The organism is Nocardia shimofusensis NBRC 100134 (assembly GCF_001613125.1).
Classification (GTDB): Bacteria; Actinomycetota; Actinomycetes; order Mycobacteriales; family Mycobacteriaceae; genus Nocardia; species Nocardia shimofusensis.
In genome coordinates this window covers 229779-287449 of record NZ_BDBT01000004.1, presented here as the reverse complement: position 1 = coordinate 287449, position 57671 = coordinate 229779, and the positions used below count along the sequence as shown (strand labels likewise).

Genomic DNA, 57671 nt, shown 5'->3' with positions numbered 1-57671 from the left:
ATGCCGACCAGATCGTCGAGTCCCTGCTCGCCGCGACCGGCGATCGGGGTGCCGATCACCACGTCGTCGGTGTCGCTCAACCGCCCGAGCAGGACGGCCAGGGCCGCGTGCACGACCATGAACAGCGACGCGCCCTGCTCATGCGCCAGCTCCAGCAGCTTGCGGTGGACCTCCGGTGCGATCCGGAACGGCACCCGGCCACCCGCCAGCGAGGACGTCGCGGGCCTGGGCCGGTCCGTGGGCAGGTGCAGCTGGTCCGGGGCGCCCTCCAGGGTCGAGCGCCAGAACTCCAGCTGCTCGGCCAGCAGCGACTCGGGATCGTCGGCCGAGCCGAGCACCTGCCGCTGCCACAGCGCGTAGTCCGCGTACTGGACCGGCAGCGGCTCCCACACCGGGGCGTGACCCGCGGCCCGCGCGGTGTAGGCGACCATCACGTCGCGGGCCAGCGGTCCCATCGACTGGCCGTCTCCCGCGATGTGGTGCACGACCATGACCAGCAGGTACTCCCCTTCCCCCGCGGCGCGGCCACGACCTGCGACCTCGAAGAGGCCGACGCGCATGGGCACTCGCGTGGTCACGTCGAAACCCGCGCGCATGAACTCGCCGACGGCGGCGGCGACCGCCTCCTCCCGCGCGGGCGGAACCCGGGTCAGGACCGGTTCCGGATCGTCGAGTATCAGCTGGTGGGGTTCGCCCGCGGTCTCCGGGTAGATGGTGCGCAGCACCTCGTGCCGGTCGACCACGTCGCGTAGCGCCGCCTCGAGCGCGGCGATGTTCAGCCGGCCCGACAGCCGCAGCACGACCGGGATGTTGTAGGCCGCCGAGTCGGGCTCGAAGCGGTTGAGGAACCACATCCGCTGCTGGGCCAGCGACAACGGCACGACCTCCGGGCGGACACCCGCGGTGAGCGCCACCCGGCCACGACCGCCGAAGGTGCGCGCGAGCTCGGCCAGCGCGCCGACGGTGGGCGCCTCGAACACCGCGCGTACGGGCACCCGAGCGTCCAGCGCCGCGCCGATTCGCGCCGCCACCAGCGAGGCGCTCAGCGAATCGCCGCCGAGGGCGAAGAAGTCGTCGTCCACGCCGACCCGTTTCACCTCGAGCACATCCGCGAAGGCGGCGGCGACCACGCCCTCCAGCCACGAACTCGGCGCGCGGAACTCGCGCGCGGCGAACTCGGGCTCGGGCAGCCGATCGCGATCGAGCTTGCCGGTGGCGGTCATCGGCACCTCGTCGAGCACGATCACCGCGTGCGGCACCATATAGGCGGGCAGCGTCCTGGTCAGCGCCTCGCGCAACTCGTCGCCGGACACACTGGTCCCCTCGACCGCCACCACGTAGGACACCAGCAACACCGGACGCCCCTTGCCCGAGCGCGGCACCGTGACCACCCAGGCGACCTCCGGCCGCGCGCCCAGGGCCGCGTCGATCTCGCCCAGCTCGATCCGAGTACCGCGGACCTTCACCTGGAAGTCGTTGCGGCCGAGGAACTCCAGCTCGCCCGACGCGGTGCGGCGCACCATATCGCCGGTGCGGTACATCCGGCGTCCCGGTTCGCCGAACGGACAGGCCACGAAGCGGGCCGCGCTCATCCCGGGTTTACCGATATACCCGTCGGCCAGCCCGACGCCGAACAGATACAGTTCACCGGCGACACCGTCGGGCACCGGGCGCAGCCAGGTGTCGAGCACCGTTGTCGCGACCGGGCCGACCGGGCGGCCGATGGTGATCGGCAGGCCGGGGTGCAGCGGCCCGCTCGCGGTCGCCCAGATAGTCGACTCGCTGGGGCCGTAGAGGTTGATCATGGTGCGGTTCGGCGCCCACCGCTCGACCAGTTCCGGGCCGACCGGCTCGCCGGCCGTCGCCAGCACCCGCAGCTCGTCCATGCCCGCCGTCCCGTCGTCGGGCACCGTGGCCAGGGCGGACGGGGTGAGCACCGCGTGCGAGACGTGTTCGCGGCGCATCAGTCGCGCCAGTTCGGGGCCGCCGTAGACGTCCGCGGGCGAGATCACCAGCCTGCCGCCGGAGCCGTGGGCCATCAGCAGTTCGAACACCGAGGCGTCGAAGCTCGGCGAAGCGACCTGCAGCACCGCCGAATCCGGTCCGACGCCGAGGTAGCGACGCTGGGCGGCCACCAGATCGGCCAGACCACGATGACCGACCAGCACGCCCTTCGGGATACCCGTGGAGCCGGAGGTGTAGATCAGATACGCGATGGCCTCGATCGGGACGGGGCCGCCGCGTTCGGCATCGGTGATCGGGCCGGAGGGCATCGCCTCGATCGCCCGCAGGGTCCGCTCGTCGTCGACGAGCAGCCAGTCGATGGCCGTGGGCAGCCGATCGGCCGAGGCGGTGTCGCTCACGCCCGCCCGCGCGCCGGAGTCGGTGACCAGGAACCTGATGCGGTCGGCGGGCAGTCCGGGGTCGACGGACAGGAAGGTCGCGCCGGTCTTGGCGACCGCCCACAGCGTGAGCGTGGCCGCCGTCGATCGCGGAAGCGCGCAGGCGACAACGGTTCCCGGCCGGACACCGCGGCCGAGCAGGACCCGGGCGAGCCGGTCGGATCGTTCGTCCAGCTGCCGGTAGGTCATGACCTGCCCGACCTGCTCGTCACCGGTCGCCGCCTGCTCGTCGCCGGTCGCCGGTCGCTCACCGTAGACGACCGCGGGGGCGTCGGGCGCCGACGACGCGGAGGCAGCGAGGAGTGCGGGCAGCGTGCGCGGTGTGATCCGCTCGGCGTCGAGTTCGGGCCAGGTCACGCCCGGCTCCTCGGTGATCGGCAGATCACCGAGCCGGTCGTCCGGGGTGTCGGCGATCCTGCGCAGCAGTTCGACGAAGCGCTCCAGGATCAGGCGCGCCTGGGCGGTGTCGAAGTCGTGTTCGAGAAAGCGCAGGGTCGTGTGCAGTGCCGGGGTGCCGTCCTCGGCGTAGGTCGGCGTGATGACCAAGCTCAGCGGGAACGGCGTGGCGTCCACGCCGGTGATCTCCTCGACGCGCAGCCCCGCCGAGTCGACGAGTTGCTGCAGCGCGGGGCGATCGACCGGGAAGGACTGGAAGGCGATCGCGGTGTCGAACAGCTCGGACACTCCGGCGCTGCGCAGGATGTCGGGCAGGCCGATGAAGTGGTGATCCAGCATGCGGGCCTGCGTGGCCTGGATGTCGGTCAGCAGTTCCCGCAGCGAGGCGGTCGGCTCGAGCCGGACACGCATCGGGATGGTGTTGAGATACATGCCGAGCGCCTGGTCGACCATCGGCAGTTCCGGTGGCCTGCCGGAGACCGCGGAGCCGAAGATCACTTCGGTGTCCCCGGTCAGCACCCGCAGGTTCAGGGCCCAGGCCGCGGCGATGGCCACGTTGACCGTGACAGCGGCCTCGGCGGCAACCCGGCGCAGGCGTTCGTAGTGGCTCGCGCTCAGTTCGGCCTCGACCTCGGCCGCCGCGGCGGCGGCGGGCCGACCGGTCGCGCGGGCGACTCGGGTCGGCGAATCCACCTGCGCGAACTCGTGGGCCCACGCGACCTCGGCGGCGGCCCGGTCCCGGCCGGTGAGCCAGACCAGGTAGTCGCGGTAGGAGGGGGCGGAACCGGCCACGCCGATCAGGGCGGGCGAGCCGTAGTACTCGAGCAGTTCGCCCAGCAGCAGCGGCATCGACCAGCCGTCCAGGATCACATGGTGATTGGTGATGAGCAGCCGCCACTGCCCCGCGCCGACGCGGATCACCGTGAAGCGGATCAACGGCGGCCGGGACAGATCGAAACCTTCGGCCGCGTCGGCCGCCGCCAGCGCCTCGGCCTCGGCGTGCACCGCCGCGTCTGTGCCATCGAGGCGGACCTCGCGGAAGGCGACCTCCGCGTGCGCGAGCACGATCTGGCACGGGCCGGAGGCGGTCTCGGCGTAGGCGGCGCGCAGGATGTCGTGCCGGTCGACGAGTGCCTGCGCGGCGCGGCGCAATCGGCCGGGATCGATGTCGCCGGCGAAGGCGATGACCGTCTGCACGGTGTAGGTGTCGCCCGCGTCCGGGTCGTACACGGAGTGGAAATGGATGCCGGACTGCATGGGCGAGAGCGGCCACACGTCGGCCACCGCGCCGTAGCGGTGCTCGAGACGGGCGATATCGGTCTCGGTCAGCGGCACCAGCGGGAAGTCCGCGGGACGCGCGTGTCCGTCGCGCCGTGGTCCGGACGGACGGGCCTGCGGCTCGACGGCCGGGGAATCCGACGCGATCCGAGCCTTCGCCGCCAAGCCCGCGACCGTCTTCGCGTCGAACACGTCGTGCGGCGTGATGATCAGTCCGGCGGCCTTGGCCAGGGCCACCAGGCGCATGGAGACGATGCTGTCGCCGCCGAGGGTGAAGAAGTTGCTCTCGGCGCTCACGCTGTCGCGGTCGAGTTGCAGGACCTCGGCGAACAGCCGGGCCATGATCTGCTCGGCGGGGGTGGCGGGCGCGCGGCCCGGCGTCATGTCGACCTGGAAGTCACGCTGCCGCAGCACATTGCGGGCGATCTTGCCCGAGGTGGACAGCGGCATGGAGTCCAGCGCCACGATGGCGGCCGGGTTCATGTAGTGCGGCAGCGCGGCCGCGAGATCGTCGTGCAGGGCCCGGATATCCAGTGCCGCACCGGGAACCGGAACGACATAGGACACCAGGACGGGCTCGCCCGCCGGTCCTGGGCGCACGATGGTCGCGGCGCTCGCGACGCATTCATGGCGGGTCAGGTGCGCGTCGATCTCCTCCGGCTCGATCCGCAGGCCGTGGATCTTGACCTGTTGGTCGTTGCGGCCGAGGTATTCCAGCTCCGGTCCGGCGGGACCGCGCACCCAGCGCACCGCGTCACCGGTGCGGTACAGGCGTGCGCCGTCGCCCGTGGCGGGGTCGGCAACGAATCGGGAGGCGGTCTGGCCGGGGCGACCGAAGTAGCCGCGCGCCAGCCCTGGCCCGCCGAGGTAGAGCTCACCGGTCACGCCGACCGGGACCGGGCGCAGCCAGTGGTCGAGCACGGCCACCGACACCCCGGGGATCGGGGCGCCGATGGTCACCGGCTCTCCCGGCCGCAGCGCGTCCGAGCCGGTGGCCCAGATGGTGGCCTCGGTCGGGCCGTAGTGGTTCATCAACCGGCGGCCGGGCGCCCAGCGGTCGACCGTGTCCGAGCCGGTGGCTTCGCCGACGACGGCGATTGTTGTGAGATCGGGTACCCGCGCCGGGTCGAGGGTGTTCAGCACCGACGGGGTGATGATGGCGTGCGAGACGCGCTGCTCGATCAGCAGAACCTCGAGGTCGGGGCCCGCGTAGGCCTCCGGCGGTGCCACCACCAGGCAGGCGCCCACGCTGTGCGCGAGCAGCAGCTCCGAGACGCAGGCGTCGAACCCCGGTGAGGCCACGTTCAATACCGTCGCCTCCCGGTTCACCGCGAAGGACTCGGCCTGCGCGGCGACCAGACCGGCCAGGCCGCGATGCGTCACCTGCACGGCCTTCGGCTTGCCGGTCGAACCGGAGGTGTAGATCACATAGGCCGTGTGGTCGGTACGGAGATCGGGTGCGCGCGACTCGGGCGCCGCATCCGCTTCGACCGCATCCGTTTCGATGCCGTCGTCGAGGACGACCCATTCGACCGTGTCCAGGAGTCCGCGCGCCGTCGTCGTGAGCGTGATGCCCAGCGAACTGCGGGAGTCCTTCAGTAGTCCGTCGATGCGTTCGGCCGGGTGGGTGGGGTCGATCGGGACGAAGGCCGCACCGGTCTCGGCCACCGCCCACATCGCGATGATCAGCTCGGGCGAACGCGGAAGGGCGAGGGCGACGAACGATTCCGGGCGTGCGCCGCGCGCCGCCAGCACCCCGGCCAGGCGGGACGCGCGCTGATCGAGTTCGCGGTAGGTCAGCGAGGTCTCGCCGAAGCGGACGGCCTCGTCGTCGGGGTGGGCGCGCACGCTGTCGGCGAGGATGTCGCGCAGGGTGCGTTCGGTGACCTGCGGCTCGGCCCCCACCGAAAGCAGCGCCGCGCGTTCGCCGTCCCAGCAGGTGCGCAGTTCGGCGACCTTGGCGGCGGGATCGGTGACCAGCTGGGTCAGGATCAGCTCGAAGCGTTCCAGCAGCGTGCGGGCCTCGTCGACATCGAACCGATCGATGGAGAAGCGCAGCGTCACCGTGTGGCTGTCGGGCTCGCCGAGCGCCTCGGCGCCCGCGCGCATCGGCCGCGGCGGGGTGACCTGCAGGCTCAGTGGATACGGTGTCGCGTCGTGGGCGTCGACGTCGACCAGGCGCAGCCCCGCGCCGCTGAGATCCCCGGCCAGTTCCCGTTGATCGAGCGGATAGGACTCGAGCACCGTCACCGTGTCGAACATGTCGGCGACACCGGTTTCGCGCTGGAGTTCGGCCAGACCGACATGGCGGTGGTCGAGCATGGCGGCCTGCTCGGACTGCACACGGGTCAGCAGGTCGCCGATCGTCTCGCCGGGATCAAGGCGGACCCGCACCGGCAGGGTGTTGATGAACAGGCCGACCATGCGCTCCACCCCGGCCAGCTGCGGCGGGCGATGGGAGACCGTGTTGCCGAACACCACATCCGAGCGACCGGTCAGCACGGTGAGCAGCAGAGCCCAGGCGGTCTGGATCGCGGTGTTCGCCGTGACGCCGTGGGAACGGCCGAGCGCGAGCACCGCTGCGCTGGTGGCGGGATCCAGGCGCAGCCCCACGTCGCCGTTGTGCGCGGTGACGACGCGATCCGTGCGGCCGGTGACCCGGGTCGGGCTCTCGATGCCGTCGAGCATCCGGCGCCACGCCGCCGTCGCGGCGGCGTCGTCCTGCGCCGACAGCCACTGGAGATAGTCCCGGTAGGAGCGGGCGGGTCCGAGTTCGGCCGGATCGCCGCCGGTGCGGTAGGCAGTCAGCAACTCGTGGATCAGCAGCGGCATGGACCAGCCGTCGAGCACGATGTGATGGTTGGTCACCAGCAGCTGGTATTCCTCGGAGCCGGTGCGCACCAGATGGAACCGCAGCAGCGGCGGGTGCGCGGGATCGAACGGCGCGGCCGCCACAGCGGCCAGCCTGCGCAGCTCCGCTTCGCGAGCACGGGGGTCGTCGATGCCGGTGATGTCGTAGGAGCTCCAGTCCACCTCGACATCGCGCAACACGATCTGGCGTGGTCCCGAGGGACTTTCGACGAAAGCGGCGCGCAGGCTGTCGTGCCGGTCGACGACCAGTTGCGCCGCGCGACGCATCCGATCGGTGTCCACCTCGCCCGCGAAGCTCAGCGCGGCCTGCACGGTGTAGCCGTCCGCGCCGTCGACGTCGTAGACGGCGTGGAACAGCAGCCCGGACTGCAGGGCCGTCAGCGGCCACACATCGGTCATCGACGGGTACTCGCGCTGCCACGCGTCGATGTCCTCGGCGGTCACCTCGACCAGCGCGAAGTCCGACGGGGTGTAACCGCCCGCGGATTCCGAACGCACATGCCGGGCCAGCGCGCGCAGGGCCTGCACCCACAGGTCCGCGAGTTCCTCGACTTCGGCGGCGCTCAGGATCTGCGCGGCGAACTCCCAGGTCGCCTCGAGTTCGAGACCGTCGGGGCCGTCTTCGGCGATCGCGTTCACGTCCACCACGGCGGGCAAGGCCATCCGTGGGTCGGTGGTCGAGGTCAACGCGTCGAACTCCGGAGTGGGTGCCCACGCCCCCGACCGGTCGCGGACACCCACCCGGCCCAGATAGTTGAAACTGATCTGGGGTTCCGGTGCCCCCGCGAGTTCGGCGGCTCCCCGGGGATCGAGCCTGCGCACCATGCCGAATCCGATGCCGTTGTCCGGCACCGCGCGCAGCTGTTCCTTCACCCGCTTGATGGCCAGCCCCGCCGCCGGGCCACCGGCGAACGCCTCGTCGAGATCGATCCCGCGCAGGTCGAGGCGGATCGGGAAGCGCGTGGTGAACCAACCCACCGTCGCGCCGAGGTCGGCGCCGGGCACGGCCTGTTCCTCACGACCGTGGCCTTCCAGCGAGATCAGCTCACCGGCCACCGCCGTGCCGCGTTCTCGCCGCCACTCGCTCAGTGCCAGCACCAGCGCCGTCAGCAGCGGATCGTTGGCGCCGCCGTGGTACCGGGCCGCGACGGTGGTCAGCACCGCCTCTGTGACGTCGGCCGGCACCCGGGTACGCACCGTGCCCGCGGTGGCCCCGACGTCGCGGCGCGGATCGAGCCGACGCGAACCGAGCAGCCGATCACCCGGCGCCAGCACGTCCTTCCACCACTCGAGCTCGGCCGCGCGCCGGCGCGGGGCCTGCTCGACCAGACCGTGCAGCCAGCGGCGCATCGACGTGGCGGGTGCGCCCACCAGCGGTTCACCGCCTTCCTCGACCTGGCACCAGGCGTGTCCGAGATCGGCGAGCAGGTTCCGCCACGACACCGCGTCGACGGCCAGATGGTGGACCACCAGCCACAGCAGGTCGGGTCCGTGCTCGTGGTCGGCCGAGGACCTGGCCGAGGTCGACTCCGTGCTGCGGAGCCGGACCGCCTGCACCAGCACGCCACGGGCGGGATCGAGCCGATCGGCCGCGGCCTGCAGGTGCGCGTCCACCTCGGCGGCGTCGCGGCGCTCGAGCCGGACGTCGGTCAGAAGAGTCTCGGCGGCAACCGATCCCGGCTCGAGCACATCGACGAACCGGTCCACCGACTTCGCGCCGCGCAGCACCGCGCGCAGCATGTCGTGGTGATCCAGCACCGCCTGCAATGCCCGCACCAGATCGCCGCGCCGCACCCCGTCGGGCAGCGTCACCAGCGCGGCCTGGGCGAAGCGGTCGAAATGACCGCGCTCGAGCATCGCGTGCATGATCGGCGACAACGGCATCGCCCCGACACCGCCGCCGGGCAGTTCGGGCAGCCCTGGGCCGCTGCCGGACTCGGTGGCGGTCGCGGCCAGCGCGGCCACGGTCTTCTGGTCGAACACGTCCTGAGTGGAGAAGTTCACGCCCACGGCCTTGGCCCGCGCCACCAACTGGATCGACAGGATGCTGTCACCGCCGAGAGCGAAGAAGCTGTCGTCGGCGCTGACCTGGCGCGCACCGAGCACCTCGCAGAACAGCCCCGCGATCAGATTCTCCTTCGGCGTGGCCGGGGGGCGGCCCGCCGGGGCGCTGCTGAACTCGGGTTCGGGCAACGCGGCGCGATCCACCTTGCCGAAGGCGTTGGTCGGCATGCTCTCCATGGGCATGATCACCGCCGGGACCATGTGCGGCGGAAGGGATTCGCGCGCGTACCGCTGGAGCTCGACCACATCGAGCTGCCGGTCGCGCACCGGCACCACATAGGACACCAGCACGGTGACGTCCGCCTGATTGTGCGCGGGGACCGTGACCGACATGTCGACGTCCTCGTGCCCGGTCAACGCGGCGTCGATCTCGCTCGGCTCGATCCGGTAGCCGCGGATCTTGACCTGGAAATCGCTGCGTCCCATCAGTTCCAGCGCCAGGTCCGCCCCTTCGCCGACCCAGCGCGCGAGATCGCCGGTGCGATACATCCGCTCCCCCGGCGCGCCGTAGGGGTCGGCGACGAACCTGGCCGCCGACTCGGCGAGCAAGTGGCTGTACCCGCGGGCCATCCCCGGACCCGCGAGGTACAACTCACCCGCCGTGCCTTTCGGCACGGGCTGCAGGGTCCGTCCCAGCACCATGGCCGCCACCCCGCGGATCGGACCACCGACGGTGAGGCCACGGTCCGGGCGGATGTGCGCACCCACCGCGGTCACCGTGGTCTCCGTCGGTCCGTATTCGTTGAACATCGTCACCGCGCGCGACCACCGGTCCACCACGTGCGGCGGGCACACGTCGCCCCCGACCACGACGACGCGCAGTGCGGTCAGTGGTTCCGGATCCACCGTCGCCAGCATCGCCGGCGTCAGGGTCAGATGAGTCACCTTCGTCGCGGCGAGCAGGCCGGTGAGTGCCTCCCCGCCGATCACCTCCGGCGGCACGACCACCAGCGCCGCCCCATTGGCGAAGCAGGTGAGGAACTGTTCCATCGACGCGTCGAAGCTCGGCGAAAGTGCGTAGGAGATGCGCGAATTCGGCTCGATTCGGTAGGTCTCGGTGCGGTCGGCGATGAGGTTCGCCAGACCGGCGTGACTGAGGTACACGCCCTTCGGGACACCCGTGGAGCCCGAGGTGTAGGTCAGGTAGGCGAGGTTCGCCGGGCGCAGCGGACGGACGCGCTCGGCGTCGGTGACCGGCTCGCCCGAGAGGGTCACGCAGGCACGCGATGTCGCCGGATCGTCGAGCACCACCGCCCGTACCCGCTCCGGCAGCCGGGGCAGGTATTCCTCGAGGGTGAAGGCCACCCGCGCACCGCTGTCGGTCATCATGTGCTCGATCCGCTTCGGCGGATACTCCGGGTCCACGTGCACGATGGCGGCGCCGCACTTGGCGATGGCCCACGCCGCGGTGATCGACTCCATCGATCGCCGGATCAGGATCGCCACCGCGTCGTCCGGGCCGCAGCCCAGCGCGATCAGGTGCCGGGCCAGCCGGGACGAGCGCGCGTCGAGTTCGGCGTAGGTGACCGCGTGGCCCGCGGAGACGATCGCGGTGGCCGACGGGTCGCGGCGCGCACCCTCGGTCAGGATGTCGGGCAACAGCCGGGGTTCGACGCCCTCGCGTCCGCGCACCGGAAGCAGTTCGGCCCGCTCCTGGTCTTCGAGCAGCGGCAGCCGGCCGACCTGGTATTCGGTCCCGCCCGCGAGGAACTCGTGCAGGAACATCAGGAACCGGTGATGGTGAGCGGCCAGGTCCTCGGCGCTGTAGACCTCCGGGTTGCCCTGGAAGTCGATGTGGGTGTTCTCCCGGCCCGCGCCGGGATAGAGATTGATGAACAGATCGGCGGTCGGACCCGATGTCAGCACGTTCAGGCGGGCGGTCGTCTTGCCGAAGACCACCTCGTTCTCGATCATCATGAGGTTCACGGCCGGGCCGAAGGACGCCGCCTCGTCACGGGCGATGCCCATATCGTGGAAGATGTCCTCCTGGCGGTAGCGCTGCCTGCGCAGGGCGCTGGTCAGTTCGCTCTGGGTGGTATCGATCAGTTCGCCGACAGTGCGCGGGGTGACCCGCAGCCGCAACGGCACCACATTGGCGACCATGCCGCCGGAGCGGCGCAGCACCGCCGAATGCCTACCCGACACCGGCAAACTCAGCAAAACCTCGTCACTGCCGGTCATCCGGCCCAGGTAGGCCGCGAAGGCCGCGACCACCACCGGGGTCACACTGCCGCCGCGGGCGAGCACCACCTCGTCCACCAGGCGCGCTGTCTGTTCCGGCAACGCCCGGCTGATCAGTACCGGATGGATCGTCGGCTTGCCCACTCGACCGGCCAGACTCACCACCGGTGGCGCACCGGCCAGATGTTCGGTCCAGTACCGGCGGTCGTTGGCGAAGCGCTCCGATTCCCGGTACGCCAGATCCTGCGCGGTGATCTCGCGCAGATCCTGGGCCGTCGCGGGCGGTGCGTCCTCGCCGCGCACCCATGCGTTGTAGAGCTGGGTGATCCGGCGCAGCATGGTGACCGCCGCGTAGCCGTCCAGCGCGATGTGGTGGGCGCGCTGGTACCACAGATAGTGGTCGGCGCCGACCTGATAGATGACGCTGGTCATCAGGCGGTCGTTGCGCAGGTCCAGCGGGGACGAATAGTCCTGCACCATCAGGCGATGCGCGGTCGCGACCGGGTCGGCGTGCCCGCGCAGATCCACCTCGGTCACCGGCGAGTCGAAATCGTAGTCGACCCACTGCAGCGGCTCCCCGTCGATCTCGACCAACCGCAGGTGCCCGGACCCGAACTCGCGGCCGGCGATGCGGCAGGCCTCGATGAGCAACTCCGGGAACAGCTCGCCGGTGATCTCGACGTACTGCGCCACCGAGATCGGCGACGACCCGGTGAGGTGCTGAGCGAACCAGATCCCGCGTTGCGCGGCGGTCAGCCGGAACGGCTCGGGCTCGGTCGATGCCGCTGTCTCCGCACCGGCGAATTCCGCACCCGAATTGTTACCCACCCCTGGATCGTTATCCTCTGCGAGGCGATTCGACGTTCCGAATGCCGAGGAGACGGACCGCTTCCGATTACCGCCGGGATTGCGCTCGAGCTGGCTCACTGGACCTCCCGTTGATTTCGTTGTCCGAAAGCAGTGGGTTCCTCCCGACCGACTGCTCCCGAAAGTCCGGCCACCGTTCGCCAGGAATGCGCCCCGGAAATACGGGGATGTAGGTGCCGAATAGCTGTCGAACCAAGCTTTCAGGGCTGCTGCATGGTTGCGGACACCATCGTCCGGCGACCGCGGTGAATGCGGCTCGAATTACGTTGATGTCATTTTCCGGCGCTCGATCACCACCGCGGGCGCGACCCCCGTCGCTCGGCTCGGCCCGATCGCAGGCGCGAGCTGTCACGGAATATCACCGCAGGTGTGGTTCCCGGTGAAAGCCGCGGTCAGCGTGACGGCTACGGCCCGGAAAGGAGTCGCCCGCCGGACATCGTGCGCACAGGCCCCCGGCATGGGGAGGACCAGGGTCGGGCGCGACGTGCTCGAATCGGACGTCGTTGGAGTTCATCGGTGGCACCGATCGCCTTCTGGACGTTGCGTGACTGGGTATCGGTCGGTTCCGCACCAGCCCGGCGACGACGCTGTCGCCGAACGTGTGCTGTGGATTCGCTCCGCAACCCCGACTATTGGGAGGATCCGTTTGGTGCCGGTCTACGGTAAGTCACTACGGACCGGCTGCCGCCGAGTCGTGTTCTGTTCTCGACGACTGGTTGGAATCGCCATCGTATCCACGGCCGACACGCTCCGCAATGGCCCTTCCCCACGCCGGAATCGGAATCCGACACCATTTCGATACAAAAAGGTCCCGGCAAGGTGAACGTGCCGCAATTCCTTCGGTAGCGGACGCACCGATAAGTTACTTCCGAACGGCGGAGTCCGGGAAACGCGCGCGAACGGCCTGGCGCCCCTGTCGGTACCGACAGGGGCGCCAGGCCGTTGTGCAATTGTGTCCGGCGAGGCGGATCAGACCGATGCCCCCGCAGGCTCTTCGGCCGTCCCGGCTTCCTCGAGATCCGGCATCGGGCGCAGGCGGTCGACGATGAAGACGAACACCAGAGAGATGGCGCCCCAGATCAGGAAGGTGACCAGATGTCCGCCGACGGTGTCGCCGCCGAAGTACAGGATGGAGCGCGCGGATTCGACCGCGGCGGGCATGGGCAGGACCTCGTGCAGGAAGCGGAAGATCTCCGGCTCCATATAGATGGACATGGCACCGCCGGACGCGGGTACGCCGAGGAACATCAGCACGGCGATCACCGGAACGACCGCGAGCAGTCCGATCAGGCGGACGAACACGGTGGTGAACATCGCCGTGCAGAAGATCGCCACGATTCCGGTGCCCACCAACTCCGGGAAGTGGCCGTCGACCGCGCCGACGAGCGGGTCGGCGATGAGCCACAGAACCACCGACATGACGACCGACCAACCGGCCACGACCGGCAACAGGTTGCGCGGCCGCATTGCGGGCGGGAAGGCGTTGGCGGCGACCACGATGATCATGAAGCCGGACATGATCCAGCCCATCGCCACATACAGCGAGACGGTGCCGGTGGTGTCCTCGACGCCGAGCGGGGCCAAGTCCTCGGTTCCCAGCGTCAGCTGTGAACCCGCGGCGACCTGGGCGAACACTCGCGCGACCACCTGCTGCTGGCTCATGCCCGCCGCGCCGTTGGTGATCAGCGTGGCCTCCGGAGTGGCGGCCGAGGGCAGCACGTAGGCGGCGACGATGTCACGATCGCGCACCTGTTCGCGCGCGGCCTCGGCATCGTCGAGAGCGCGCAGGTCGAACAGCCCGGTCATGTTCTGTTCCAGACCGGTGACCATCATCCTGGCCTGCTCGGCGGTACCGCCGACGATGGCGACCGGCATGTCCTTGGGCGCGGGCTGGTACATGGCGCCGAGCATCGTCGACAGCATGAGCACCAGCATCGCCAGCGGGAAGAAGGCCAGTGTGGTGTAGAGAACCGGCTTGCGGGCCGGCTTGCCGCCGGTCAGTGAGAACATGGTCGGCTCGGGGCCGGTGGCGTCCGGGTCGCGGCGGCGCTTGACGAGGTCGAGCAGTGCGGTCAGGCCGAGGCCCGCGGCGGCGCCGATGAGGAGCACGACCACGTACTCGCCCACGCCGTTGCCGCCGAAGTAGATCACCGAGCGCAGCGACTCGCCGATCGCCGGCGCGGGCAGGAAATTGTGCAGCCACGGGTACAGCGAGGGCAGGGTGTAGATCGACATGCCCATGTTCGAAGCGGGCACGCCCAGCACCATGACGAACAACATGCCCACCAGGACCGCCATCGGCCCGAAGACGCGGGTGAAGAACAGCTGCACCAGCCCGACGGCGGTGACCGTCAGGAATCCGAGGCCGAGGATGTCGAGCGTGTGGCCGTGCACAGCGCCCAGCAACGGCCCCGCCACCAACCACACCAGGAACGCGGTCGACGCGGACCAGCCGACCATCAGCGGCAGGAACCGCCGCAGCCGCAGCAGATGCGGAGCCGAGGAGAGCATCAGGCTCAACGGCATGTATCCGGCCAGCATGAGCGCGGTGGTCATGAACATCGGCGCCAGGCCCGCGCTGTCGTTGCCGGGCAGCGGCGCCAGATCCTCGGCGCTGAACTCGATCCCCAGCCCGAGCAGCTGCGGCGCGAGCAACTGGGTGACGGTCCCGGACTGGGAAGCCCCCGCCGCACCCGCGGTGTAGAGCTTCGCCGGGGCGGCCTCACCCTGCTGCGGCAGCGCGACCGCACCCGAGACCTCCCGGTCGAGCACCAACCGCTCGGCGTCGGCGCCGGTGGCGACCACTCGCACGTCGACCGCGTCGGGGTCGGCGGCCTCCAGCGTCTCGGCGAAGCGCACTGCTTCGGCGGCCGGACCGGCGACGGCGATCGGCAGATTGTGCGGCGCAGTGTGGTGCATGGCCGCCAGGTATCCGGTGATCATCATGGTGACCAGCAAGAACGGAAACAGGAACATCGCGACGATGCGGCCGATCCGCTCGGCTTTCGCTCGCTTTTCAGCCTTCACCAGTTCGGCCTTCGCGAGGTCGGCTCGCTCGAGGTCGGACCGGTCCGGCTCGACCTGGTCCACACCGGTTCCGTTCTGTTCGGAGTCGTCGGATCGCTCCTCGGACGCGGACAGGGTAGAGGTCACGAACATGCTCCTCGGCGTTTTTCGGGTGGTCGCCCGGACGAATGGGCAGAACACAAATCTACGCCACGTGTCTTAAAATTCCCCACCCGGCGACCCTGTGACGCTCACCGCACATGGTCGGCTGCGATCATCGTGGGCGGGTGTTCGCGCGAGAACGGGAGAACGATGGCACGGCACGGCGACCAGTCACGGCAAGCTCTCCTCGACGCCGCCGAGGAGCTCTTCGCGACCCTCGGCATCGACTCGGTGTCCAACCGGCGCATCGCCGAATACGCCGGTCAGGCCAACCATTCGGCGGTGGCCTACCATTTCGGCGGCCGCGATGAACTGATCCGCGCGATCTTCGACCGACACAACGAATCGGTCCGGCGACTGCGCGCCGATCTGGCCGCCCGGCTGCCCGCCGAGCCCGCCGTCACCGATCTGCTGCGCTGCCTCGTGCTGCCGGTCACCGAACACCTGGCGACCCGGCCGGCGCCCACCTGGTGGGCCCGTCTCATCAGGCAGCTGCGCACCACGCCCTCGACAGCCGCTCTCACCACCGACATCGTCGGCTCCGACCCGCTCGCCGCCCAGCTCATCGAACTGCTGCTCACCCGGCTCGGCACGCTGCCGCCGGACGTCCTGACCGGACGGACGGCACTGCTGGGCCGCATGATCATCGATGTCTGCGCCGAGTACGAGGCCAAAGTTCAAGCGGGAACCGAGGTTCCGCAGTGGACGGCCCTGGGGCACTTCCTCACCGACGCCTGCGCGGGCATGCTCACCGCCCCGGTCACCCACCCCGAGGAGTCCGGGTTCGCCTGAGCCCCGAATTCAGCTACCGCAGAATGATTCTCGTCGACACCGATCGCTGTTCCGGATAGCCGGCGGACCGCCCGCCCGCAGCTCCGGTCCGATTGGTAACCGGATCGACCCGGCACCCGGACCCATTGGTAACGGCCACAGCATCGTCCGAATACCGGCCACTTCGGCGCGCGGATGTTCTTCACTGCGAACCGGAGCCGTCCCATCGGGACCCAGGAGTCGATATGCCGGAACAACTGTGGAGGACGGGCGCGGTTCTGCTCGCCGCGTCGCTTCTTCTCGTCTGTGCGGGGCCGAGCGCACAGGCCGATCCCCCACCGGAGAACACCTCGCGGATCACCCGTATCCAGCCGGGGCCGGGCAGACAGTCGCAGCTCGAGGTGTATTCGGCGGCGATGGAGCGAACCGTGCGCATGACGCTGCTGCGCGCGGCCGATCCGGATGCTCCCGCGCCGACGCTGTATCTGCTCAACGGTTCCAGCGGCGGGGTGGACGGGAATTGGGTCGATCGCACCGATCTCGTCGATTTCTTCGCCGGCAAGCAGGTGAACGTCGTGGTGCTGATGGACGGGGCGGGCAGCTATTACACCGACTGGCGCGCCGTGGATCCGGTGCTGGGAAAGCAGCGCTGGACCACGTTCCTGCTCGAAGAGTTGCCCCCTATCGTCGACGCCGAATTCGGCGGTTCCGGCGCGAACGCCGTCGCCGGGGTGTCGATGTCGGGGACTTCGGTGTTCCAGCTGGCGCTGGCCGCACCGGGGTTCTACCGGGCGATCGGCTCCTACAGCGGGTGCGTGCGCACCAGTGATCCCGCGGGACGAGCGGTCGTGCTGGCGGTGGTCGCGTCCCAGGGCGGCACCCTCGCCAATATGTGGGGACCGCCGGAGGATCCGGCCTGGGCGGCGAACGACCCGTATCTGCAGGCGGACAAGCTGCGCGACACCGCCGTCTACGTCTCCGCCGGAACCGGCCTGCCCGGACCGAACGAGAATCTCGACAGCGTGCGTGGCGACCCCGTCCAGCTGCTCTACCAGTTCATGTTCGGCGCGCCGCTGGAGCTGGTCGCGGGGACGTGCACGCGCCAGTTGCGCGACCGGCTCCGCGCCGCGGGCATCCCCGCGACCGTCGATCTGCGGCCCACCGGCACCCACGCCTGGTCCTACTGGCAAGACGATCTGCACCACTCCTGGCCGGTGTTCGAGGAGGCTCTGAAGTGACTCGCAGAGAGGCCACCGCGGCCCTCGGCGCCTTCGGCGCCTGCCTGATCTCGGTGTTCATGCAGATGATCGATGTGACGATCGTCAATACCGCGCTTCCGGTGATCACCTCGCAGCTGGGGGCGTCTCGGGCCCAGCAGTTGTGGGTGGTGGCCGGCTACTCGCTGGCTTTCGCCTGCGCGCTGCTCACGGCCGCTCGCCTCGGCGCGATCCTCGGCCGCCGCCGGATGTTCCTGTGGTCGGCGGCGGCGTTCACCGCCGCCTCGGTCTGGTGCGGAATATCCACCGATGCCATGGAATTGGTGCTCGCCCGGATCGTCCAGGGCGTGGCGGGCGCGGGCATGGCGGCGCAGACCATCGCGGTCATCACCGCCACCTTCCACCGCGACCACCAGCCGTACGCCTTCGCCGCCTATGGCGCGACGGCCGGTTTCGCGGGCATGCTCGGTCCGATTCTCGGCGGCGTGCTGATCACCCTCGATCCCTTCGGTCTCGGCTGGCACGTCATCTTCCTGATGAACCTGCCGCTGGGCGTGATCGCCATCGCGCTGGCGTGGAAGTACCTGGAACTCGGGCAGGCGCCCGAACGCCCGCCGCTGGACCTGCGCGGCGCGGTGATCGCCACAGCGGGGCTGTTCCTGCTGCTGTTCGCCCTGGCGGACAGCCAGCAGGCGGGCTGGCGACCGGTACACGCGCTCTGCGTCGTCGTCGCCCTGACACTGGGCGGGCTGTTCGTGGCCTACGAACGGGCGACCCGGCGACGCGGCGGGATCGCGCTGGTCCGGCTGGATCTGTTCGGCGACAGAGGTTTCGCGATCGGCTCGGTGCTGGTGACGATCTTCTTCGGCCTGTTCACCGCCTTCGTCTTCACCGTCTCGATCCTGCTGCAGGACGTCCTGCATTTCTCCACCCTGCGCACCGGGATCGCCATGACCCCGTTCGCCATCGGCGCGGGCGTGGGGGCGGTCCTCTCCCCGATCCTGGTGAACCGCTGGGGCATTCGCACGCTGGCCGCGGGCGTCGCCTTCTTCGGTTTCTGGGTCGCGGTGGGCGTCGGCTACCTCTTCGTGGGCGACGGTGCGGTGAACCTGGCGTTGGTCACCGGCCCGGTCTTCCTCTCGGGCTTCGGGATCGGCGTCTTCGGCGTCCCGTTGCAGCCGATCATGCTGGCGGGCCTGCACGACCGGGACATGGGCGAGGCGTCCGGCCTGCTGCCCACCGTGGAGCAGATCGGCAACTCGGTCGGGCTCGCCGTGCTCAGCGCCCTGTTCTTCCGCGCGCACACGCTCACCGGCAGCATGATCATGCTCTCCGCCATCGCGGTCGCGGCCGTCGGCCTCGGCGCACTCACGCTGGCACTGCCCGATCGGCGCGCCACGCTGGGTGCGACGCCGTGGACCCGAGCTACCACCACCTGACCTCGCACCGCGACCGCGACCCGACCTCGGACCGAGCCGGCACACCCCCGACCTCGAAGCGGGTCAGCGTGATCCGACCTCGGACCGCTCGACGGCCTCGGTGGCGGCGCCGGCGGGCGCACCGCGCCGAACCAGGCGGCGCAGCGGAGCGGGAGCCCACCAGGACACCTCGCCGAGCAGCCTCATCATCGCGGGCACCAACAGCATGCGCAGGACGACAGCGTCGATGAACAACGCCGTGACCATGCCGATCGCGATGTACTGCATCATCACCAGCTCCGACAGCGCGAACGCGCCGCACACCACGAGCAGGACGGCCGCGGCGGCGGTGATGATCCACCCGGTGCGGGCGATGCCGACCCGCACCGCCTCGGTGGTCGGCTCTCCCTTCTCCCGCGCCTCCACGATGCGGGCCAGCAGGAACACCTGGTAGTCGGTGGACAGGCCGTAGATCACCGAGATGATCAACACCAGCACGAGCGCCATGATCGGCTGCGGGGTGAAGGTCAGCAGCCCGGCGCCGTGGCCGGCGACGAAGATCCAGGTGAGAATGCCCAGCGTCGAGCCGAGGCCGAGCAGATTCAGCAGCCCGGCCTGCAACGGCAGCACGAGGGAGCCGAAGGCGAGCGCCATGAGCACGGTGGTGATCAGGAAGACCAGTGCGACCATCCACGGCATCCGGTCCAGCAGCGCGGCCACGCTGTCGTGTTCCTCCGCGGGCGCGCCGCCGACCAGCACGATCGTGCCCTTCGGCAGCGGCATGGCGCGCAGGTAGTCGATGGTCTCGTCGGCGTCGTGCGCGTCCGCGACGACGGTCGAGGTGGTGAACACGCCCAGCTGCGAGGCCGCATGCACGGCATCCGGGAACGGCGCCTTCAGGCCCGGCGCCCGGCTCGCCGTCTCCACGACCGCGGCGATGTCGGCGGAGCCGCGGGTGATCACGAGGAGGTCGACGGGCTTGATCTGGCGCAGCGGGAAGATCTCGTCGAAGTGCTGCTGCGCCGTGCGCACCGGATGGTGCGGTGGCAGAAAGCGTTCGGAGATGCCGCCGAAGGCGACATCGCGCACCGGGGCGATGAGCACCAGCAGGATCGCCACCACCGGGACGGCCACCACGATCGGCCTGCGCATCACCCACCCGGCGATGCGCCCCCATGGATTGTCACGCTGGGCGGAGCCGGCCCGGCGGGAGTGGAACCGGTTGAACCCCAGCCGGTCCACCCGCCGGCCGAGCACGGCCAGAACGGCGGGCAGGACGGTGACCGAGACCGCCGCCGCCAGTGCCACCGTCACCATCGCGCCGAGGGCGAACGAGCGCAGGAATCCGTGCGGGAACAGCAGGATCGCGCCCGCGGCCGCCACCACGACGGTCGCGGAGAACACCACCGTGCGGCCCGCGGTCGCCACCGAGCGCCGCACCGCGTCGGGGACCTCGAGCCCCGCGGCCAGCTCCTCCCGGAACCGGCTCACGATGAACAACCCGTAGTCGATGGCCAGACCGAGGCCGATCATCGAAACCACCGGGGAGACGAAGGAATTCACCTCCATGACGGTGGTCAGCAGCCGGACGATCCCCCATGCTCCGAGCACGGTCAGCCCGCCCACGATCAGCGGCAGCGCGGCGGCGACCACTCCGCCGAACAGGAAGAACAGCAGCACCGCCACCGCCGGGATCGCGATCAGCTCCATGCGTCGCTGATCGTGCGCCATGGTGTCGTTCAGCGCCGACGCGACCGGTTGGCTACCCGCGATCTCCATGTCGATCCCGGGAATGAGGAACTCCTCGGCGACCGCGCGGTAGTTGTTCAGCGCCGTGGTGTCGTCGTCGCCGCGGATGGCGACAGAGGCGAAGGCGTGGTCGCGCTGCTCGGTGCCGAAGATGTCGCTCGCGGCCACCCCGGTCTCGGTTTCCCAGTACGCGCCGTTGATCCCGGCGATCCGATCCGGAAAGCGTTCCGGCAGGCTGTTCAGGTGGTCGACCACGGTCGCGGCGAAGTCCGGGTCGTCGACGGTCTTTCCCGCGGGCGCGTGGAACAGCAGGATCACGTCGGTGACGTGGTCGTGGCCGAACGCCTGGTCCATGAGCCGGGCGGCCCGCGCCGATTCCGAACCGGGGTCGTCCCAGCCGCTGACGCTGAGGTGATCGTGCAGCCCGACACCGTAGCCGCCGAGTGCCAGCAAGCCGCCGACCACGAGGACGATGACGGTGAACCGCCGGCGCACGATCAGATCGATCCAGCGGGTGAACTCGCCGAACAATGCCGCCTCCCACCGAGAAATACTGATCCGGCACGGTCGCCCGACACTATGGAACATAGGCTCCCGCAGTAATTTCCACAGCCTCTCGTGCCATCGATTCGCGAGGGCCACAATCGAATCCCGGCAGAGTTGTGAGCTGTCCCTGATCCGCACATCACCTTTCGTGGCGGCCGTTACGCTGAGCCCATCGCCAGCTGTACAGGCTTGTTCACGATCGGTCGGAAGCTGTTGGCGCTCAACCTGATCCGGCCCTGGAGGACGTACATGTCGGATATCGCAATCGTCGGCATCGGGTGCCGATTCGCCGGGGGAATCGAATCACCCGACACATTCTGGGAATTCGTTCTGGACAAACGTGACGGCGTTGTGGAAATGCCGGCCGACCGCTGGGATCACCGCCGCTTCTACGACGCGGACCGCCGCACCCCGGGCCGCAGTTACACCAAGCGCGGCGCCTTCATGACGATCGATCCGTGGGAATTCGATCCGGACTTCTTCGGCATCTCGCCGCGTGAGGCCACCGTGCTCGACCCGCAGCAGCGCCTGATGCTCGAGGTCACCTGGGAGGCGCTCGACGACGCCGGGATCGCGCGGCGGGCGGCGGGCGGGCCGGTCGGCGTCTACGTGGGCGGGTTCGTGGTGGACCAGTCCGTGATCGGTGTCGTCGGCCCGGCCCTGTTCCACACCGATATGCACACCCCGGCCAGCGCCTCCTACACCATGCTGTCCAACCGCATCGCCTACGCGCTCGACCTCGTCGGGCCCGCCGTCACCGTCGACACCGCGTGCTCGTCGTCGCTGGTCGCGTTCCACCTGGCCTGCCAGGCGCTGACCAACGGCGACTGCGAGGTGGCGCTGGCCGGTGGCGTCAATGTGATGCTGCAGCCGGAGACCTTCGTGCTCATGTGCAAGGGCGGCTTTCTCGCCGAGGACGGGCGCTGCAAGTCCTTCGACGCCTCCGCCGACGGCTACGGCCGCGGCGAGGGCGCGGGCATGGTGGCGCTGAAGAAGCTCGACGACGCGGTGCGCGACGGCGACCGCATCTACGCGGTGGTCAAGGCGACCGGCGCCAATCAGGACGGCCGCACCACCGCCATCACCGTGCCCAATGCCGATTCGCAGGAGTCGCTGGCACGCTCGGTGTGCGCCCGTGCCGGGCTGGCGCCGGACTCGATCACCTACGTCGAGGCGCACGGCACCGGCACCCTGGTCGGCGACCCGGTCGAACTGCGTGCGCTCGGAAGAGTTTTCGGCGCACCGGCCGGGCGGAAGGGATCGCTGGGCGTCGGTTCGGTGAAGTCCACCCTCGGCCACACCGAGGCCGCGGCCGGTGTCGCCAGTGTGATCAAGGCGGCGTTGGCCATCCGGCACCGCACCATCCCCCCGCAGGGCTGGATCGACAAACCCAACCCGGACATCCCGTTCGACGAGCTGGGCCTGCACGTCCAGACCGAGGCCGAGCCGCTGGCCGCCGACGCCCCGCCGATGACGATCGCGGTGAACGGCTTCGGCTATGGCGGCACCAACGCCCACGCCATCCTGCAGGAGCACCGTCCCGCCACCGTCGAGCCCGCGACCGAGCCGAAGCACTACGGAATTCTGCCCATCTCGGCGCGCAGCACCGGCGCGGCCCGTGCGCTGGCCGGCCGGTTCGCCGACCTGATCACCGCGGGGGCACGGCCCGAGCGCTTGGCGGAGGCCGCCTGGACCCGGATGGCGCACCACCAGTTCCGCACCGGCATGCTGCTCGGCGAGACCGACGACCTGGTCCACGACCTGCGCGCCTTCGCGGGCGGCGAGGGCAGGGACGCGGTGCGCACCATCATGGCCCGAACCACCGAGCCGGTGTTCGTCTTCTCCGGCATGGGCCCGCAGTGGTGGGGCATGGCGCGCGGCCTGCTCACCGCCGAGGGCGCCTTCGCCGACGCCGCGCGGGAGATCGACGAGGAGTTCCGCGCGATCGCGGGCTGGTCGATCATCGAGGAACTGTGCAAGCCGCAGGAGCAGTCGCGGGTCACCAGCACCGAGGTCGCCCAGCCGGCCAACTTCCTGGTGCAGGTGGCACTGGTGCGCGAACTCGCACAGTACGGCGTGGAACCCGCGGCCATCGTCGGACACAGCGTCGGCGAGGTCTCCGCCGCCTACGTCAGCGGCATGCTGTCGCTGCGTGACGCGGTGTCGGTGGCCTACCACCGTGCCCGGTTGCAGGCGCGGACCGCCGGTTCCGGCGGCATGCTGGCTGTCGGCATGGCCCCCGATCAGGCCCGTGAACTCGTCGCGGGCGATCCCCGGGTGGACATCGCCGCGATCAACAGCGCGAGCTCGTCGACCCTCTCCGGCGATGTCGACCGGCTCGACGAGATCGCCGAAAAGCTGACCGAGGACGGCATTTTCGCGCGCCGCCTGCGGGTCGAGGTGCCGTATCACAGCAGGCTCATGGACCCGATCCTGGACGAACTCCGTGCCGCGCTGGCGAAGCTGGAGCCGCAGGCGCCGAGTGTTCCGCTGTTCTCCTCGGTCACCGGTGAGCAGGTCACCGGCCCGGACTGGGACGCCGAGTACTGGTGCGCCAATGTGCGTGAGCCGGTGCGCTTCGCCGACGCCGTCGGCACGCTGATCGCCGAACGTCGCGTCTTCCTCGAGGTCGGGCCGCACCCGGTGCTGTCCGGCAATATCCGCGAGATCCTGCTGGGCGCCGAGGTGAACGGCACGACGGTGCCCACGCTGGATCGCACCCGGCCCGACTCCGACAGCGTCCGGCGCGCCCTCATCGGCCTGTACGCCGCGGGCGTGCTCGATCTCGACACACTGTTCCCGGCCGATCGGCCCCCCGCCGCGCACGTGCCGCTGCCGCGATATCCGTGGCAGCGGACCCGGCTGCACTCGCCGCTGCCCCTGTTCGAGCAGGCCAGGCTCGGCACCCCCGGCGGCTACGCCATGCTCGGGGACCCGGACATCGAGGGCCGACCGGACTGGCTGCTCCAGGTCGGCGCCGAACTGCTGCCCTGGCTGGCCGATCACGTGGTGAACGGGATCACGATCATGCCGGGCGCGGCCTATCTGGACGCCGCGCTGAGCGCCACCGCCACCCGGCTCGGCGTCGAACGCGTCGCGCTGGAGCAGGTCCGGTTCGTGGCGCCGTTGATCATGGGCGCACCGGACGTCCCCCTGGTCGCGCTGACTCTGGAGGAGGCCAGCGGCCGGTTCACGATCCGCTCCCGCTCGGCCACCGGCACCGCCTGGACCCTGCACGCGACCGGCCGCACGCTGACCGGCAGCCACCGGCAGATCGAGGTGGAGGTCTCGGAGATCGAAGTCGGCGTGGAGGTCGACCCGAAGCTGTTCTACACCGGCCTGGCCGCCGCCGGTCTGCACTACGGACCGTCCTTCCAGCGGGTGATCTCCGCGCGGGTCGGCCGGGACACGGTCGTGGCGACCGTGGACGGCAGTATCGCCGCGAACTCCGGCCACCTCGCCCACCCCGCCGTGGTCGACGCCGCCATGCAGACCGCCGCCCTGCTGTTCGCCGACGCGCGGGTCGACGAGGGCACCCTCGTGCCGGTCGGCGTGGCGGCCGCGCGGCTGGTCGCGCCGCTGCCCGAGCGCATCACCGTGGTCGCCCGGCGCGATCCGCACGCCCGGCTGCGCGCCGATGTCGACCTGCTCGACGAGAACAACAACCTCGTCATGCGCTTGAGCGGCCTGCAGATCGGCGCGCTCGCCCCCGGCCAGGACCCGTTGCGCCGGATGGCCGACTTCTTCTACACCGAGACCATGGAGCAGCGCGACCCCCTCGACCCCACTGCGTTGCCCGAGGATTCGGCGAGCACGGTGATCGTCGCGCTCGGCGGCGCGAACGCCCGCGCGCGGGCGCTGGCCGAGGCGATTCCGGGCGCGCGCCTGCACCTCGCCGGGCTGCCCGGCCTGGAGTCGGCCTCCGGGCTGGCCGCGACGCTGGAGGCCGCCCGGGCCGAGGCCACCGAGCGACTGCACGTGGTCGTCGTCGCGGGCACTCCCGGCGACGATCATCGCGGTGAGTCCGTCGACGACGTCGCCGACCTGTGGACCCTGGAGCAGGTGGCGGTCGCCATCGACGCGTTCGCCCATCCGGAGAACGCCGAGCAGGGACCGGAGATCGTGTTCGGTGACGGCCAGTGCCACGTCACCCTCGTCACCGAGCACGCATTCGCCGTGCCCGGTGACCCCGCCCCGCCGAATTCGAAGCACGCCGCGCTCGCCGGCGCGCACCGCGTGCTGCTGAACGAGCAGACCGCGCTGCGATGGCGGTTGATCGACGTGGAGCTCGGCACCGAGACCGCCGACCTGGTCACCGAACTCGCCGTCCCCGGCGCGTTCTGGAGCGACAACACCGACGAGGTCGCCCTGCGCTCGGGCACCCGCTGGTCCCCGGTGGTGACCAAGCCGCTGCCTGCTCGCCTGGAGGCGCTGGACACCGCCGAGCCGCTCACCGACCCGGAGGCCAATTTCGCCCTGGAGATGCCCCGCACCCGGGTGCTGTCCGCGCTGGCCTGGCGGCAGTGCCCGCGCCCCGAGCCCGGAGCGGGACAGCTCGAGGTCCGGATGAAGGTCATCGGCCTGAACTACAAGGACCCACTGAAAGTCGTCGGCCTGCTCGGCGAACGCGAATTGTCCCCAACCTACTTCGGCACCGTCCCCGGCATGGAGGGCGTCGGCGAGGTGGTGCGGGTCGGCCCCGAGGTCACCGACCTCGCGGCGGGCGACCTGGTCGCGATCGCCGCCAAGGGCATGATGCAGCGCTATGTGGTGGTCGAGCGGGCGCGCGCCATCCCGCTGCCACCGGACACCGATCCCGCGTACTGCACGAGCACCATCGCCTTCGGCACCGCCGAATACGCGCTGCGCGATCTGGCCCGCCTGGAGCCGGGCGAAACCGTGCTGATCCACGGCGCCGCCGGCGGCGTCGGCACCGCCGCCATCCAGGTCGCCAAGGACCGGGGCGCGCGCATCATCGGCACCGCGAGCACCGACGAACGCCGGGCACACGTCCTGGCGCTCGGGGCCGACCACGCACTCGACTCCCGTTCGCTGAACTTCGTCGACGACGTGCTGGCCCTGACCGGAGGCAAAGGCGTCGAGGTGGTGCTCAGCAGCGCCCCGGGGGAGATCCTGCGCCAGAACTTCAACGCCGTCGCCGAATTCGGCCGCATCGTCGAGGTCGGCAAGGCCGACATCTACACCGGCGGCCTGTTGGAGCTGTCCAACTTCGACAAGAACGTCGCCTACTACTCGATGGACCTGGACCGCTTGGTCGCGGTCGACGCCCAGCGGCTGATCTCACTGCTGGGGCGGGTCTACGAGAAGGTCATCACGGGCACCTACAAGCCGCTGTCCTACCGGCTGTTCGAGACCGACGACGTGGCGACCGCTTTCGAGGAGACCATCCGCTCGACCGGCCTGCACCGGATCGCGCTGCGGATGGATTCGGCGCTGCCCTCGGTGCGTCCGTATCTGCCGGAGGTCGAGATCGACTCGGCCGGAACCTATCTGGTCACCGGCGGCTTCGGAGGCTTCGGCATGGCCATCGGGCGCTGGCTCGCCCTTCGTGGCGCGCGGCGACTCGTGCTGGTCGGCCGCAGCGGCGCGAACACCGAGGAAGCGCGCAGGCAGCTCGAGGCGTGGCACACCGCGGGCGTCGAGGTGCTCGAGGAGAAGGCCGACGTCACCGATCCGGAGGCGATCGCCGCGATCGTGGCCCGCGCGCACACCGCCGAACATCCGCTGCGCGGCGTGTTCCACGCGGCGGGCTCGGTGGCCGACAATCGCCTGGCGGCGATGACATTCGAGGAACTCGACATCGTGTACCGCCCCAAGGTGCACGGCGCCAGAGTGCTGCACCAGACCGTGTCCGACGCCGGAATCCGGCTCGACATGTTCGTGCTCTGTTCCTCCGGCGGCTCCATGTACGGCATCTACGGCCAGTACAACTACTGCGCCGCCAATGTCGCGGTGGAGACCCTGGCCCAGGAATGGGCGAAGGCGGGCGAGCGGGCGCTGTGCATCGGCTGGGGCCACCTCTCCGGCGCGGGCGGCGGCATGGCCGCCGACGAGACGGCGGTGAAGTACCTCGATCTGGTCGGCTTCGACCCGATCGACATGGCCGACGCCACCGCCTACCTCGAACAGGCGCTGCGACTGGGCGTTTCGCGGGCGGCGATCATCCCGACCGACTGGGCCAAGCTGACCGGCACCTTCCCGCAGCTCACCCGCACCGGCCGTACCATGGCGCTCGCCCAGGTCTCCGCCAAGGACACCTCCGAGCTGGCCCAGCTGCGCGCCGAGGTCGCCGCGATCGACGAGGGCAAGCGGGGCGCCTTCGTGGCCCGCAAGATGGCCGAGGAACTCGCCGTGGTCATGGGCGTGCCGGTCGACGCCATCGACATGACGGTCCCGGTGCCCGAACTGGGCCTGGACTCGCTGATGGCGGTGGAACTCGGCGCCCGCGTCACCAAGACCCTCGGCATCGACCTGATGTCGTTGCAGATGGGCCGGTCGTTCAGCCTGGAGCAGGCCGGCCCGAAGGTGGCCGAGCTGATCCTGGCCGGGGAGGCCGCCTCCGGGCCGTCCGCACCGGAGCCCGCCGCGAACGGCGTGGCCGAACCGGTCCCGGTAGGCGCGTCATGATCGGCGCGAGTCGAAACGAGGTTGCACCGTGGTCGATTTCGGCCTGATCGACGAATGGGAACCGGCGCCGGGCCGGCTGACCAGCTGGGTGGCGTCACCGGAATCGGTGGCGCGCGCCCGGCTGGCGCCTGTCCATCCGGCCCCGCCCTCCCATCAGCAGGAGCAGTACCTGCGGCTGGCCGACCAGCACAGTGCGGCCGACTTCCGCTACTCCGGCCTGTGCCTGGTGACCGCCGAGATCCCGGCAGGCAATCTGAACCGGGAGGCCATGACCCGCGCGATCAACGCGTTCCTGGTGCGGCACGACACCTTCCGCACCTGGTTCCGAATCGGTGACGGCGGCGCGATCGAACGTCACCTGGTGCCCGAGGCGGATGTCGAGTTCGTGCCGATCGACTGCGGGCGGGTCGACGATCCGCGCACCGTCCGCGAGCACGTGCAGAAGACCACGCCGGGCCCGTTCGACTGGGACTGCTTCACCTTCGGAACGATCGAACGCGAGGAGTCCACCACGGTCTACCTCGCGGTCGACCACCTGCACACCGACGGCTTCGGGCAATACCTGTCCGGCCTCGACCTCGCCCTGCTCTACACCCGCGAGGTGTGGGGCGAAGCCCCCGACATGCTCTCCCCCGCGGCCGGCTATCTCGACTACTGCACGGCCGAGCGGGCCTACACCGCACAGATGACCCTCGCCTCCCCCGGCGTGCGGAAATGGCTGGAACTGATCCGGGGGAACGAGGGCAGGCTCCCGACGTTCCCCCTGGATCTCGGCAAACGCACCGATGTCTACAACCGCAGCGCCCACCGCACGGTGACCCTGTTCGACGAAGCCGCCGCCGCCCGCTTCGAACGACGCTGCCGAGCCGGCGGCGCGGAGTTCGTCGGCGGCATCTTCGCCGCGGCGGCGCTGGTCGAACGCGAACTCGCCGACAGCGACTACTACTTCGGCATGACACCGGTGAGCACCCGCAGCTCCGCCGCCGAGCGCGCCTCGGTCGGCTGGTACGTGACGCTGCTGCCGGTGGCGTTCCCGCTCGGCGCGACCTCCTTCGACCGCGTCGTGAAGCTCGCCCAGCACGCCTACGAGAACGGCCTCCGCCTGGCCCCCACCTCGTTCCAACGGGTGGTCGAACTGCTGCCCGCCGACTCCGACCTGGACCTGCGACCCGGCTGGTCCTGCCCGATGATCTCCTACGTCGATGCCAGGGAACTGCTCGGCAACGAGTTCTTCGACATGGCCGGGTGCGGTCTCTACGCCAATCGCGCCGCCTCCGAACAGGTCCTGATCTGGATCAACCGGCTGGCGACCGAGACCACGCTCAGCGTCATCTATCCCGACACCCCCGTGGCGCACAACTCCGTCGAACGCTATGTCACGCGACTCGCAGCGGTCTTCGACGCGGCGGCCCGAGAGGAAGACCGTTGATCGACACCATCTTTCGCGATCCGGGCATTCCCGACGGGGAGAAATGCGTCTACGCCGTCAGCGTCGCCGACGGACCCCCTGCGCTCGATCTGACCAGCGTGATCGGCCACGACGGCGACAGCTATCGCTCGATCCTCCAAGCCGGCTCGGGCGACGGCCACTTCGCTCTCACGGTGGAGCAACGGTTCCAGCGCGTCGACGATCGCCTCCGCGCCGCCACCTACCGCGCCGAAACCCGCTCCGGCGCAACGGTGGTCAGCCGCGAGGAAGCCGACTTCCTGGGCACCACCCATCTGCAGATCGGCGACGGGATCGCCGCCTTCCCCGAAGACCTCATGCCACTGGCGGGCGGTCTGACGCTGCTGCGCGGCCTGGACTTCGCCGAGGGCGTCGAAGAGAACATCCCCCTGTGGCTGGCATTCTCGGTGCACGTTCCCATCAGCGCGAAGGTCGAGCAGTGCACGGTGGTCGAGGTCCCGGCGGGCGCGATCGACTGCTGGCAGGTCCGGCTGCGGCCCCGGCTCACCGGGCTGAACTCCATGCTCGAGAAGATGCTCGGCGGGCTTCTTCCCCCCGCCGTCGCGCACATCGAGGCGGCCGCCCCACACCGCATGGTCCGGTTGGGCTTCCCGACCGGACCGATGCCATGGGATCCGCGCGGCGTGATGGAACTGGTGAGCTGATCGTCGCCCGGCGCTCCGCGAGCGCCACTCGCTAGACGTCACCAGCGCTCTTCGCCCCCGGGCCCCCGGCGCCGCGTAGCGTGGCCAGGCGATGGTGGTACTCGTCGGCGTCGATCTCGCCGCGAGCGAATCGCTCGGCCAGCACTTGCTCGGCGGTGGGCCGGACGATGGTCGTGCCGCCGCCCGGCGTGGGCGACTGAGCCAGATATCGGACGGTGAGGATCACGCCGACGATCAGCAGTGCCCAGAACAAAGCCATGCCGACGGCCATGAGCCCATAGCCCCACCCGCTCATGCCGTGATCGCCATACCAGAACATCATCAGGGGCTCCTATTCTCGGCGAGCGAGTCCGGTGGCGCCGTGCCTCACATCGGCCGGCCCATCATCGGGCAGCCCCCCATCATGTCGCATATCCAGTGACACAACATGTGCATGTGGTTCATGGCGAATCCCTTGTCATCGAGCGAACCGGCGGCCGGGGTCGGCCCGCGGATCTCGGTCGTGCGACATTGTCGAGGCTGCCACACCGGTTCCCCCATCGGTAGGGACGAATGGTGTTCCATGGAGGTCCTTCGGCACGCTCGAAGCGCGCCTGCCTCCCGAACCGGGCCGCCCTGCCTCCCGAACCGGGCCGATCCGTGCGTCGACCAGCCGGTTCGCGCCCCTGCCGAAGACCGCGTCCCCGGATGGCGATGGGACGGGTGCGGACGAGTAGTTTGTGTGCAGCGAAGGAGGAGGTGCGGGTGAGCCGATCGTTCGAGCGTGTCGCTCGTCTGCGACACCTACCGATGGCACTGCTGATGGCGGTGCTGCTCGTAGCCCCGCTCCTCGACTGCACGCTGCACCCTGCCGACGAGCACACCCACTCCGCCAGTGCGATGACCGTGCCGATCACCGGTGGTTCGCACACTGTCCACCCGCAAGGGGCCGGCGATCATCCGGGCGATCACTGCGATCAGCACATGACCCGCTGCGTCGAGAAGTCGGTACTGCCCTCCCGGGGAGCGGCGATGCCGTCGTCGCTGTGGATGGCACTGATCGGCACGGCCACCGTGGCCGCTGTCGCCCTCGTCGTCACCGGCGCCCGCGGGATCCGAGGCCCGCCGGGCGCCCGCTCACCCGTGTCGAGCGGGCAGACCATTCTCATCGACTTCTGTATCTCCCGACGCTGATCGGTCAGCGCCAGGCCGGGCCGTTGTGCCCTCGGCCGGTGTTCGCTGCCTGCTCACTGTCGTCACCGCCCTGTGTGGCGGTTCGGATACAGAAAGCGACAACTGATGAACAAGGTCGTGTCCGGCAAGTCCACCGAGGCTGCGGGGGCTGTGCTCACCCCGCCCGCTCCGGTACGGGAATCGAGTTCGCTGGTCGGCAATACCCCGGTGCTGTGGGTCGGCGCGCCGCTGGCGCCCGCCGGCCGTGGCTTCTGGGCGAAATTGGAGGGGTTCAATCCCGGCGGGATGAAGGATCGACCCGCCCTGCACATGGTCCGGCGCGCGAAACAGCGCGGTGAGCTGGCGCCCGGGGCGCGCATCATCGAATCCACCAGCGGCACCCTCGGACTGGGATTGGCGCTGGCGGGCGCGGTGTTCCACCATCCGGTCACCGTGGTCACCGATCCGGGGCTGGAACCGATCGTGGAACGCATGCTCGCCTCCTACGGCGCGCGCGTCGAACTGGTCGCCGAGCCCCACCCCAGCGGCGGCTGGCAGCAGGCCCGCCGCGAGCGTGTCACCGAACTCCTGGCGGCCGAGCCGAGTGCGTGGTGCCCCGACCAGTACAGCAACCCCGACAACGTCGACGGATACGAATCCCTGGGACTCGAGCTGAGGCAACAGTTGGGCGGGGTCGACGTTCTGGTGTGTGCCGTCGGCACCGGCGGTCACTCGGCCGGTGTGGCCCGGGTGCTGCGCCGATTCAACCCCGATCTGCAACTGGTCGGCGTGGACACGGTCGCCTCCACGATCTTCGGCCAGCCCGCCGGCCCGCGGGTCATGCGCGGGCTCGGTTCGAGCATCTTCCCCCGCAACGTCGATTACCCGGCCTTCCACGAAGTGCACTGGGTGGCACCGGCCGAAGCCGTCTGGGCGTGCCGCGCGCTGGCGGGTACCCATTACGCGACCGGTGGCTGGAGCGTGGGAGCCGTGGCGCTGGTCGCCGGGTGGGTCGCGCGCACTTTCCCGGCCGACACCCGGATCGCGGCGGTGTTCCCCGACGGGCCGCAACGCTATTTCGACACCGTCTACAACGACGAGTACTGCCGTGCGCACGGCCTGCTCGACACCGACCCGCCGATCGAACCGGACGTCATCGCCCATCCCGCGCAGCGCGTGGTGCACTCGTGGACCCGCTGCACCACGATCGTCGACCCGCACACCACCGACCGGGCAGGAGAAGGCGAATCATGACCGTACTGAGGAGCTTCCGAAGCTTCGACCTCGCCGCGCGGCTGCTGATGGTCAACCAGTTCGGCATCAACCTCGGGTTCTACATGCTGATGCCGTACCTGGCCGGCTACCTCGCCGGACCGCTCGGGCTGGCGGCCTGGGCTGTCGGGCTGGTACTCGGCGTCCGCAACTTCTCCCAGCAGGGCATGTTCCTCATCGGCGGCACGCTCGCCGACCGGCTCGGCTACAAGCCGCTGATCGTCGCGGGCTGTCTGCTGCGCACCGGCGGCTTCGTGTTGCTGGTGTTCGCCACCTCCCTGCCCGGGCTGTTGATCGCCTCCGCCGCCACGGGATTCGCCGGGGCGCTGTTCAACCCGGCCGTGCGCGCCTATCTGGCTGCTGACACCGGCGAACGCCGTGTCGAAGCGTTCGCGGTGTTCAACATCTTCTATCAGGCCGGCATCCTGGCCGGGCCGCTGGTTGGCCTGGCCTTGATGTTCCTGGACTTCCGCGTCACCGCGGCCGCCGCGGCGGTCGTGTTCGCCGTCCTGACCGTCGCACAACTGGTCGCCCTCCCCGCCCGCCGTGAGCAGCGGGCCGCCGCACAGACCTCGGTGCTGCACGACTGGCGCACGGTGGCGGCCAACCGCCGATTCCTGTGGTTCTCGCTGACGATGATCGGCTCGTACGTGCTGTCGTTCCAGGTGTATCTGGCCCTGCCGCTACAGGCCGAGTACCTCGCGGGCGAGCACTCACAGGTGCTTGTCTCGGCGCTGTTCGTGGTCTCCGGTCTCGTCGCCGTCGCCGGACAACTGCGGATCACCGGATGGTTCCGTGCACGCTGGGGCACCGGGCGCAGTCTCGCGGTGGGCATGGGGATACTCGCCGCGGCGTTCCTCCCGCTGCTCGCCGTGCCCGGGCCCGGGCGGTTCGGCGTCGCCACCGCGGTCGCCGCCTTGCTCATCACCACCGCCCTGCTCGCGGTGGGCACCGCGGCGGTGTTCCCCTTCGAGATGGACACCGTCGTCTCCCTGGCGGACGGGAAACTCGTGGCCACCCACTACGGCTTCTACAACACGATCGTCGGCGTCGGCATCCTGGTGGGCAACCTCGCCACCGGCGCCGTCGTAGGCGCCGCACGAGCCGCCGACGCGGACTGGGCGGTGTGGGCCGGACTCTGTCTCATCGGAGCACTGTCGGCCTTCGCACTGCATCGACTCGACCGATCGCACCTGGAGACGACAACCACCCGCCGCACGCCCGAGGGCTCGGACCACCCTCACCGAGAACCGGCGAAGGCGACTCGAGGCTGAACCGGTCCGATGCCGTGGGATCGGCGCGGCGGGTGGGAACCGATGAGCTAGGACCGCCCGGCCGGGACCGGCCGGGCGACCGACTCGAAGATGCGAGCGAAGCCGTCGCTTCCGTGGCCCGCGGCGCGCTGGACGTCGATCAACTGCTGCACCATCGCGATCGGACCGCTCCCCACGCCCGCGTCGTTCGCCGCGGCGAGGATCGTGGACAGGTCGGAGAAGTCGAGGCTCTGCTGGCCGGCGACGGTGTAGTCGCCGCCGTCGATCACCCGGCCGAAATCCGCGAGCCCCCCGGTCATCGCCGAGATCCACGCGGCCGCGCGGTCCGCGAAGTCGGTAGCGGTGACACCCGCGGTGCGGACCAGCGCCGCCCCCTGCACGTACCCGGCGAACATCACGTACATCGCCGACAACAGCGCGAGGTCGTACAACGACGCCAGTCCGGGATCGCTGCCGAGATAGGTGCTGGTCCCCCAGACATCCAGAATCTGCCGGTAGCGGTGGAACGCCGTCGCGTCCCCGCTGTAGAGGATCTCCGAGCCCGGACCGGCGATCATGGACGGAACCGCCATGATTCCGCCGTCGACACAGGCGATCCCGTGAGCGGCGGCCCAGCGGTCGAGCTCCCTGGCCTCTTCCGGGGACGTGGTGGTCAGGTTGATCAGCGTGCGGCCGCGCAGCCGCTCGGCGACCGGGTCCAGGGTCTGGTGTACCGACGCGTGATCGAACAGGCAGACGACGATCAACTCGGCGGCCTCGACCGCGGCACCGACGGCGGAGACCTCGACGGCACCGGCATCGACCAACGCGCCGGCTCTGCCCGGCGTGCGGTTCCAGACCGTCACCCGGGTATCGCTCCGCAGCAGCGCGGCGGCCAGGGCTCGTCCCATCTCGCCCAGTCCGAGCATGCTCACGGTGGCAGGGGAATTCATGGTGGGTGGTGTCCTCACTACTCGACTGATCAGGTGATTTCGGTGCCGATCGACGAGTCCCATGCTGCCCATGTGCTGCGGATGCGACAAGTACCCACTATTTTCTTCGATACCCACCTTTCGGTAAGTATCGAGGAGCATGCGATGACCGCAACACCGAGAACAGGCCCGTACATCTGCGGAATCGACGCCGCCATGGACGTGATCTCCGGCAAGTGGAAAGCGTTGATCCTGTGGGAGCTCGACAACGGCACGCGCCGGTTCGGCGAGCTCCGGCGCGGACTGCCGGGGGTCAGCGAGAAGATGCTTGTCCAGCACTTACGGGAGATGGAAGAGGACGGCCTGGTGCATCGCGAGGTCTACCGGGAGGTTCCGCCCCGGGTGGAGTACTCGCTCACCGAATACGGCCGCAGCCTGAACGAAGCGCTCGGCCCGCTGGGCGACTGGGGAAGGGAACGCATCGCCAGGATCGGCGCGGATCGGATCGACACCGACGCCCTTCGCTGACCGGCATCGCGGGCCCGCCGGGACGAGCGCAGACTGGGCGGGTGAGACGTTCCACTGCGCATCGCCCCACACCGGCCGATCTGGCCGCCGCGGAGGGCAAGACCATCCCCGATCTGCTGGCCCCGGATCTGCGGGTGCTGTTCTGCGGCATCAACCCGGGATTGTGGTCGGGAGCGACCGGCCATCACTTCGCCCGGCCGGGAAACCGCTTCTGGCCCGCCCTGTTCCGGTCGGGATTCACCCCGCGACTGTTCCGCCCCGACGAGCAGGAGGAACTTCTGACGCTCGGGCTGGGCATCACGAATGTCGCCGCGCGCACCACGGCGAAGGCCGATCAGCTCACCTCGCGGGAATTGCGCGAGGGCGGCCGCGCGCTCGTCGACAGGGTGGCGCGGAATCGCCCGAAGGTGCTGGCCGTGCTCGGCCTCGGCGCCTACCGCACCGCGTTCGGCCGCCCGAAGACCACCGTCGGACGCCGATCCGAGACGCTCGGCGACACGGAGGTCTGGGTGCTTCCCAATCCGAGCGGCCTCAACGCCCACTACACACTCGACGCCCTGGCCGACGAGTTCCGAAAGCTCCGCGAGGCGACAGAGCCCGAATAGATTCCGATCGCCACCCGAACCGTCTCACGCGGCGGGCCGCCGGTGGACCTGCTGTTTCCGCACCTCCGCACCGGGTACCGCCGGATCGCAGGCACGGGATGGACAAGGGCCGTTACGACGGTTCGGGAAGGAACACGATGGCGACGACAGACGCCGACCGGTTGCACCGAGCACTGAACAACATCCACTTTCCGGTGGACAAGGCAGACCTGGTGCAGCACGCGATCGATGCGGGGTCCGATCGGGACACCATTCGCGCACTGCGCGCGATCCCTCCGGCCGAGTACGCCAATTTCGCCGAAGTGGTGCAGTCGGTGTCCCTCGACGACGGCCGTTCCGCCGCCGAACGCGCAGCCCAGCACCGCGAGAAGACGCATCCGAGGGTGACCGAGCGGGAACGGCCGGTGCCGGCGAACCCGATCGTGCAGGAACTCGGCGTGAACCGCGGCAGCTGACCGCCGCACGTCCACAGAACTGCGTCCCGGCGGACTATCCGGATGGCGCGGTGTCCGAATCATTGTGTTCGACAAACAATTTCGCGAGCACACGCTGGTCGAGCTTGCCGCGTGGGGTGCGTGGCAGGCTGTCGAGACGCACTATCCGCACCGGCATGCTCGGGCTCGGCAGCACCTCGCGCAGGCGGTTTCTGATCTCCGCGGCGGTCGGTGCGCCGTGACCTGCCACCACTGCCGCTACCGGGATCTGTCCCATACGCGGATCGGGAATACCGATGCACGCGGCCTCGCTGATGCCCGGTAGAGCGGTCAGAGCGGATTCCACCGCGGCCGGTTCGACGTTCAGGCCACCCCGGATGAGCATGTCGCTGTCGCGGCCGAGCAGCGTGAGGCGTCTGCCGTCGAGCCGCCCACGGTCGCCGACGCTCATCCAGCCGTCGACCGGGCCGCCGGTGATGCCGTGTTCGGTGAGGTAGCCGTCGAAGAGCATGTCGCTGCGCACGTGGACCAGTCCGTCGCGGATCTCGGCTTCGACGCCGTCGAACAGTTCGCCCGCGCTGCGTTCGTCGCCGTCACCGAGGCCGCGGTCGTAGGAGACGAAGCTGAGTTCGGAGGCGCCGTAGAAGTGCACGAGCGCGGCGGCGGGCAACACCCGCCGCAGTGCTTCGCGGCCCGGCCTCGGCCACCGTGCCGCCGAGGAGAGCACCTCACGCACGCCGGGAAGCGGGCCGAGACCGGACCGCGCTACGTCCCAGGCGATGGCGGGCACGGAATACAGGTGGGTCGTGTGCTCGTCCAGCGCCCGGCCGACCGGGCGCAGATCCACTGTCGCGCCGCGGGTCAGGGTGTGCAGCGCGCCGTACAGGAAGTGGGTGTGGTCGAGGACGCCGGGCACCGCGACTCGATCGCCCGCGTCGATGTCGAAGGTGCGGTCGGAGCGGTCCAGGGTCGCGGCCCAGGACCGCTGGTCGCGGACGAAGAGCTTCGGCTCACCGGTGGTGCCCGAGGTGATGCCGATCAGGAGTTCGTCGGTGGGCACGGCCGGACGATACGAGCCCTCGTCCTCGAGTTCTCGTGCGGTGCGGACCGATGCGCACCCCAGCCGCTGGAGCCTGTGGTGCTGCCGGGAGGCGGCCACCACGGCGCCCGGCCGGGCCAGGTCGAGCACTCGACGCAGGTGCGCCGCGGTCAGGTGACGGTGCAGCAGCACCACGCTCACGCCCGCCCGCATGGCCGCGGTCACCGCGACCAGCGACTCGATATCGGAGGTGGGCAGGACCGCCACCCGGTGCATCCCCCGCAGTCCCGACGCGGTGCGCAGCACCCTCGACCAGAATTCTCCGTAGCCGATCTGGTCGTGAGCGGTGATCACCGCCTGCGCGTCCGGATGGTGTGCCGCGCGGAGCGCGATGCGGTCGGTCAACAGATCAGTCATCGTCGGCTCCGCGGGCGGCCAGCGCCTCACCCATCGCGTCCGCCGTGCGCAGTGCGCGCACCAGTGTGGGGGTGACCAGGGCGGTCATCGACCAATCCAGTCCGCGCGCACGCCGGGCTTCGGCGACCTCCCGCACGATGTCGGTCAGCAGCGGCACGCAGCGGATCGCCAGCGCCAGCAGCAAGCCGATGCGATCGGGATCGACGCCGAAGCGGCGGAGGGGACCCAGCGCGCGGGTCACCGCGTCGAGCATGTCGCCGATCCTCGTGGTCAAGGTGACCAGCGCGGCCAGCGCCACCGACAGCAACAGCACCCCGCACACCACCACCGCCCGCTGCGGCGAGGTCAGCAGCACTTGGAAGATCGCGATCACGGCCAGCATCCACACGATCGGACGCAATTGGGCCAGCGCCAACCGCCAGCCGATCCCGGCGAGCGCGAACAGTGCGGCGACCACTCCCCCGGCGATCGCGACGGCGAGAGGTTCGCGCACCGCGACGGTCACCGCGGCGATGGAGGCGAACAGCAACAGCAGTTTCACCCCGGCGGGCAACCGGTGCACCAGAGAATCCCCCGGCTGGTAGAGACCGATCATCCGACCAGCTCACGGTAGGCGGGCACGGCATCGGCGGGGGCGCCGTCGAAGGCGACCGCGCCGTCGTCGATCACGACGACCCGGTCGAAGGTGTCGAGCAGGGTGAGCTGGTGGGTCACCACGATGACCTGCTGATCCACCGCGTCCAGCGCCGCCGCGACGGTGCGGGCGTTGCGCAGATCGAGCAGGGTGGTCGGTTCGTCGGCGACGATCACCGACGGCCTGCGGATGAGTACCGCGCCGATGGCGAGCAACTGCTTCTGCCCGCCGGAGAGCAGGTGCGCGGGATGATCGGCATGGTGCTCGAGGCCGAACCGCGCCAGCATCTCCTGGACCCGCGCGGCGATCTGCGCCTTGTCCAGCCCGCTTCGGCGCAGGGAGAAGGCCAGGTCCTCGGCGACGGTCGGCATGACGATCTGGGTGTCGGGGTCGGTGAAGACGAATCCGACCTTGCGGCGCACCTGCGCGCCCTTGCGCGCGGCGTCGACCCCGTCGACGGTGACCGTGCCGGAGGTCGGTTTGAGCAGGCCGTTGATCATTCTGGCGAGCGTCGATTTGCCCGAGCCGTTGGCGCCGATGATGCCGACGCGGCGTTCGGTCAAGCGCAGGTCGATCGCGCGCAGCACATGCCGCTCGCCGTAGCGGTGACCCACCCCGTCGAAGACGATCTCGCTCACGCCACCTTCTCCACCAGCATCGCGATCCCCTGTCCCCCACCGATGGCGCAAGCCGCGAGTCCCAGCTCCGGGCCGTCGTGGGCCAGCATCTGGCTCGCCAGGCGCACGAGCAGAATCGCGCCCGACGCGCCCCAGGGATGGCCCATGGCGATAGCGCCGCCCTGCGGGCAGATCCGCGATTCGTCGATGCCGAGTTCGTCGGCGACCGCGAGCACCACGGCGGCGAAGGCCTCGGTGATCTCCACGATTCCCAGGTCGGAGATCGCGAAACCGGTGCGGCGCAGCAGTTTCGCGATCGCGGGAGCCGGGGCGAGTCCGGGCAGCGCCGGGTCCGCCCCCGCGACCGCGCAGCCGAGCACTCGCACCGCGGGCACGCCCGCCGCCCGTTCCTCGGTAGTGACCGCCAGGGCCGCCGCGCCGTCGGAGATGCCGCACGAATTGCCCGCCGTCGAGGTCCCGTCGGCGGTGAAGCTCGGGCGCAGGCGGGCCAGCCGTTCGGCCGTCATCCCGGCGCGGATGCGCTGATCGCGCTCGATCCCGCCGATCGGGACGATCTCGGCGGAGAAGTCGCTCGCCGCGGCCAGAGCGTGGGAGCGGGCCGCGTAGGCATCCTGGCGTTCGCGGCCGATGCCGAGCTTCCTGGCGAGGTCGTCGGCGGCCACCCCCATGTCCGGGTCGGGGAATTCCGGCGGCGCGAACGGCGCGCGGGTGTAGCGCACCGGCTCGGCGTCGCCGACCGGCGGCCAGAAACGCCACGGCGCGGTGCTCGCCGACTCCACGCCGCCGGCGAGCAGCAGATCGTCGTCGCCCGCGCGCACTCTGGTCACCGCCTGCATCACCGCGTCCAGGCCGGAACCGCACTGCCGGTCCACGGTCACGCCGGGCACCTCGACGCCGAGCCCGGCGCGCAGGGCCGCCACCCGGGCGGGGTCGCCGCCGGGGCCGAGGCAATTGCCGAGCACGACATCGTCGACGTCGGCGTCGATGCCGGATTCGCGCACCGTCTCGTGCACCGAGCGCAGCACCGGAGCGGCCAGATCCGTCACGGTCAGGTCGGCGAAGCCGTGGCCCGCGGTGCCGATGGGGGTGCGGCGCGCGGCGATCAGGACGGGGGTGCGGCTCATAGGACCATATTCTTCAGATCACCGCGCGCCACCTTGCCGGAGGCCGTCCTCGGCAGCGCGGGCAGAGTGATCCAGCGACGTGGCACAGCCTCTTTACTCAACAGGGCGCGGGCCCGCGAGCGCACCGCGGGCAGCGTCGCGGATGCGTCGAGTTCCAGGACAGCGGTGACGATTTCGCCGAAGACCTCGTGCGGAGCACCGATCACGGCAACCGCGCTCACCCCGTCCACCCCGCCCAGAATCCGCTCCACGTCCTCGGCCACCACCGTGGCGCCGCCGACATTGACCACGCCGTCGCCGCGTCCGCGCACGACCAGCTCGCCGCCGGCGCGCAATTCGGCCAGGTCGCCCACCGGGAACCAGTCCGGCGCGCCGAGGACGGTGTAGGGCGAGCGGACATACAGCAGCCCGTCCCTGACCTCGACGTGCACACCGTCGATCACCCGCAGCGGCTCGGGCACCCGGCGCGCGGCCACCAGTGAGACCTCCGCGGAACCGTAGTACTCGACGATCTCGAGTTCCCCGGCCGCGGCGACGGCTCCGGCGTCCAGGGCGATCCCCGCGACGATCGCCGTGCGCAGGCGCGGGGCGCGCGCGAGGACCTCCCGCAGCACGGCGGGCACCGCGTGCACGACCGTCGCGGTGCCGGCGTCGTCGGTCACGCAGGCTCCGCTCCACAGCGCGTGCAATGCGCCGAACAGGTGCATCGTCGCGTGCAGCGGGCCGGTCAGCAGCACCCGGTCGGTGGCGCGCACCCCGCTGATCACGGAGAACGCGGGAAAGCTGTCGTACCAGGACCGCGCGGTCCGAGCCAGCGGGCGCGGCGCACCCGTCGAACCGGAGGTCGCCACCAACAGCAGCGCCTCGGCGGGGATGCTCTCGCGCGCGGGGCGCACCTCGGGATTCTCGACATGGACGGGAATGCCGCGCCGGGCGGCTGCGCAGACACAGATCAGCGCCTCCGCCGTCGACAGCGCAGACGCGTCGTAGACCCGCACGCCGGAGTGGGCGCGGTTGTATTCCTCGATCGCCCGAGCGAGTTCCCGGTACGTGAGCGCCCGGCCGTCGAGATCGAGGGCGGCCCGGTCGTCGACCCGGCCCCGCAGTGGGTCAAGCACCGGCCACACCGGGATACGCCCGGTGCACGCCTTTTGCCACCACCGTCGCCACCACGACCTTCGCCAGATCGCCCGGGATGAACGCGCCGTTGGCGGTGATCGCCTCGCGCACGCCCAGATCCGTGCGCAGCAACAGTCCGGCCGTGCCGAGCAGGTAGATCACCACGAGCCCACCGAAGGCATTGATCAGCAGGCCGAGCGCCACGGGGTACCTCGGCAGGATCCGCTCGGTGAGCACGCCGATCACCAGCGCGGCCGGAATCCAGCCGATCAGATACCCCGCGCTGGGACCGGCCAGCGCGGTCAGGCCGGTGCGCCCGCCCGACAACAACGGCAGGCCGATGATGGTCAGCGCGATGAACACCACCACCGCCGCGGTCCCCTTGCGGGCGCCGAGCACCGCCCCGGCCAGCAGGACGCCGAGGGTTTGCAGCGTGATCGGGACGCCGCTGAATCCCACCGTGATCGCGCCCGGCAGGCCGAGCGCGGCGATCAATGCCGCGAAGACGGCGACCTGCGCCATGTCCCGGCCGGTGAACCCGACCCGCCGCGAGTTCTCGACGCCGTCCATCGATGACCTTCCGTACTACGAACTTGAACGGCGTTCAAGGTAGCAGACCAGCACGAACACCGGCGGAGCAGGCGAAACCGCGTTCGGCCTCCCGGATGCGCCCCGAGGCTCTGTTTCCGACAGGGGAAAAAATCTGTCGTGGCGGATGTAGACATTCTCGATCAGTCGTACTACAGTCGCTCTCGTCCGAATGAGAAGTCCAGTGGCCGGGCAGGCGAGCTGCCCGGAGCAACGAAGTCCCCACCCCTCCGGCGGAGGCAAGAATCCGGTGCAGTCGGCCGGACCGCCGGAGGGGCAGCGGGAGCAAGTCGTCCGAGAAAGTCCGGCAGTGCAGGAGGTGGTGGTCACTGAGTAGTCGCCTACCAGTTTCGTGTTCCAGCCAGTGCTTCGAACGGCACTGGACACCGGCCCCCTCGGCCGGTGAGCAAGATTGATTTCCCATCCGTATATCCCAGGCCCCGGCGCTCAGCGCGCCGGGGCCTGCGGGCGTTGATTCCGAGAGGCGCTGTGCAGCAATCGAACACCCACCCCAGCGACGGCCTGACCCGCCCCGGCGACGGCGCTACCGATCGGCTGGACGACGACCACTACCCCGCCTACAGCATGGGTCGCGCCGCGGAGATACTCGGAGTCACCCCAGCGTTTCTGCGTGGCCTCGACGCAGGCGAGCTGCTCACACCGCAACGCTCGCCGGGCGGGCACCGCCGCTACTCCCGCCATCAGCTGCGCATCGCCGCCCGCGTCCGCGAGCTGGTCGACAACGGCAACACTCTCGAGGCGGCCTGCCGCATCGTCACCCTCGAAGACCAGCTCGCCGACGCGCACCGGACGAACACCGCACTTCAGAGCGCCCTCGACGACCGGGCGCGCGAAGCCTGACCGTGCAGTCCGTGCGGGTTCAGGCGGACTGCCGCTCGGCGACCATCGTCAGCGCGATGTCGACGATCATGTCCTCCTGGCCGCCGACGAGACGACGCCGACCCGCTTCCATGAGCAGCGTCCGCACATCGATGCCGTAGCGCTCGCTGGCGGCTTCGGCGTGGCGCAGGAAGCTCGAGTAGACCCCGGCGTAGCCGAGCGTGAGGGTCTCGCGATCGACGCGCACCGGCCGGTCCTGCAGGGGACGGACCAGGTCGTCGGCGGCGTCCTGCAGGGCGAACACATCGCAGCCGTGCTTCCACTCCAGCACATCGGCGACCGCGATGAACGCCTCGATCGGGGTGTTGCCCGCGCCCGCGCCGTGACCGGCCAGCGACGCGTCGACCCGGTACACACCGTTCTCGACGGCCACGACCGAGTTCGCCACCGACAGCGAAAGGTTCTCGTGGGCGTGGATGCCGATTTCGGTGCCCTCGTCGAGGATGTCCCGGTAGGCGCGGACCCGGTCGCGCACGCCGTCCATGGTGAGCCGTCCGCCGGAGTCGGTGACGTAGACGCAGTGCGCGCCATAGCTTTCCATCAGCTTGGCCTGGGCGGCGAGTTCCGCGGGCGGCGCCATGTGGCTCATCATCAGGAAGCCGGAGACATCCATGCCGATCTCGCGGGCGGTCGCGATGTGCTGGGCGGAGACATCGGCTTCGGTGCAGTGCGTCGCGATCCGCACCGAGCGCACGCCCAGATCGTAGGCGCGCCGGAGGTCTTCGACCGTCCCGACGCCCGGCAGCAGCAGGGTGGTCAGCCGGGCGCGGCTCAGATTGGCGGCGGCGGCTTCGATCCAGGCCCAATCGCTGTGCGAGCCGGGACCGTAGTTGACCGAGCCGCCCGCCAGACCGTCGCCGTGGGCGACCTCGATGGCGTCGACACCGGCGGCGTCCAGCGCCGCGACGATCTTGCCCACGTTCTCGGGCGTGATCCGGTGGCGGACCGCGTGCATGCCGTCGCGCAGGGTGACGTCCTGGACAAACACCGTCGGGGTCATCGGAGGGTCTCCTTCTGCTGGGTGTTCTGCGCGATCCGCTCGGCGACCTGCAGGCCGGCCGAGGTCATGATGTCGAGATTGCCCGCGTAGGCGGGCAGGTAGTGTGCGGCGCCCTCGACTTCCAGGAACACCGACACCCGATGGGTCGGCACCGTTGCCGAGCCGTCGGCCAGCAGCGTGTGCACCGGCTGATCGGACGGGATCGGATCGATCTGCACTTCCTGCTTGAGTCGGTAGCCGGGCACATACGCGGCCACCTCGCCGACCATCTTCGTCACCGAGGCGCGGATGCGGTCGTGGGAATCCGAGTCGGGGACGCTCACCAGGCAGAACACCGTGTCGCGCATGATCAGCGGCGGTTCGGCCGGGTTGAGGATGATCACCGCCTTGCCGCGCTCGGCGCCGCCGACGGCCTCGATGGCGTGCGAGGTGGTCTCGGTGAACTCGTCGATGTTGGCGCGGGTGCCCGGTCCGGCGGACTTGGAGGCGATCGAGGCCACGATCTCGGCGTAGGCGACGGGCGCCACCCGCGACACGGCGGCCACGATCGGGATGGTGGCCTGACCGCCGCAGGTCACCATGTTCACGTTCACCGCGTCGAGATGGTCCTCGAGGTTGACCGCGGGGACCACGAACGGGCCGATCGCGGCAGGTGTCAGATCGACCAGCCGCTTGCCCAGCGGCGCCAGCAGGTCGTGATTGACCTGGTGCGCCTTGGCCGAGGTCGCGTCGAACACGATCTCGATGTCGTCGAACCCCGGCATGGCGATCAGACCCTGCACGCCTTCGTGGGTGACGGGCACGCCCAGCCGAGCCGCCCTGGCCAGGCCGTCGGACTCGGGGTCGATGCCGACCATGGCGCCCATCTCCAGGAAGCGGGAATGACGGATGACCTTGATCATCAGGTCGGTGCCGATATTGCCCGATCCGATGATCGCGACCTTGGTGCGATCGGCCTGCTCACTCACTGGGAACCTCCGGTGTGGTGGAGAAGGACGCCGACACCGTGCCGACGCCGTCGATGGTGGCGGTGACCCTCGCCCCCGGGTGCAGCGGACGCATCGGGCCGAGCGCCCCGGACAGGATCACCTGCCCCTTGCGCAACGGTTCGCCGAACTCCCGCGCCTTGCGCGCCAGCCAGGCCAGCGCGTTCAACGGATCGCCCAGGCAGGCTGCCCCGTCGCCGGTGGAGACGACCTCGCCGTCGATGCTCATGCTCATGGTGACCTCGACCGGCTCGAACTCGTCGAGCCGCACGCGCGCGGCGCCGAGGACGTACACGCCGCTGGAGGCGTTGTCGGCCACGGTGTCGGCGAAGGAGATGTCCCAGTCGGTGATCCGGCTGTCGACGATCTCCAGCGCCGCGGTGGCCCAGCCGACCGCCGCCCGGCACTGCGCGACATCGAGCGGGCCTTCGGCGAGATCCTCGGCGAGGAAGAACGCGACCTCGGCCTCGGCCTTCGGCTGCAGCAGCCGCGCGATGTCGATCTCGTCGCCGTCGTCGTAGGCCATGTCGGAGAACAGCACGCCGAAGTCCGGCTGGTCCACGCCCAGTTGCTGCTGCACGGCCGCCGAGGTCGCGCCGATCTTGCGGCCGACGATCGTCACGCCTCGGGCGAGCCGGGCCGCGTTGAAGCGTTCCTGGATGCGGTAGGCGGTCGCGACGTCGTCGGGGCCGATCAGTTCCCGCAGGGGGGCGCACGACCGTCCCGTCGTGGCCGCCGCGATCAATCGGTCCGCGGCGGTGGCGACGACGGAATCGTCGACACGCGCGGCACCGACCATATCGGCACTGGTGGGCATCCGGGCCTTCCTCTCACTACAAACATCTGAATGCCCATCAGTCCACTACGCCGCGGCCCGACGGCCCACTACTGTGTTCCACTGAGTGGACCGAATCGAGGACATCGCCACCATGAGCACATCGCAGCTGGACGACCGATCCGTCCTGGGCCGGGTCGTGCACATTCTCGAAGCCTTCGCACCGGACGACAGAGCGGTCGGACTGTCGGAGCTCGCCCGCCGGACCGGTCTTCCCAAGACCACGGTGCACCGGGTCTGCCGAGACCTCGTGACGGCACGCTGGCTCACCGCCTCACCGCAGGGCTACCGCCTGGGGCGCGGCCTGTTCGAGCTGGGTATGCGCGCCGCCGCCGAGCGGACCCTGCTCGAGGTCGCGGTCCCCTTCATGCAGGACCTGTACACCCGAACTCAGGAGACCGTGCACCTGGGCGTGCTCGACGGGGACGAGGTCGTCTACATCAGCAAGATCGGCGGACACCGTCAGGCGCGCGCCCCGTCCCGGGTCGGCGGTCGTATGCCGTTGTACTGCACCGCTATCGGCAAGGCGCTGCTGGCCCATGCCGAGCCCCGGACCATCGAACGGGTCCTCGCGGGGCCGCTGCCACGGCTCACTCCCCGCACGGTCACCGGGCCGGGACTGCTGCGCGCCCAGCTCGACAGAATCGTCGAACAGGGCGTCGCCTACGAATACGAGGAGTCCACGACGGGCATCGTCTGTGTCGCGGCGGCGGTTCTCGATGCCGAGGACCATCCGCTGGCGGCGATCTCGATGACCGGTCCGACCACCCGCTTCCGGCCCGAGGCTCATGCCGTGTCGGTGCGGGCGGCAGCGGCCGCGATGGCCTCGATCCTGGCGCGGCGCGGCGTGGCGACTCCCTGACAGCGCTCATCCGGCAGTGCCCGCTGACCACGCCGCGGGGCCGGCAGACCCGACCGAACCAGGTGTGAGAGTCCCGAGTCCGGGTAGCGCGTATCCAGACAGCCGGCGGCTGTGGAGCGACACGACGCGCCCGCCGTCTCCACCTCGAGCACCGCGACGCGGGGCACGCGACGCGGGAGAAGGGCGATGATCGTATGAGCACTCTTGCCGCGATGATGGACAGCCACCCCGCTACCACCGAGCAGGCGGCACCGGAAGAACTGGTCGCCTGCCTCGAGGCCTGCCGGGACTGCGCGCAGACGTGCACTCTCTGCGCCGACGCCTGCCTGAGCGAGAAGACAGTCGCCGACCTGCGGGCGTGCATCCGCGCGGACCTGAACTGCGCCGATATCTGCGCCGCCACCGCCGCGGTGCTCTCCCGCCGTGGCGGGGGCGCGGCCACCACCCGGGCACTGCTGGAGGCCTGCGCCGTGGCCTGCGACAAGTGCGGACGCGAATGCGACCGGCACGCCGGGCACCACGAGCACTGCCGGATCTGCGCCGAGGCATGTCACCGCTGTGTGCGAGCGTGCCGCGAGCTGCTGGCCGGACTGGCCTGACGCGCCCCAGCCGGTCACCTCGGCAGGTGTCGGCTCCCCACCGGCAATGGCGACGTCATGGGGTCGTCATGACGTGCCCGCGTCGGCCTTTCCACCGAGCGCGGGTGCGGCGAAGTCTCCGGGGTCGGTTCAGGAGATCTTCCGGAGGTCCGGCAGATCTGGGTGCGCGGCACCGGTGGCCGCCCGGACGATCGGAGCGAGCAGGCGTGGCAGGACGAACTGGTCACGGGGCAGGCGGCCTGCTTCCGGGAGCCAGTTGTGGACGAGTCCGACGGCGAGACCGGTGTCGGGATCGGTCCAGCCGCCCGATCCGGCGAGTCCGATGTGCCCGAAGCCGCGCGGGGCGCCAGGGGCGGGAATGGCGTGGTAGCCGAGCCGCCAGCCCATCGGAAGCAGCAGGTTCCGGTCCGGTAGCCAGGTTCGCACACGCGAGATGTGCCGCACCCGTGACCGTGACAGCAGCGCGTTCTCGGTGGCGATGGCGTCGTACACCGCGGCAACCGCGCGGGCGGTGAACACGCCGTTGGCAGCCGGGCTTTCGCCCAGGAGGATGGCCGGCTCGGCTCCGGAGGTGAGTCCCTCGATGCCGTGGGTGTAGATGGCGCGGATGAACCCGGCACCCGGAGCCGGGATGCGTCTGGCGACCCGCAGGACGTTCGCGGTGTTGGGGATGCCGAACGGGACCGGCGATCCCTGCGAGGCGGCGAGGGTGATCTTCGCCGATCGCGGTGGCGCGCCGAGGTGCAGACCGTCGATTCCCAGCGGCTCGGCGAGTTCCGTGCGGTACAACTCGCCCATGCCCTTGCCGGTCACCGCGCGGGCGATTCCGGCGGCGAGCCAGCCGAAGGAGAGAGCGTGATAGGCCGGTATCCCGCGCCACCGGTCGGGTGCGGCGGCGGCGATTCGTTCTTCCATCAGGTGGTGGTCGACCAGTTCGTCGAGGTTGCGTGCGAGTGGGGTGATATGCGACAGCCCCGCGCGGTGGGTGAGTACGTCGGCAACGGTGATGCTCTTCTTGCCCTTGGCGCCGAATTCGGGCCAGTACTCCGCGACGGGCGCGTGGTAGTCGATCAATCCCTGCTCGGCGAGTCGGTGCAGCACGGTCGCGGTGATGCCCTTGGAGGTCGAATACGACAGGGCGGCGGTGTCGCGTTGCCAGGCGAGGCCCCGGTGGGGGTCGGCGGTGCCGGTCCAGACGTCGACGACCGGGCGGCCCCGGTGATAGACAGCGAGCGCCCCGCCACCACGTCCGGTGGCGAACAGACGCCCGAAGGCGGTGATCGCGTCGTCATAGTCCGGCTCCCAAGCGCCGTGCACGGCGACATCGGGCAGGCCGGGATGGCCGGGTCGAGCGGAAAGCGATTCTCGCACTTGTCGGTTACCTCACATATCACCTTTGGGGTATCACAGTTCCCGCTCAGCGAGATTGCTGATCATTTGCGGATTCTGTGGTGTGGCTATGGTTCGAAGGGCCGCCGGATTGCCTTGCTCTGTCTCCCGAGAATCGTGCTTCACCTCGGGCGTTGCCGCGAGGGTCGGGTTGCCGGGGGTATACCTATTTCTGTACTTCTGCCTCACGGTCGAGAAACCCGTGCAGGTCGTCGGCGCGTGGTTGTTCGAACGGGTGCGAGCGAGAGCGGACGAAAACAGGTATGTCCGCGGTTATCCGACCCTGGTGGAATGGACCCGGGACGACGAGGTTGGTAGGAAACCTGTGAGCACCGATTCCGCGAGGTTTCCATGTACCTGCACGATCCGCACCACCCCGACATCATCGGCGATGCCCACGCAGGATCCACGAAGAACACTCTGAGCATTCGGCGTTGCGCGGCCTGCGGCGCCCTGTTCGCGCCGCCGACCACTGCCTGCTCATCCTGCGGATCGTCACATCTCGAGACGGTGGCGTCGTCCGGCGTGGGTTCGGTCATGTCCTGGCGGACGGTAGAGCGCCTGGGGAAGGACGGAGACCGCGAGCCGATGCCGTTGACGATCGCGATCGTCGAACTCGACGAGGGCCCGTGGGTCTACACATCCATCGAGGGCTCCCTCCCATCGCCCCCGGATCGGCCGGTGCGTGTGCGACTCCAGCCGCGCCCCTGGACAGACGGATTTCCGGTTTTCGGCATCATTCCGAGTCCGTGAACCCCGGAATCTCCGGCGAGAGCGCAGCCCTGATGGGTCCGTTCGCGCGACATCGCCGCGAAAGCGATTTCCTGTCGACGCTCGGATCGGACCGCCGACCCGACGGCCGTTCATGATCACCTGGGGTCGGTACCTCGTGCGATACGCTGGCGGTTGTCCAACAGTGAACGCATGTTCCTGGCTGCCGGGGACATGCCGGCGGATGGTGTGCGCTGATGAGCGAGGACGATGCGTTTCGGACAATGCGTGCGGTGTCCGTGCCGATTGCCGAGGAGCTGAGCGCGGCCGGCTTCGAGGACGCCGAAGAGATCGGGCGGGGTGGTTTCGGTGTGGTGTATCGCTGCCTCCAGCCCGCGCTGAACCGGACCGTGGCGGTAAAGGTCCTGACCGCCGAGCTCGACGAGGAGAATCGGGCGCGTTTCTTCCGGGAGCAACAGGCGATGGGCCGGCTGACCGGGCACCCGAACATCGTGACCGTATTGCAGGTGGGTGCCACCGCGAGCGAGCGACCGTTTCTTGTGATGCCGTATCACCCGTGGGGCTCCCTGGACGCTCGCATCCGGGAACAAGGCCCGCTGCCGGTGGACACGGTGTTGCGGATCGGAGTGAAGATCGCGGGGGCATTGGAGAGCGCGCATCGGCTGGGGATCGTGCATCGGGACGTGAAGCCGGCGAACATCCTGCTCACCGATTACGGCGAGCCCGTGTTGACCGATTTCGGTATCGCGCGCGTCGTCGGGGGCTTCCAGACGGCGAGCGGAACCCTCACCGGCTCTCCCGCGTTCACCGCTCCGGAGGTGCTCGAAGGCGAGGATCCCGGTCCGGCCGCGGACGTCTACGGCCTGGGCGCCGGCATGTTCTGCGCGTTGACCGGGCATGCGGCGTTCGAGCGGCGCAGTGGCGAGAACGTGGTGGCCCAGTTCTCGCGGATCACCACCCAGCCGGTTCCTGATCTTCGGGACAGCGGTATCTCCGCCGATGTGTCGGCCGTGGTGGCGATGGCGATGAACCGGGACCCCCGCGAACGGCCTTCGGCGAGTGCGCTCGGGGAGGCGATCCGTCAGACACAACGCCGGCAGGGACTCCCGGTCGACGAGATGGCGTTGTCGGCCGAACCGGTCCCGGAGCACCGGAACGGACAACCACCTGCGCAGGGCTGGCGCCCGCCGCCGACGACGGTGGGACGCGCGGGCACCGGTGCGCTGCCGCTGGAATTGACCAGTTTCGTCGACCGCCGCACGGAAGTGGCGGAGGTGAAGAATCTGCTGACCTCCTCGCGGCTGGTGACCTTGACCGGGACCGGGGGCGTCGGCAAGACGAGACTGGCGCTGCGGGCCGCGTCGAATATGCAACGCGATTTCGTCGACGGGGTGTGGTTGATCGAGCTGGCCGACGTCTCGGACCCGTCGCTGCTGGTCGAGGTCGCGGCGGACGCCCTCGGCCTGCGCGACGAGCCGACGCGGCCATTGCACGAGATCGTGCTCGAATTCCTGTCCGGACGGAAGTCGCTGGTCGTCGTGGACAACTGCGAGCAGGTGGTGGAGGCCGCGGCAGGACTGGTCGAAGCGTGGCTCCGGGCATGTCCGGACCTTCGGATCCTCGTCACTACCCGCGAACCGTTGAACATCCCGGGTGAGGCGGTGCTGCGGGTGTCGCCACTGACGGTCCCCGATGTGAGCAGGCAGCCGTCGTTACGCGGACTGCCCAAATACGATGCGGTCACGTTGTTCGCCGACCGTGCCGCCGCGGCGGTGCCGGGCTTCGAACTCGACGAGGACAACATGGACACCGTTGCCCGCATCTGCGCTCGGCTGGACGGACTGCCGCTGGCGATCGAGCTCGCGGCGGCCCGGATGCGGATGATGTCGCCCGAGCAGATCCTGGACCGGCTCACCGATCGGTACGCGCTACTCACCCGCGCCAGTCGCACCGCGCCGACGCGGCAGCAGACACTGCGGTGGTGCATCGACTGGAGCTACGAGTTGTGCACCCCGGCCGAACAGCGGATGTGGGCCCGGTTGTCGGTGTTCGCCGGCGGCTTCGAACTCGACGCCGCCGAACAGGTGTGCGGAGGCGATACGGCGACCGGCAGCGTGCTGGACGTGCTGTCCTCGTTGGTGGACAAGTCGATCCTGCTTCCGGACGACACGGATGCCGTGGTGCGGTTCCGGATGCTCGAGACACTCCGGGACTACGGCTGGCAGAAACTCCAGGCCTCCGGCGAGGCCCAGGCGGTCCGCCTGCGGCACCGCGACTGGTACCAACGTCTGGCGCTCGACGCGGAAGCCGCGTGGATCAGTGACCAGCAGCTCGACTGGTTCGCCCGACTCGAGCGCGAACTGCCCAATCTGCGTGCCGCGCTCGAATGCAGTCTGGCCGAGGACACCGACGAGGCGGCCGAAACCGGATTGCGCATCGCCAGCGCCCTCGTGTTCTTCTGGACCTTCCGGGGTGTGACCAGTGAAGGTCGACGCTGGCTCGACCGCGCACTCGCCCATCCGCGCGCCCACTCGATCCCCGACCGGGTCAAGGCCCTGCATGCCGCGACCCTGATGGCCTTGTATCTCGGTGATGCCCCCGAGTCGGTCGCCGTGCTGGTCGCGGAAGCGCACACACTCGCCGAACGGGACGCCACCCCGATGCTCGAGGCACTGGTCGCCTACGCCGACGGCATGCTGGCGTTCTACCGCGCTGACCGTGCCGAGGCCAACTCCTGTTTCACACATGCCCTCGAGCTGTTCGCCGCCGATCGAGAGGAATCATGGCACGCTGCCACGTTGATGATGCTCGGATGGACTGATGCCCTGCACGGCGACGCGCGACGGGCGATCGAGTATCACGAGCAGGTACTCGACATCACCGAAGCACGCGGCGACTGGCTCTTCCGGTCATCCGCGCTATGGGGCATCGCCATCGCGGCGTGGCGGCAGGACGATCGGCACCGGGCACAACAACTGCTCGAGGAGGCGCTGCGGGTCAACCAGAAGGTGAACAGTCCATTGATCGTCGCGTCCGCTCTCGAGGCGATGGCCTGGATCGCGGAGGCCGACGGTGCAGCTGAGCGGGCCGCAGTGATGATGGGAGCCGCGCAGGCCCTGTGGCCGTACGGAGGCAGCGTCACCCACGGTATGCCGGGACTGGAGCACTATCACGACGAATGCGACCGGAGGACGCGTGCCGCTGTCGGCCGCCGGAGGTTCTCGGCAGCGTCGCGGCGCGGTCAGGATATGGACATGGACGCCGCGGTGAACTACGCCCTCGGTGAGCAGCCCACCGGCACAACGCCCACGTCGGGTTCGTTCGTGGAGCTGACCAAGCGTGAGCGGCAGGTCGCCGATCTCATCGCCCAAGGGCTCACCAACAAGCAGATCGCGGCGAAACTCGTGATCTCGCAACGCACGGCCCAGGGACACGTGGAGCACATCCTCACCAAGCTCGGATTCACTTCCCGCGTCCAGATCGCGGCCTGGGTCGTGGAGGGCGCCGAGCGACACAATCCTTGACCGCAATCGTTCTCCACCCCATGCCTCTACCTGCGGGGCCGGCCGCGTCCCGGCCGCGGGGGGGTGGCACACCGCCGCGACACGGCACCGAAATCGCCGCAGTGCGCTGTTGAGGTTGCGATTTTCGCGCGTTTTGTGTGTTGTTGATAGTTTTCGCGCGCCCGAAATGCTCGAGACCACCGTCGCCGGGATGCCAGTTCGGTCGACTGCCACAAAATCGACGAGCCAGCCGCCGATGGCGGAATCGGTGGTGCGGCAATGATATCCGGCCGCCGACCGCCCTGTCACGACGCCGCTTACTGTCCGCCTTATCCGGTCAGGTCTCGTCCGAGGGCGACTCGGGCGATACTCCACAGCTGTACTTCATTGGCGCCTTCGTAGATTTCGCCGATCTTGCTGTCGCGCCATATCGATTCCAGGGGATTGGTGCGGCCGTCGGCGCTCAGCGACCGGATGTAGCCGTATCCGCCGTGGACCTGGATGGCGTCCCGGGCGACCTCGACCGCCACCCGACTGCCGGTGACTTTGGCCATCGCGGCTTCGGCGGCGGATGTCACGCCGGAGTCGGAGATCCGTGCGGCTTTCTGGTAGAGGCTGCGGGCGGACTCCAGGGCGATGGCGTGTTCGGCGAAGCGGAACTGCCAGTGCTGGAACTGACCGATCTTCGATCCGAAGGCCGACCGTCGGCCCATGTAGTCGGCGGCGTGGTCGAACGCGGCTTGGGCCATGCCGACGCCGAGGGCGCCGATGCCGATCCGGCCGGCCGACAGGCTGTTCAATGCCGCTGCCAGACCACGTCCCGGTGGTGCGATCACATGGTGGTCGGGGACGAAGACGTCGGTTAAGTGCACGTCGGAGGTGAGCTGGAGGCGGTTGCCGAGTTTCTTGTCCGGTGCACCGACGGTGATGCCTTCGTCGTGCATGTCGACAAGCAGCATCGTGTGCTGTCCGTCGACGACACACAGCACCGTCATGATGTCGGCGGCACAGGAGTTGGTGATCCATCGCTTGTGCCCGGTCAGCCGGTATCCGCCGGGTACTTTCACCGCGGTGGTGCGCATGGCCTCGGCGGACAGGTCGGTGCTGGCTTCGGGTTCGCTCGTGGCGAAGGATCCGACGATGTCGCCGCGGATCAGTAGCGGCAGGTATTCCTGTCGAATGGGGGCCGGTGCCGCGTCGAGGGTGCGTCCGACCAGCAGGGCTTGTCCGTCGTAGAGCGCCGAGGCCACCCCGGGGCTGTAGTAGCCAAGTTCTTCGAGCACGGTGGCGGCGGCCAGCATCGGGTACTGGAGGCCGAGCCCGCCGACATCGGCGCGGTAGCCGACCGCGTACAGCCCGGCGTCGGCGATCGCGCGGACCAGGTCGGCGGGGAATGCCTCGGCTGATTCCTCCGCGCTGTTGAGTTCACCGGCGCGCGGAGCGAGCACGGTCTCGGCGAAGTGGCGTGCCTGGTCTCTGACATCGATGGTTTCCTGCGGCAGGAGCAGGTCGTTGACCAGCCGGTTCGAGGTCCGCGGCGGACCGAGGACGGGGCCGGCGTCGGTTGTTGTCACGATCGTGGTCTCCTGTGGTCGGTGGTGCGCGGGCAGCGCCGCCCGCGGTGGTGCGAGCTTGGGGTCAATTGCCGGAGAACTGTTCTCGCAGTCGGCGTTTGAGGAGTTTTCCGGTGGGGGTGCGCGGCAGGTCGTCGACGAACTCGATGCGGCGCGGCACCTTATATCCGGCGATCTGGGCGCGAACGTGGTCACTGAGTTCGCGTTCGACGTCCTCGCTCGCGGTGACTCCGTGCACGAGTTGCACTGCTGCCAGCACCTTTTCGCCGTATTCGTCGTCGGGGATGCCGATCACCGCGACGTCGTGGACGGCTGGGTGCAGCACCAGACAGTCCTCGATCTCCTGCGGGTAGATGTTGACCCCGCCGGAGATGATGGTGAACGCTTTGCGGTCCTGGAGGAACAGGTAGCCGTCGGGGTCGAGGTAGCCGATGTCTCCGCAGGTGGACCAGGTGTCGTGGCGGGGGTGCTGTGCCGCGGCGGTCTTGTTGGGGTCGCGGTGGTAGGCGAAAGGCATCACGTCGCGTTCGAAGTAGACGACTCCGGAGTTCTCGATGGGCACTTCGTTGCCGGCGTCGTCGCAGATGTGGATGACGCCGAGTTTGGCGGTGCCGACCGAGCCGGGTTTGGCTTCCCATTCCCGCGCGTCGATCATCGTGATGCCGTTGGCCTCCGTGGAGGCGTAGTACTCGTGCAGGATGGGTCCGAACCATTCGATCATCTGGCGTTTCACCTCGACCGGGCACGGCGCGGCGGCGTGCACGGCGTATTCCTGCGATGACACGTCGTAGGCGGCGCGTACCTCGGGCAACAGTCTGAGCATGCGTACGAAATGGGTGGGGACCCATTGGGAATGGGTCACCCTGTGGTGGTCGATGACGCGCAGGCACTGTTCGGCGTCGAATCCCTTGGTGGTGATGACCGTTCCGCCCAGCGCCTGGGTGACCATGCCGAACCGCAGCGGCGCGGCATGGTACAGCGGCGCGGGCGAGAAGTAAATGGTGTCGGTGCTCATTCGGTAGCCACCGCCGAAGACCGCGACGTAAGGATCGCCGGGGTCACCGACCTGCCGGTCGGGCAATGGTGGTTTGACGCCTTTGGGGCGGCCTGTGGTTCCGGAGCTGTACAGCATATCGGCGCCACGCGGCTGGTCGGACGGCGCTTGTGCCGCTCCCGACGCCACGAACTCGTCGTAGTCGTCGAAGCCCTCGACCGCGCCGCCGTAGGAGAGTCGGAGTTCGACCTCCGGGGTATCGACGACCACAGCGGCGGCGAGCTCCCCCAGATCGGCGGAGACGACCAGAGCGCGGGCTTCGCAGTCGTCGACGATGTAGGCGACCTCGGAGGCGGCCAGATGGAAGTTGACCGGCGTGAGGTAGAGCCCCGATCGCAAGCATGCCCAGTAGACTTCGAAAACGCGGACTCCATTGGTGCTGAGCAGTCCGACGACGTCGCCGCGGCGCAGACCCGCGGCGTGCAACGCGTTCGCCAGCCGGGTGGAGCGTTCCTCGAGCGCACCGTAGGTGAGAGCTTCGTCGGTCTCGGCGACCAGGACGGCGATCTTGTCCGGAGCGGTGGCTGCGTGGACGGCGGGATACATCGGTATTCCTTCGATAGAGCGGGATGAGCAGAGGCAAGAGGAGCTCACTACATCGACGTTGTGTTTGAGCTCACATCTCGTATGGTGAGGTGATGCAGGAAACGAACGACGCCGAGGAACGGGTGCGCAACGTCCTGGCGAACCTGCGGGAGGTTCTCGAAAGCGAGGATCCGCTGGCGAGGTTGAGCACCCCCGACGCCCGCGCGGTGATCGATGACGCCTGGGAGGCGCTCGCCGCGGCGATGGGCGACAACAGTGGGCAGGCCTCGCCGGATGTGTTGGGGGCGCTGCGCCAGCTGCGCAGGATAGACCAGCTGCTGCTGCGTACCCAGCGCAACCCGCACGCCGAGGTCAGTCGACGTCTGGGCGAGACGCTCACCCGCTTGGAAGCCACCCCGTGCTCTGTGCGGGAGCTGATCACCGTCGCGCCTCGCCTGATCGGTGACCTCGGATTCGACCGGGCCATCGTCTCGCGTATCAGCGACGGGCTGTGGATCTCCCAGGGGGTGTTCATCGCCGATAATCCCGAGTGGGCGGACACGATCAATCGCGCCGGTCAGGATGACCCCCAGGCTCTGGTGCCGGGACTGTTCGAGACCGAGATGGTCCGGCGCAGACAGGCAATCCTCGTCTACGACGTGCAGCACGAGTCTCGGGTTCATCGCCGCATCGCCGACGAATCGCTGTCGCGCTCGTATGTGGCCGCACCGATCATGTCCAACGGCCGGGTGGTCGGACTCGTCCACGGGGACCGGTACTTGCAGGGTGTCGACACCGATCTGCTCGATCGTGAAGTACTGCGGGCGTTCGCCGAAGGATTTCGTCTGGCGTTGACCCGCGCCCAGCTGGCCGAGCGACTCGACCGGGCCGGATCGATGTTGCGGCAGGCGGCCACCGAGGCGGCCGCCTCTCTCGACGACGCCCACGAGGTCAGTTTCGAACTCGCCGCCACCGACGATGGTGGTGGTGGTGGTGCGGTCGGAGCCGGGGCGCCTGTGTCCCGTCATCCGCGGGCGTCGGCGTCGCTGAGAGAGCGGTTGACCAACCGCGAGGTGGAGATTTTGGAGTTGTTGGCTCAGGGCCGGACCAACTTCTCGATCGCCAGGGAACTCGTTATCGCCGAGGGGACGGTCAAACAGCACGTCAAGCACATCTTGCGCAAGCTCGGTGCGGCTAACCGAGCTGAGGCCGTGTCGCGGTTGTACGAGGCCGAGCCGAGCCCGCTCAGCTCGCCGCACCGAAATCCACTCCCTCCTGAAACGTCGCGCTCCCAGCGACGAGTCGGCGGTATTTCATGATCAGGTCGGGCCGTCCGATTGTGAGGACCCCGATCAGCCGCTGACCGGCTCGGTAGAGCGCGACGGTCCCGCCTCGTTCGTCTCGCCGGTGTTGCACGAGGACCTCCTCGGCCTGCGGTACGCCGACGAACTGGATTCGGGTCTCGTACCAGTCCGACCAGAAGTACGGCACTGTCGAGTAGGGTCTGCGATCTTCGGGGGCCGCGAGCGCGTTGCGGGCCGCGAGCGCGCCCTGATCGGCCGCACTGGTCCAGTGTTCGAGTCGCATCGTGCGGTCGAACAGCGGGTTCGGCCAGTGCGCGACGTCTCCGGCCGCCCACACGTGCGCGATCGCCGCCCCGGTCTCGTCCACGGCCGCCAAGTGCTCGTCGCACATCACGCCGCCGTCGCGGTGATGCAGCTGGACTCCCGAGTTCTTCAGCCATGCCGTGGAAGGACTCGCGCCGATTCCCGCGACGACGACGTCGGCGTGCAGGGTGGTGCCATCAGAGAGTTCGACGGCACCGACCGGATAGCGGCCATCGGCATCCGGTTCGGCGTCGTCGCGAGGATGGATGGCGGTGATGGTCGTATCCAGCCGTAGATCCGTTCCGTGGTCTCGGTGCAGATCCGCGCACAACGCTCCGATCTGTGTCCCGAGCGAGCGGATCAACGGTGCCGGGGCGCTTTCCACGATCGTCACCGCCGCACCCAGTTTTCTTGCCGCGGAGGCGATTTCGGAACCGATGAAGCCTGCACCGATTACGACGACACGTGCTCGGTTGCTCAGGGCCTTGCGTACGCGGCGCGCGTCGTCGAGCGTGCGTAGCGCGAGGATTCCCGAGTATTTCCGGTCTTCGGGCAGTCGACGCGCCGTTGCGCCGCTGGCGATGATCAGTTCGTCGTAGCCGAGGTCTCCCCCAGTGGTGTGCAGGTTTCGGCGTTCGGTGTCCAGCGCGAGCGCGGTGGTGGAGGTCAGCACCCGCACGCC

The 57671-nt window shown here is 69.5% G+C and carries 36 protein-coding genes (2 of these 36 cut by a window edge); 18 read left to right on the top strand and 18 right to left on the bottom strand.

All coding sequences use genetic code 11. The annotated features are described in order from the left end of the window. Nucleotides 1–12020, bottom strand: the 5' portion of a protein-coding gene (locus NS3_RS06670) for a non-ribosomal peptide synthetase (protein ID WP_084495105.1). Its footprint begins 6226 nt before the window's first position; 12020 of the gene's 18246 nt are visible here — the first part of the coding sequence; the start codon lies at nt 12018–12020; its stop codon lies beyond the left edge, outside the window. 1008 nt (nt 12021–13028) lie between these two features. Beyond that, nucleotides 13029–15212, bottom strand: coding sequence for an ABC transporter permease (locus NS3_RS06665; RefSeq protein ID WP_245649487.1), 2184 nt, complete (start codon nt 15210–15212; stop codon nt 13029–13031). A gap of 165 nt (nt 15213–15377) precedes the next feature. On the opposite strand from NS3_RS06665, the gene NS3_RS06660 reads away from it, so the two are divergent. The 3 genes from NS3_RS06660 to NS3_RS06650 all read left to right on the top strand — a co-directional run bounded on the left by NS3_RS06660 (nt 15378) and on the right by NS3_RS06650 (nt 18654). Next, nucleotides 15378–16019 (top strand): TetR/AcrR family transcriptional regulator, encoded by a 642-nt coding sequence (locus tag NS3_RS06660; RefSeq protein WP_067855193.1) that lies wholly within the window; start codon nt 15378–15380, stop codon nt 16017–16019. A 224-nt stretch (nt 16020–16243) separates the two neighbouring features. Then, the gene (locus NS3_RS06655) at nt 16244–17236 is read left to right on the top strand and encodes an alpha/beta hydrolase (protein WP_067855190.1); all 993 of its coding nucleotides are present in this window, start codon (nt 16244–16246) and stop codon (nt 17234–17236) included. Then, nucleotides 17233–18654 carry an MFS transporter gene (locus NS3_RS06650; RefSeq protein WP_067855187.1) on the top strand — a complete coding sequence of 474 codons (1422 nt, stop codon included), beginning with the start codon at nt 17233–17235 and terminating at the stop codon, nt 18652–18654. The genes NS3_RS06655 and NS3_RS06650 overlap by 4 nt, the downstream gene beginning before the upstream one ends. A gap of 63 nt (nt 18655–18717) precedes the next feature. Here the strand turns inward: NS3_RS06650 and NS3_RS06645 are convergent, their stop codons facing one another. After that, nucleotides 18718–20913: an MMPL family transporter gene (locus NS3_RS06645; RefSeq protein ID WP_067855184.1), complete on the bottom strand. Its 2196-nt coding sequence runs from the start codon at nt 20911–20913 to the stop codon at nt 18718–18720. A 264-nt stretch (nt 20914–21177) separates the two neighbouring features. On the opposite strand from NS3_RS06645, the gene NS3_RS06640 reads away from it, so the two are divergent. Genes NS3_RS06640 through NS3_RS06630 form a run of 3 tightly spaced genes read left to right on the top strand, consistent with a single transcriptional unit; the run spans nt 21178 to nt 29688 of the window. Continuing rightward, nucleotides 21178–27576, top strand: coding sequence for a type I polyketide synthase (locus NS3_RS06640; RefSeq protein ID WP_067855432.1), 6399 nt, complete (start codon nt 21178–21180; stop codon nt 27574–27576). A 28-nt stretch (nt 27577–27604) separates the two neighbouring features. Further along, a complete protein-coding gene (locus NS3_RS06635; protein WP_067855180.1) occupies nt 27605–29005 on the top strand; it encodes a condensation domain-containing protein in 1401 nt (466 codons plus the stop codon). Then, nucleotides 29002–29688, top strand: coding sequence for a hypothetical protein (locus tag NS3_RS06630; protein ID WP_157101204.1), 687 nt, complete (start codon nt 29002–29004; stop codon nt 29686–29688). Before NS3_RS06635 ends, NS3_RS06630 begins: the two co-directional genes overlap by 4 nt. A 31-nt stretch (nt 29689–29719) precedes the next feature. Here the strand turns inward: NS3_RS06630 and NS3_RS06625 are convergent, their stop codons facing one another. Then, a complete protein-coding gene (locus tag NS3_RS06625; RefSeq protein ID WP_067855178.1) occupies nt 29720–30010 on the bottom strand; it encodes an SHOCT domain-containing protein in 291 nt (96 codons plus the stop codon). Nucleotides 30011–30432: 422 nt separating this feature from the next. On the opposite strand from NS3_RS06625, the gene lpqS reads away from it, so the two are divergent. From lpqS to NS3_RS06610, 3 genes are all read left to right on the top strand, one after another. Next, the gene (gene lpqS, locus NS3_RS06620; RefSeq protein ID WP_157101203.1) at nt 30433–30861 is read left to right on the top strand and encodes a putative copper homeostasis (lipo)protein LpqS; all 429 of its coding nucleotides are present in this window, start codon (nt 30433–30435) and stop codon (nt 30859–30861) included. A gap of 105 nt (nt 30862–30966) precedes the next feature. Then, nucleotides 30967–32094: a PLP-dependent cysteine synthase family protein gene (locus NS3_RS06615; protein WP_084495103.1), complete on the top strand. Its 1128-nt coding sequence runs from the start codon at nt 30967–30969 to the stop codon at nt 32092–32094. Further along, nucleotides 32091–33386 (top strand): MFS transporter, encoded by a 1296-nt coding sequence (locus NS3_RS06610; RefSeq protein WP_067855172.1) that lies wholly within the window; start codon nt 32091–32093, stop codon nt 33384–33386. The genes NS3_RS06615 and NS3_RS06610 overlap by 4 nt, the downstream gene beginning before the upstream one ends. Nucleotides 33387–33433: 47 nt before the next feature. Here the strand turns inward: NS3_RS06610 and NS3_RS06605 are convergent, their stop codons facing one another. Continuing rightward, on the bottom strand, nt 33434–34318 hold the full coding sequence (locus NS3_RS06605; RefSeq protein ID WP_067855169.1) for an NAD(P)-dependent oxidoreductase: 885 nt from the start codon (nt 34316–34318) through the stop codon (nt 33434–33436). Between the two features lie 144 nt (nt 34319–34462). Here NS3_RS06605 and NS3_RS06600 point away from each other — a divergent pair, with 144 nt between their 5' ends. From NS3_RS06600 to NS3_RS06590, 3 genes are all read left to right on the top strand, one after another. Next, entirely contained in the window at nt 34463–34825 is a 363-nt protein-coding gene (locus NS3_RS06600; protein WP_067855166.1) for a winged helix-turn-helix transcriptional regulator, read from the top strand. A 41-nt stretch (nt 34826–34866) separates the two neighbouring features. Continuing rightward, complete coding sequence (mug, locus tag NS3_RS06595; protein WP_067855163.1) at nt 34867–35430, top strand: G/U mismatch-specific DNA glycosylase; 564 nt, start codon at nt 34867–34869, stop codon at nt 35428–35430. A gap of 137 nt (nt 35431–35567) precedes the next feature. After that, entirely contained in the window at nt 35568–35885 is a 318-nt protein-coding gene (locus NS3_RS06590; RefSeq protein WP_169811607.1) for a DUF2795 domain-containing protein, read from the top strand. A gap of 34 nt (nt 35886–35919) precedes the next feature. Here NS3_RS06590 and NS3_RS06585 read toward each other — a convergent pair whose 3' ends face one another. Genes NS3_RS06585 through NS3_RS06560 form a run of 6 tightly spaced genes read right to left on the bottom strand, consistent with a single transcriptional unit; the run spans nt 35920 to nt 41405 of the window. Next, nucleotides 35920–37320 (bottom strand): AMP-binding protein, encoded by a 1401-nt coding sequence (locus NS3_RS06585; RefSeq protein WP_067855157.1) that lies wholly within the window; start codon nt 37318–37320, stop codon nt 35920–35922. Further along, nucleotides 37313–37915, bottom strand: coding sequence for an energy-coupling factor transporter transmembrane component T family protein (locus NS3_RS06580; protein WP_067855154.1), 603 nt, complete (start codon nt 37913–37915; stop codon nt 37313–37315). Before NS3_RS06580 ends, NS3_RS06585 begins: the two co-directional genes overlap by 8 nt. Next, on the bottom strand, nt 37912–38592 hold the full coding sequence (locus NS3_RS06575; protein ID WP_067855151.1) for an energy-coupling factor ABC transporter ATP-binding protein: 681 nt from the start codon (nt 38590–38592) through the stop codon (nt 37912–37914). The genes NS3_RS06580 and NS3_RS06575 overlap by 4 nt, the downstream gene beginning before the upstream one ends. Then, nucleotides 38589–39716, bottom strand: a complete 1128-nt coding sequence (locus NS3_RS06570; RefSeq protein WP_067855147.1) for a thiolase family protein — start codon at nt 39714–39716, stop codon at nt 38589–38591. Before NS3_RS06570 ends, NS3_RS06575 begins: the two co-directional genes overlap by 4 nt. Beyond that, on the bottom strand, nt 39713–40834 hold the full coding sequence (locus tag NS3_RS06565; RefSeq protein WP_245649486.1) for a class I adenylate-forming enzyme family protein: 1122 nt from the start codon (nt 40832–40834) through the stop codon (nt 39713–39715). Before NS3_RS06565 ends, NS3_RS06570 begins: the two co-directional genes overlap by 4 nt. Further along, nucleotides 40827–41405 (bottom strand): biotin transporter BioY, encoded by a 579-nt coding sequence (locus NS3_RS06560; protein ID WP_067855144.1) that lies wholly within the window; start codon nt 41403–41405, stop codon nt 40827–40829. The genes NS3_RS06565 and NS3_RS06560 overlap by 8 nt, the downstream gene beginning before the upstream one ends. A 507-nt stretch (nt 41406–41912) precedes the next feature. On the opposite strand from NS3_RS06560, the gene NS3_RS06555 reads away from it, so the two are divergent. Then, complete coding sequence (locus NS3_RS06555) at nt 41913–42284, top strand: MerR family transcriptional regulator (RefSeq protein ID WP_067855141.1); 372 nt, start codon at nt 41913–41915, stop codon at nt 42282–42284. Nucleotides 42285–42303: 19 nt separating this feature from the next. On the opposite strand, the gene dmpG is transcribed toward NS3_RS06555, so the two are convergent. From dmpG to NS3_RS06540, 3 genes are read right to left on the bottom strand one after another with little or no spacing between them, the layout of a single operon-like run. Next, nucleotides 42304–43323: a 4-hydroxy-2-oxovalerate aldolase gene (dmpG, locus tag NS3_RS06550; RefSeq protein ID WP_067855138.1), complete on the bottom strand. Its 1020-nt coding sequence runs from the start codon at nt 43321–43323 to the stop codon at nt 42304–42306. Next, nucleotides 43320–44291: an acetaldehyde dehydrogenase (acetylating) gene (locus NS3_RS06545; protein ID WP_084495102.1), complete on the bottom strand. Its 972-nt coding sequence runs from the start codon at nt 44289–44291 to the stop codon at nt 43320–43322. Before NS3_RS06545 ends, dmpG begins: the two co-directional genes overlap by 4 nt. Then, nucleotides 44284–45126, bottom strand: a complete 843-nt coding sequence (locus tag NS3_RS06540; protein ID WP_067855135.1) for a 2-keto-4-pentenoate hydratase — start codon at nt 45124–45126, stop codon at nt 44284–44286. The genes NS3_RS06545 and NS3_RS06540 overlap by 8 nt, the downstream gene beginning before the upstream one ends. Nucleotides 45127–45238: 112 nt before the next feature. On the opposite strand from NS3_RS06540, the gene NS3_RS06535 reads away from it, so the two are divergent. Together NS3_RS06535 and NS3_RS06530 are read left to right on the top strand one after the other, a co-directional pair. Further along, complete coding sequence (locus NS3_RS06535; RefSeq protein ID WP_067855417.1) at nt 45239–46006, top strand: IclR family transcriptional regulator; 768 nt, start codon at nt 45239–45241, stop codon at nt 46004–46006. A 194-nt stretch (nt 46007–46200) separates the two neighbouring features. Continuing rightward, a complete protein-coding gene (locus NS3_RS06530; protein WP_067855133.1) occupies nt 46201–46605 on the top strand; it encodes a four-helix bundle copper-binding protein in 405 nt (134 codons plus the stop codon). A 129-nt stretch (nt 46606–46734) separates the two neighbouring features. Here NS3_RS06530 and NS3_RS06525 read toward each other — a convergent pair whose 3' ends face one another. Then, entirely contained in the window at nt 46735–47976 is a 1242-nt protein-coding gene (locus NS3_RS06525; protein ID WP_245649485.1) for a serine hydrolase domain-containing protein, read from the bottom strand. Nucleotides 47977–48345: 369 nt separating this feature from the next. On the opposite strand from NS3_RS06525, the gene NS3_RS06520 reads away from it, so the two are divergent. Then, a complete protein-coding gene (locus NS3_RS06520; protein ID WP_067855129.1) occupies nt 48346–48747 on the top strand; it encodes a Zn-ribbon domain-containing OB-fold protein in 402 nt (133 codons plus the stop codon). Between the two features lie 242 nt (nt 48748–48989). Continuing rightward, complete coding sequence (locus NS3_RS06515) at nt 48990–52250, top strand: protein kinase domain-containing protein (protein ID WP_281205039.1); 3261 nt, start codon at nt 48990–48992, stop codon at nt 52248–52250. A gap of 308 nt (nt 52251–52558) precedes the next feature. Here NS3_RS06515 and NS3_RS06510 read toward each other — a convergent pair whose 3' ends face one another. Both NS3_RS06510 and NS3_RS06505 read right to left on the bottom strand, forming a co-directional pair. Then, on the bottom strand, nt 52559–53803 hold the full coding sequence (locus NS3_RS06510) for an acyl-CoA dehydrogenase family protein (protein ID WP_067855122.1): 1245 nt from the start codon (nt 53801–53803) through the stop codon (nt 52559–52561). 64 nt (nt 53804–53867) lie between these two features. After that, nucleotides 53868–55403, bottom strand: coding sequence for an acyl-CoA synthetase (locus tag NS3_RS06505; protein ID WP_067855119.1), 1536 nt, complete (start codon nt 55401–55403; stop codon nt 53868–53870). Between the two features lie 92 nt (nt 55404–55495). Here NS3_RS06505 and NS3_RS06500 point away from each other — a divergent pair, with 92 nt between their 5' ends. Beyond that, nucleotides 55496–56701, top strand: a complete 1206-nt coding sequence (locus tag NS3_RS06500) for a LuxR C-terminal-related transcriptional regulator (RefSeq protein ID WP_157101202.1) — start codon at nt 55496–55498, stop codon at nt 56699–56701. Here the strand turns inward: NS3_RS06500 and NS3_RS06495 are convergent. Further along, a protein-coding gene (locus NS3_RS06495) for an NAD(P)/FAD-dependent oxidoreductase (RefSeq protein ID WP_067855113.1) crosses the window boundary here: on the bottom strand, nt 56628–57671 show its 3' portion. The gene runs 225 nt beyond the window's last position; 1044 of the gene's 1269 nt are visible here — the last part of the coding sequence; its start codon lies off the right edge, out of view — the gene reads right to left on this strand; the stop codon is at nt 56628–56630. The genes NS3_RS06500 and NS3_RS06495 overlap by 74 nt on opposite strands.

Bases quoted from the DNA above. Each gene is read 5' to 3' on its own strand.
- NS3_RS06660 (WP_067855193.1), top strand. From the start codon at position 15,378: ATGGCACGGCACGGCGACCAGTCACGGCAAGCTCTCCTCGACGCCGCC.
- NS3_RS06655 (WP_067855190.1), top strand. From the start codon at position 16,244: ATGCCGGAACAACTGTGGAGGACGGGCGCGGTTCTGCTCGCCGCGTCG.
- NS3_RS06640 (WP_067855432.1), top strand. From the start codon at position 21,178: ATGTCGGATATCGCAATCGTCGGCATCGGGTGCCGATTCGCCGGGGGA.
- NS3_RS06625 (WP_067855178.1), bottom strand. From the start codon at position 30,010: ATGATGTTCTGGTATGGCGATCACGGCATGAGCGGGTGGGGCTATGGG.
- NS3_RS06615 (WP_084495103.1), top strand. From the start codon at position 30,967: ATGAACAAGGTCGTGTCCGGCAAGTCCACCGAGGCTGCGGGGGCTGTG.
- NS3_RS06610 (WP_067855172.1), top strand. From the start codon at position 32,091: ATGACCGTACTGAGGAGCTTCCGAAGCTTCGACCTCGCCGCGCGGCTG.
- NS3_RS06605 (WP_067855169.1), bottom strand. From the start codon at position 34,318: ATGAATTCCCCTGCCACCGTGAGCATGCTCGGACTGGGCGAGATGGGA.
- NS3_RS06600 (WP_067855166.1), top strand. From the start codon at position 34,463: ATGACCGCAACACCGAGAACAGGCCCGTACATCTGCGGAATCGACGCC.
- NS3_RS06590 (WP_169811607.1), top strand. From the start codon at position 35,568: ATGGCGACGACAGACGCCGACCGGTTGCACCGAGCACTGAACAACATC.
- NS3_RS06585 (WP_067855157.1), bottom strand. From the start codon at position 37,320: ATGACTGATCTGTTGACCGACCGCATCGCGCTCCGCGCGGCACACCAT.
- NS3_RS06580 (WP_067855154.1), bottom strand. From the start codon at position 37,915: ATGATCGGTCTCTACCAGCCGGGGGATTCTCTGGTGCACCGGTTGCCC.
- NS3_RS06570 (WP_067855147.1), bottom strand. From the start codon at position 39,716: ATGAGCCGCACCCCCGTCCTGATCGCCGCGCGCCGCACCCCCATCGGC.
- NS3_RS06560 (WP_067855144.1), bottom strand. From the start codon at position 41,405: ATGGACGGCGTCGAGAACTCGCGGCGGGTCGGGTTCACCGGCCGGGAC.
- dmpG (WP_067855138.1), bottom strand. From the start codon at position 43,323: ATGACCCCGACGGTGTTTGTCCAGGACGTCACCCTGCGCGACGGCATG.
- NS3_RS06540 (WP_067855135.1), bottom strand. From the start codon at position 45,126: ATGCCCACCAGTGCCGATATGGTCGGTGCCGCGCGTGTCGACGATTCC.
- NS3_RS06535 (WP_067855417.1), top strand. From the start codon at position 45,239: ATGAGCACATCGCAGCTGGACGACCGATCCGTCCTGGGCCGGGTCGTG.
- NS3_RS06530 (WP_067855133.1), top strand. From the start codon at position 46,201: ATGAGCACTCTTGCCGCGATGATGGACAGCCACCCCGCTACCACCGAG.
- NS3_RS06520 (WP_067855129.1), top strand. From the start codon at position 48,346: ATGTACCTGCACGATCCGCACCACCCCGACATCATCGGCGATGCCCAC.
- NS3_RS06515 (WP_281205039.1), top strand. From the start codon at position 48,990: ATGCGTGCGGTGTCCGTGCCGATTGCCGAGGAGCTGAGCGCGGCCGGC.
- NS3_RS06505 (WP_067855119.1), bottom strand. From the start codon at position 55,403: ATGTATCCCGCCGTCCACGCAGCCACCGCTCCGGACAAGATCGCCGTC.
- NS3_RS06500 (WP_157101202.1), top strand. From the start codon at position 55,496: ATGCAGGAAACGAACGACGCCGAGGAACGGGTGCGCAACGTCCTGGCG.